The sequence below is a fragment of the Pseudomonas syringae group sp. J248-6 genome (genome assembly GCF_032586995.1).
Lineage (GTDB): Bacteria > Pseudomonadota > Gammaproteobacteria > Pseudomonadales > Pseudomonadaceae > Aquipseudomonas > Aquipseudomonas amygdali.
Genome location: NZ_JAWHOP010000005.1, coordinates 310862 through 356095, shown reverse-complemented (window position 1 = coordinate 356095; position 45234 = coordinate 310862). Strand labels below are relative to the sequence as shown.

The window sequence follows — 45234 nt, the reverse complement described above, 5'->3', positions numbered from 1 at the left end:
CCTCCTCCCCAAACCGCCCAGCAAAATGCGCCCCCATCGGCAGCCCCGCTGCACTCCAGTACAACGGCACCGACATCGCCGGTTGGCCGCTCGCATTGAACAACGCTGCAAAGGGCGAATACCGATGCGACCGCTCGATCATGTCCTCAAGACTCAGGTTCACATCTGGCACCACAAGCTCACCAATGCGTGCCGGCTCGCGTGTCAGTACTGGCGAGAGGATCACGTCGTAATCCTGCATGAATGTCGCCAGTTGGCGGCCCAGGGCGTGTATCCATTCGACGGCGGCGGCGTATTGCGCGCCGCTGACGCCGCCTTTGTCGCGCAGGATGATGCGTGTGCGCGCTTCCAGTTCGGCGTCCTGCACGTCAAAGCCACGCATGCGGCCCAGCATATCGACGTGGTTGCGGGTGTTCGCGCCGATGATGGTGAAGACGTGGTCGAGGAATTCCGGCAATACCACTGGCAGGTTGACGGGTTCGATGCGGTGCCCGAGTGACTCGCATAACTGCGCGACATCTCGTACGGCGGCCAGGCTCTCGGCGGAGGTTGGCCAGGTGCCTGATTGTTCGATGAGCGCGATGCGCAGGGTTCCGGGGTCGCGTTGGACGGCGCTGACGTAAGGCAGGCTCTGAACCGGGCCTGCGTAAGGCGCGCCGAGGTCCATGCCTGCTGTGGCGTCGAGCAAGGCTGCGCTGTCGCGTACGGTCAGGGTGATGGCGTGCGCGGTGCTCAGGCCTGCCCAGCCCTCGCCGACCATCGGGCCGGAAGGCATGAGGCCGCGGCTGGGTTTGAAGCCGAATACGCCGCAGCAGGATGCAGGCACTCTCAACGAACCGCCGCCGTCGTTGCCGTGGGCAAAGGGCACTACCCGCGCGGCCACGAGTGCGGCCGCTCCGCCACTTGAGCCTCCGGCGCTGTGCTCGAGGCTCCACGGGTTGCGGGTCGCGCCGAAGCGTGTGGATTCGGTGGAATAGGACGTGCCGAATTCCGGTGCAGTGGTCGTCCCGGCAAGTACGCAACCGGCACGCCTCAGGCGGCTGACAACTTCGGCTTCAAAGGGGGCACGGAACTCGCCCATGGCCAGGGAGCCATTGCTCATCCGAGCGCCATTGACCGGGGTAAACAGGTCCTTGATCAGCGTCGGTACGCCCGCGAAAACGCCTTGGCTTTTTGCAGCGTCCAGTGCCGCGCTGCGGGCTGAGTCATACAGTCGCTCGGCGACGGCGTTGAGTTGCGGCTCAACGTGCTCGATGCGCTGAATCACCCCCTCCAGCAAATCGATCGGCTGGACCTCGCCGCGCCGGACCCACTCGGCCAGGCCGGTGGCGTCTTCATCGTTCAACAACGTTTGAATGTCTTTCATAGGAAGGTTCCTGATGGCCTGAATTCGAATTGAAACAAGATCGCCGATCTTGCAACCGTTTTTAGAAACTGTGACCTACCCGCAACGCCACGGTGTAGCCCTCGGTGCGGTTGCGTGCGCCGAATTCCTTGTAGATGTGAAACCACGCCGCAGGCATGCCGGGCGTGAAGTAGCTGATCGCGGGGCCGGCTGCGACCACTCGGGCGCGGTTGCCGGTTTCCAGCCCTGGCGCATCGTCATCGGAGAATTGCCGATAATAGAACCCGCCCATCCCCAGCGTGAAAGGACCTGCGTGCTGGCCCACGGCAAACTCGTGACGGTATTCGACACCGTTCTTGTAGTCGGTCGCAGGGTTGCGGGTGTTGATGTCAGTCTGAAAGCTGCTGGACACTTCAAAACCGCTGTCGCTGATGTAGGTCGCGTTGACGGTGGGAGAAAACGTCCAGTGATTCAGCCCCGGCGAAATAGGACGATTCTTGTCGTAGTCGCCGGTAGGTGTCTGAATCTGCATCTGTGCGTTCACGAACAGGTTGGGGGAAAGGTCCCATTGCAGTATGAGCGGCGACACCGAAATGTCGGCCATCCTGAACGGATCCGCCTTAAGGTCCAGCGGGCCGCCAGGCGTCTGGACCCGGAACGAGGCATCCATCTGGAAGAAAGGCACCGCCACGCTGTAGCCATAGCGCGCACCCAGTATTCTGTAATCGGTCATGCGAAAGTACGCAACGCCGATGGACAGAACGTCCAGGGAAAAATTGTTGTCCAGCGAGCGACCGTGGCGGTCTTTCTGCACATTGGTCGAATAGAACGCCACGCGCATTCCCAGCGTACCCACGGGGGTCGACGGAGGCAGGATGCCCGCACCGAAATCGTAAACACCGAAGGAGGTAGTCGGTGCTCCGTTTTCAGTTGCCTGAACCGTGGTAGCAAGGCTCATCAAGCCGAGCGTCAAGAAAGTGAAGCGTCTGATATTGGAATTATTGTTATGACTCATCGCATGCCCCTGACCACGAAGGTGGTGGGGTCATGCTATTGAGTCATGCTTTATGCCGTTATCCGTTTTCAGCAAAGATGTTTGCGCTGCAAGGTCTGCGACGGCGTTTCCCCGAACAGTGTCCGGTAGTCACTGGAAAACCGGCTCAAGTGCCAGAAACCCCAGCGCGCGGCGACCGTCTGCACGAGTTCGATCCGGCTGCTTTCGCGCAACTCGCGCCGCGCTGCGTTGAGGCGCAACGTGCGCAGAAAAGCCACCGGGTTGATGCCCAGCGTCTCCTGAAAACAGTACTGAAGTTTGCGGCGACTGGTGCCGATGTGGTTGCACACATCCAGAATCGACAGCGGCTCATCCAGATGCGCCAAGGCATAATCGCGGGCCCGATCCACCATTCTCTTGCGCGCCGTGGGATTTAGCGGCGGCGCCTGATCAGGTGCCACCAGTTCCAGCACCTGCAACATTACGGCATCACGAATGCCACGCCGGATCGACTCGTACTCAAGCTTCTGCAGGCACGCCTGCTCTCCATTCAACAGGTTATCGAACAGCGCAGTGAACCTCGTGCGAACCGTTGGATCGGTCAAACGGTAACACTTGGGAAGATCGGTAATTTCAAAACGGCTGCCCTGACGTTCCAGCGCGTGAGCCAGGGCACTCTCTTCAATCGCAATGCCCAGCGCATCCAATTGCAGCGGCGTACTCAATTCCGGAAGATTCTCGCCGTGCGCGACGATCATGCTCGACTCTGGAAGCGTGTGCCCGGCACAGAACGCAGGACCGTTGGCACTCAACGGCAAGGCGAAAATAATCGCCCCCTTCCAGGCTGTACCACTCTTGACCAGGGCCTGATTAGAGCGGTCGCGGACCAGTTGCAGCCAGTCCGAACGGAATTCCGTCAGCTCGCCTTCAAAGCCACCGGGCGTCACCTGGTCGTAACGAACCTGCCAGCCGCTGAGGTTGCGACCGTGCTCGTCGATGTCACAGGTTTGAAAACGCCGCAGGTGAGGTGGCGGTGCCGCGTCAATCGAAGCCTTGTTCATCTCCACATAACGACTACTCATCGGCCTTGCCCTTTAATACGTTTCAAGGTCATGAGGCTAAGTGAAGGCAAGTTTCATTCCGGCAGCAAGGAGTTTGAGTGATTAATACAGCGAAGCTACCAAACTGCTTTCAAGCTTCATAAAAACTCTGCTCGCTTCAAATAGAAAGCGTCCCGTCGAGTCATGGTGTAGGCCCACTCGCTGTCCCAGCAAGACAAGCGGCCATCGCTCTCGAGTGACGATCACGTATACTGGCAATATATCATCACGCATCTCGACCAAGGTATGTGCCGTCGATTACGCTTCGGCTGGCAGAAGTATGGAAAACAGCACATGCCACAAAGAAGAAACCTGAAAGACTCTATTTTCATACCCTTGAAGCTGTCTCAATTGATCGGCCTTTTCAGTTGGATTATCAGCTGGTATGTGAATCCGTCTATTGAGCAATCACTGGATATATTTATTTATTGCGCTCTGGCGGGGGCGACGCTGTCAATCATTGTCACTTCCAACAGCAGAAGCATGACGACGTGGCGCCTGTTCGGCATTATCTACATGACCTCACTTACCGTTCTGTTCAAGGTACAGATCGAACGCATGGGCGTAGAGGCGTCGATGTGGGGATTGGTTGTCACTTCCCTGCTCATCACGGGAATGAGCGTATTCTTCGTCAAATTCATTGACTACGTCGCTGCGGCTGCTCTGATCTGGCTGATCATGTGGCAAACGGACCTGACGGCGGTCGGCGTCCACCATGCGCCTCTGTTTTATGTTTTCCTGATCAGCTCGACCTTGTTGGGCGGCTCCCTGAATGCAACCTTCCTGAGCCTGGTCATGCAGACCATGGCGGCGAGTGATCGCTACCAGAAGCTGTCCGAGACCGACACGCTGACGAACGCCCCAAATCGCCGTGCTCTGGTCGCCAGCCTGGACAACGCACTGACGTCAGAAGACAAGTCCTCGCTGTGGTTCGCCATGCTTGATCTGGATAACTTTAAAAGCATCAACGACAACCATGGCCACGACGTGGGTGACAATGTCCTTATATGTTTCGCAACACTCATAAAAAACACAACGGGGCTGGTCAGCTTTGGTCGCCTGGGGGGAGAAGAGTTTGGCGTGATGTTATCCGCAGCAAACGCAGCAGACGCCATAGCGGCAATGGAACATTTATTGATGCTCGCCCAAAAAGACCAAACAGCGAAAGTGCCCTATTCATTCAGTGCAGGTATTGCGAGTTTGGCTCGGGCAAAAAACGTCAATGACCTGTTGAAAGAAGCTGATGAAAATTTGTATCACGCCAAACGGAGCGGCAGACAATGTATTGCCTTTGAAGGCAGGATAGTTTCCGCGAGTACTGGAAGTGTGGAAAAGCAGAACCAAGGGGTGAAATCGGCTAATACCCATGCATAGCGCTCGGTCCTCTCAAGTATTCTCGCCGCCCTGCCGAACCATCGAATAGCGGTCAATATCCTCTCGCAATGTCCACCCCTGCCCTGACCAATATCGGCCAGCCGCCTCATTACCCTTCAGCACATCCAGATGACACTTATAAATTCCCAGCGCTTCCAGACACTGAAGGCAGCGCTCGACCAACTCGTGAGCTATCCCTTGTCGACGATACTCCGGCAGCACAATCAAATGTTGTAGATAACCCCGGCGGCCGTCATGCCCACACATGACACAACCGCACACAGCCCCCTCCGCCTCGGCGACGAAGCTCATATCGGGGTTTCTGTCGAGGTAGCGTGCCGTCGATTCACGCGAATCGGCATCGCGCAGGGAGATGCCCGGTGTGTTGCGCATCAGCTCGATGACCGATTCGTAATCATTGATTGTCATGCTGCGAATCGTGATCACTGGCTAAGACCGGCCTGTTATTCCAATGGCGGAGCAGATTAACAGAGCATTTCGCTGATCAGATGACAGCGCTGCCAGAGTTTGCCTATCAACCCATAACGTTCTTTCTATTAGAAATATCCACGAAGAAGGCTAATCTGCAAGAGCATCGGCGAAGGCCGTGCGGTTTTACCCTGATAAGGAGATAAGAATGAGCTCAAGTTTTCTGTGCACGTTGCGGGCTCGTATCGCAGCAATCCAATGATCGCTACTGGCCTGATCGTTGATCGAGCGGCCGGTACGAACCCAGTGCTATGGAGTTCCGTCATCACTGTCTGAAGCCCCGCGAGTGGGCTGGATGGCCGGATGCAAATGACAAAAAGGTGTATCAAGCATGTCAACTGAATCGAAATGCCCCTTCAACCACGCTGCTGGCGGCGGCACCACCAACCGTGACTGGTGGCCCAAGCAGCTGAATCTGAAGATTCTGCATCAGCATTCCTCACTCTCCGACCCGATGGGCGAGAGCTTTGATTATGCCAAGGAGTTCAAGAGCCTTGACTTCGAAGCGGTCAAACAAGACCTGCGCGACGTCATGACCCGGTCGCAGGACTGGTGGCCGGCCGACTTTGGCCATTATGGTCCGCTGTTCGTTCGCATGGCCTGGCACAGCGCCGGTACTTACCGTACAGGCGATGGCCGTGGCGGTGCAGGTGCTGGTCAGCAACGTTTTGCGCCGCTCAACAGCTGGCCTGACAACGTCAGCCTGGACAAGGCACGTCGCCTGATCTGGCCAGTCAAGCAGAAGTATGGCCGCAAGATCTCCTGGGCCGACCTGATTGTGCTTACCGGCAACGTCGCGCTGGAGTCGATGGGCTTCAAGACGTTCGGTTTTTCCGGTGGTCGCCCGGATGTCTGGGAACCGGAAGAAGATGTGTACTGGGGCTCCGAGACCACCTGGCTGGGTGGCGAAGAACGCTACGGCGCACAGAAGAAAATGCAGCAGCCGGGCGACGGTACGCTGGTCGCCGAGCCGGAGAATCATGCCAACGAAGAAAGCCGCACCGCGAGCGGTGAGCGCAATCTGGAAAACCCGCTTGCCGCTGTGCAGATGGGCTTGATCTACGTGAACCCGGAAGGGCCTGAAGGCGTGCCGGACCCGGTCGCTTCGGCGCGGGATATCCGCGAAACCTTCGGTCGCATGGCGATGAACGATGAAGAAACCGTAGCGCTGATCGCCGGTGGTCACGCCTTCGGCAAGACTCATGGCGCAGGCCCTGCCGACAACGTCGGTCCGGAGCCGGAAGCAGCCGGTCTTGAAGAACAGGGGCTTGGCTGGAGAAACAAATTCGGCAGCGGCAAGGGTGGCGACACCATCACCAGCGGCCTGGAAGTGACCTGGACTTCGACTCCAACCAAATGGAGCAACGAGTACCTGGAAAACCTCTTTGGCTTCGAGTGGGAGCTGACCAAGAGCCCTGCAGGCGCGCATCAATGGACGCCGAAGAATGGCGCAGGCGCGGGCAAGATTCCGGATGCCCACGATCCATCCAAACGTCATGCGCCGAGCATGCTGACCTCTGACCTGGCGCTGCGCTTCGATCCAGCTTACGAGCAGATCTCCCGTCGCTTCCTGAACAACCCTGAGCAACTGGCCGACGCGTTCGCCCGCGCCTGGTTCAAGCTGACTCACCGTGACATGGGCCCGCTCGCGCGCTACCTGGGCCCGGAAACACCGGCCGAAGAGCTGCTGTGGCAAGACCCTATTCCGAATGTGGGTCATGCGTTGGTGGATGATCAGGATGTTGCCGCGCTCAAAGGCAAGATTCTCGCTTCGGGCCTTTCTGTCTCGCAGCTGGTTTCCACCGCATGGGCAGCCGCTTCTACCTTCCGTGGCTCTGACAAGCGCGGCGGTGCCAATGGCGGCCGTCTGCGTCTTGCTCCGCAGAAGGACTGGGCGGTCAACCAGCCTGCACAACTGGCGGGCGTACTGAAGACCCTAGAGGGTATTCAGAGCGAGTTCAACGCCGCTCAGTCGAGTGGCAAGCAGGTTTCCATTGCTGACCTGATCGTCCTGGCCGGTAGTGCAGGTGTCGAGCAGGCTGCGAAGAACGCTGGCCAGCACGTCACGGTGCCGTTCACACCAGGCCGTGCCGATGCATCGCAGGAGCAGACGGATGTCGAGTCGTTCAGCTTCCTTGAGCCGATCGCCGATGGCTTCCGCAACTATCAGAAGGCGCACTACAAGGTCTCGGCAGAATCGCTGCTGGTCGACAAGGCGCAACTGCTGACCCTGACTGCACCGGAAATGGCTGTGCTGTTGGGCGGCCTGCGGGTCTTGAATATTAACGTCGGTCAGAGCAAGCACGGCGTATTCACCGACAAGCCGGAAACCCTGAGCAACGACTTCTTCAAGAACCTGCTGGACATGGGCGTTGAGTGGAGAGCGACTTCAGGTGCCAACGACACCTTTGAAGCACGTGACCGCAAAACCGGCGCAGTCAAATGGACCGGCACCCGTGTCGATCTGGTATTTGGCTCACATGCCCAACTGCGTGCGATTTCCGAGGTGTACGGCAGTTCGGACGCTAACGAGAAGTTCGTCAAAGACTTCGTGGCCGCATGGACCAAGGTGATGAACCTGGACCGCTTCGACCTGGCTTGATGTGTTTGATGTGCTGAGTTGAAAAAACGCCTCCCTTGCGGAGGCGTTTTTTTACGTCTATCAAAAAGCGAAGGCTGGTTTTATCAGCGACTCATCATGCTTGCCGCCTGCTCCGTCGCTTCAGTCGTTCGAGTCGCCAGCTTGCGCACTTCGTCAGCTACCACCGCAAAGCCCCGCCCAGCTTCCCCGGCGCGTGCAGCCTCAATCGCGGCATTGAGCGCCAGAAGGTTGGTTTGGCTGGCAATGCTCTGGATAGTGCCGACTATCTGGGTCAGTTGAGTGATGTTCTCTTCCAGGTTTTTCTGATGCTGTGCTTCGGTGTCGCGAAGAGCATCCTGCTCATGCTTCAAATGCACATCCACCAACGCACCGACCACCCTCAGCGGAACACCTTCGGGATTGCGACGAGTCTGGCCGCGTGCACGGAACCAGCGGTACTCGCCGGTTTTCATCTTCAGGCGGTACTCGATATCGAACGGCGTCTTGCCAGTCCGGTCATTCAAGTGCGCACCGAATGCCGTCAGACTGCGCTCCTTGTCGTCGGGGTGCAGCCGTGATGCCCAGCTATCCAGTACGTCAGGAAACTCTTCGACTGTTTCAAAACCCAAAAGCCGCCTGAACTGTGGAGACCACCAGAACGGGTTTCTCGCATTGACCGGGTCGCCAGCAATGACCTCCATGTCCCAGAGCCCGTCGGAGAGCATCTCCCGGGCCAGTTCGAATCGGGTAATGATCACATCGTGTTCCAGATCACGTTCAAGCTCATCGTGAATATCACGAAGCGAGCCGGCGACACGCAGCGGCGTTCCGCGTGCGTCTCTTAACGTTTCGCCTTGGGCATAGAACCAGCGATAAGTGCCGTTCTTCATCGCCAGACGATTCTTGACCCGGTACGGCGTGTTACCCGAGCGATCATTCAGATGCTTGGCAAATGCGTCGAGCGTGGCTTGTTTATCCTGCGGATGAAGCCGGTCTGCCCAGCTCGCCAGTACGTTAGGGAAATCTCGCTCGTCGTTAAAACCGAGAAGCGTGCGAAGTTGCTGCGACCACCAGAATCGATTGTTCGGGTTGACCGGATCGCCTGCTACGACCTCCATATCCCAGAGGCCCTCGCTCGACGCACGGTTGACCAGATCAAAGCGGGTCTCATAAGCGGCGGCCGAAGCAGAGGCTTCACCCAGAAGGTGGCGGGCGGTTTCCAGTTCCTGCTCAAGATCGGCGATACGTTGCTCGTCGAGACGACGCTGGGTACTCAGCGAACTCCAGCACTCAAGTACGCTGCTCTCTTCAGCGCAGCCTCTTACCACCGGCTCGCCAGCCCCCTTGAGAGAGGCAATAAGTTGTTGAAGGGCTTTTCTGTCACGACGTGGTCGGAATAAGTGAAACATACACAGGGTTCTCAAAATAAAGTCAGATTTGCCGAGTCCCTGGCATGTCACTTCTTTATCGACATGCCGTGTGGTTTCTGAATCGTCAGATTGCGATCAGGTAATGGTCACTTGTTCCAGAATCAACTTCACGGCTTGCTGATCGGTTTGCGCCCCCGCCATCAACTCCGCTACCCAGCCGCAACCGGACTTCTCCAGATGAACTCGCCAATCACCGGGCCAGTTCTCAAGTCCGGCCAGGTTCAGAAATATACAGCCACCCCGCTCAGCATGCCCGCCGGTAATTGACTGTTCAAAACAGAACGGTTTATCGGCTCCGGATGTGTCGACACTGAATAGGTACACATCGTGTTTCGGGTCCTCAAGCGAAGGCGCACAATTGCGCTGACTGATCAGCTTCAACATTTCTCAATCTACTCCTGGCTATATGATTGACTGTGACGTCCATTACTTCGGGAATGCAGTTCGCGACGGTTTACGTCGCGAAGAGGACGCAGAGCGTCCAGACCGGCATGCCGACGCGGAGCGTCGCACGATAGTCGAGATTATCGTCCCCTACGCTCACCCCCTCGCTCCAAACCTGCGCAACACCACAACCCCAAGCAACGCCGATAACACCGACCCGATCAGTACGCCCACCTTGACCTCACCCACCAGCTCCGGTGCGCCCGGGAAGGCCAGTGCGCCGATGAACAGGCTCATGGTGAAGCCAATACCGCACAGCGCCGCAACACCGTAAAGCTGGCCCCAGTTGCTGCCGTCCGGCAAGCGGGCCAGGCCGGCGCGGATGGCCAGTGCAGCGAGGGCGAAGATGCCGACCTGTTTGCCGATCAGCAGCCCCAGCGCGACGCCCAACGGCACCGGGTCCAGCAGTTTGTCGACAGTGATGCCTGACAGTGAAACGCCAGCATTGGCGAATCCAAAGACCGGTACGACGGCAAAGGCCACCCACGGGTGCAGTTTTTCTTCCAGATGCAGCAGCGGCGAGCTGGCTTCTTCATCGGGTTTGCCGAGCGGAATGCACAGTGCCAGCGCTACGCCCGCCAAGGTGGCGTGAATACCGGACTGGAGCATGAAGAACCACAACAGCGCGCCGACAATCAGGTAAGGCAGCAGCTTTTTAACGCCCAGACGGTTCAGCGCGACGAGCACGGCGATGGAGCCCAGTGCAGCCAGCAGCATGGGAATGGACAGATCGCTGGTGTAGAACAGCGCGATGATCAGCACAGCGCCGAGGTCATCGAGAATTGCCAGTGCCGACAGGAATATCTTCAGCGACAACGGCACACGCTTGCCCAGCAATGACAGCACGCCCAGGGCGAATGCGATGTCGGTCGCTGCCGGAATGGCCCAGCCACCAATGGTGTCTGGCTGGCCCCAATTGAATGCCACGTAGATCAACGCCGGAACCACCATGCCGCCCAGCGCCGCGAAGCCTGGCAAGGCGCGCTGGCTCCAGGATGCAAGCTGACCGGCCAGCATTTCGCGTTTGATCTCCAGGCCCACCAGCATGAAGAAGATTGCCATCAGGCCATCGTTGATCCAGTGCTCTACCGACATCCCGGCGAGCACGGTATGCAGCGCTGCAAAGTAGCTGTCGGCCAGCGGCGAGTTAGCGACGATCAGGGCTGCCAGCGCAGCCGCCATCAGGATCAGACCGCCAGCGGCCTCAGCGGCGAAAAAGCGCTTGATGAACGCCAGCGCGCTCGGGGATTCGGTACGGGGGGTGGGGTTGTGCATGCAGGGCTCCGCAGGGTACAGCGCAAAAAGGCCGCAACCTTACCACTCGCAGAGCCTGTCACGGCGCAGGTAAACCTGAGGATACAAATTAACGCGCACGCCAGTCATCGCTCGAAGAATCAGGGCTCTGGCCAATCAGCAGAGAGCCCTGCCCGCTTCACTTCTTGACGGTTTCTTCAAGCGTGAACCGGCCCAACGGGTTCTGGCCGAAGTGCTCGACGTTCTTGCGTGAAACACTGATGTAAGGGCTGTAGTACAGGTCGATCCAGTTGACGTCGGCTTTGGCCATTTTCTGCAGGTCGATGTACATCTGCTCACGCTTCTTGGGGTCCATTTCAACCCGTGCGGCGGCAACCAGTTCCTTGACCTTGTCATTCTTGTAACGGGTCATGTAGTTGTTGTTGGTGTCATGGCCAAGCACGAAGGTGGTTTTCTGGTCCGGGTCGAGGATGTCGTTGGTCCAGTACATCACGGAGATGTCGTAGTCCCCGGCAATCAGCATGTCCCAGCTCTGGCTCGGGTCGACTTTCTGCAGCGTCGTGGTCACGCCAACCTTGGCCAGTTGCTGTTGCAGCATGACCGCAATTTGCTCGTCGACTTCGTTGCCAGCGTTGACCACATAGTTGAGCTTCAGGTCTGCCGCACCGGCATCCGCCAGCATCTGTTTGGCCTTGACCGGGTCATACGGGCGTTGCAGGTTATCGGCGTAGTGATACAGCGCGCCCTTGGGAATGTAGGAATTGGCCACTGTGCCCAGCCCGAAGGTGGCGGCCTCGACCAGCGATTTCTTGTCGATAGCCATGTCCAGTGCCTGGCGTACCTCAGGCTTGGCCAATGCGCCGTGCTCATGGTTGAGCAACAAATGATCTTCACGGGTGGACGGGTCCAGGTGGACCACCAGATCAGGGTTCTTCTTCAGGTTTTCGACACGGGAGAACGGCACATAGATCGCTGCATCCAGCTCGCCCTTCTGGACCATCAGCATGCGGGTGTTGTCATCCGGCACCGAGATCCACTCGACACCATCAAGGCTGACGCTCGGCGCTTCCCAGAAGTTGGGGTTCTTGGCCAGAATCACCCGGTCACCGCGCCGCCATTCTTTCACCGTGAAGGCTCCCGAACCGACAGGCTTTTCGGCGTAGGCCTCTTCACCCAGGGTCTTCATGGCCTTCTCGGAGAGAATCGACACGTTGGGCAGCGCCAGTTGCGAGAGGAACGAGGCCGATGGGTTCTTCAGGGTGATGACCAGCGTACGCGGATCTGTTGCGACGGCTTTGTCGATAATCTTGTAGGAATCGCTCCACAGCGAGCCCTTGTCGTCGCGGATTCGCAGCAGGCTGAATACTGCGTCGCTGGCGGTCAGCTCCGAGCCATCAGAGAATTTGGCCGGGCGTATCTTGAGCGTATAGGTCAGCCCGTCGGGCGAAATCGACCAGCTTTCGGCCAGCCCTGGCACCAGCTTGGTGCCCTTGTCGTCAACCCGGATCAGCACATCGTAAACGTTGGAAAATACCCAGTTGTCGATGTTTTGCGCGCTTTTGATCGGGTCGAAGGTGGTGCCGTCCTCACGACGGCCGATGGTCAGCACGCCCGCGGCTTCCGCCACTCCCGCTGCCAGGGAACAGGCCGCCAGCATGGCGACGGTCAGCATTTTCATTGGTCGAGCTTTCATACGAATGAACTCCTTGCCGGTGTCGGGACAGATGTTGTTGTAGGTCTGGATCAAAAAACGGGTGCATCAAGTACGCAGTCGTAGCGCTGCTCGCCGACATGCCGGGTGGGTGGCGCGACGCTGGAACAGGTCGGCCTGGCGAACCGGCAACGCGGGTGAAAGGCGCAGCCAGCGGGCAAATTCAGGGGGCTGGGCGGCTCGCCCTGCAAGGGTTCACCGGGCAGCGGACGATCCGGATCAATCTCGGGGATCGCCTGGATCAGCGCCGCGGTATAGGGATGACGCGGTTTGAGAAAGACCTCTTCGACCGGGCCCTCCTCGACGATTTTGCCCAGGTACATCACCGCCACCCGGTCACACAGGCGGCGCACGATGGCAAGATCGTGGGCAATGAACAGAATTGCCAGGTTCATGCGCTGGCGTAGTTCCAGCAGCAGGTTGATGATCTGCCCCTGAATCGACACGTCCAGCGCCGCCACGCACTCGTCGGCGATGATCAGCCGCGGCTCGATGGCCAGCGCGCGGGCGATACCGACACGCTGACATTGTCCGCCGCTCAAGGCGCCCGGTTTGCGTTCGGCAAATTCTGGCCGCAGACCGACCATGTCGAGCAACTCGATGACCCGCGCCGGAATCTCGGATGCGCTGACCTTGCGTTGCACTTTCAGCACCTCGGCCAGCGTGGCACCGACGGTCATGCGCGGGTTGAGCGAGGAAGACGGGTCCTGAAAGATCATTGCTGTTTCACTGCGCAAACGCTGCAGACTGATACCACTGCCCTGGGCCATGTCGACATCATCGAAGACGATCTGCCCGGAAGTAATGTCGTTCAAACGCAGAATCGCGCGCCCCAGCGTGCTCTTGCCGCTGCCAGACTCGCCCACCAGGCCCAGCGTTTCACCTGCACAAATGCTCAGCGACACACCGTTGACGGCATGCACCCAACGCTTGTTGAGGCCCATGAAACCTGATCCGGGGGCCGGGAAGCGCACCACCAGATCGTTGACGTTCAACAGCACGGAGCCGCTCATGAAACGGCCTCTCGGGAGTCTGCCAGCGGGTAGTGACAGGCCGCTTGGTGGGCAACACCCATCGACCGCATCAGGGGTAGCGTCTCGACGCAGCCTGCGCCCGCATGGCCGCAGCGCGCCTGAAAACGGCAGCCGACGGGCAGCGCATCGAGCAATGGCGGCTGTCCGGGAATGGTGCGCAGCAGGCCACTGCCCGCGCTGCTGGCGGGCTGGCAGTCGATCAGGCCGCGGGTGTAAGGATGGCGGGCGCGGGCCAGCACGTCGCGCTTGCTGCCGTGTTCACACAATCGACCGGCGTACATCACCGCGATGGAGTCGCAGGTTTGCGCCACAACACCCAGGTCGTGGGTAATCATGATCAACGACAACCCGTGACGGTCGCGCAGGTCCAGCAACAGCCGCAGGATTTGCGCCTGCACCGTCACGTCCAGCGCGGTGGTCGGTTCGTCAGCGATCAGCACCTGCGGCCCGCAGCCCAGCGCCACGGCAATCATGGCGCGCTGGCGCATGCCGCCGGAAAACTCATGGGGAAAGTTATCCACACGCGAAGCCGGGTCGGGAATGCCGACCTGACGCAGCAGATCAATCGCCTGCGCCCGTGCCTCACGTTTCGAAGCGCCCTGATGCAGACGAAAACCTTCGGCAATCTGCTCGCCGATACGCATCAGTGGGTCCAGATGACTGCTGGGGTTCTGAAAGATCATGCCGATCCGCCGCCCACGCATGGAGCGCATGCCAGTTGCATCCAGCTTTAACAGGTCGACATCATTGAGCAGCACCGAACCACCGCGCACGTGCAGGTCCGGCGATGGCATCAGTTGCATCAATGCCCGGCAAGCCATGGTCTTGCCAGAGCCACTTTCACCGACCAGCCCGAGAATCTCGCCCTGCTGCAGATCGAACGACAGCCGGTCGACCAGCGTTACCTCGCGGCCACGATTGTTCGCAATCACGCTCATCTCGCGGACTGTCAGCACCGGCGTACTCATTGCCGCTCCCCCAGGGTTTCGGCAACGCCGTCCGCCAGCAGGCTGAAGCCCATGGCCAGCGTCACGATGGCCAGCCCCGGAAAGGTGCAGATCCACCACGCAGACGTCAGAAACGCCTGCCCTTCGGCGACCATGGTGCCCCACTCCGCCAAGGGTGGCTGTACACCCAGCCCCAGGTAGCTGACCGACGCACCGCTGAGCAGCACCAGAACAGCGTCAGACATGGAAAACACAATCGAGCCGAACATCGCGTTGGGCAGCAGATGGCGGAACAGAATGCGCAAGTGACCAAACCCCAGACTTCTGGCCGCCAGGGCGAAATCGCTTTCCTTGAGGACCAGAATCTGTGAACGGATCAGCCGCGCGTAAGACACCCAGCCCACCAGCGCCATGGCGATGTAGAAACTGCTCAGGCCAGGGCCGAGAATCGCAATGATCGCCAGCATCAGCACCAGAAACGGAAAGGCCAGAACGATGTCGATCACGCGCATGCACAGGTTGTCGAAGCGACCGCCTATATAGCCCGACAATGCGCCGACAAACGTGCCGATGATGAATGGGAAAACCACCCCGAGCACACAGATCTGCAGGTCGATGCGTGCCGCCCAGATGACTCTGGACAGAATGTCGCGGCCAAAATTGTCGGTGCCGAACGGATGCGCGAGGTGCGGTGCGAGCATGCGCAGTTCGGTGTTCTGGTAAATCGGGTCATAAGGTGCCAGCCACGGCGCGAAGAGTGCCAGCAACAGCCACAAGCCAAGCAATGAGGCGCCCAGCAGCATCGCCAGCCGGCCATTGCGCAAGCGCAGGCGCAGCCTTGAACGCCAGTGTGGGCGCAGATGGGCGTGGGCGACGGTCATTTGATGTTCACCCGCGGGTCTATCGCGACAGTGGCCACATCAGCGAGGAAGTTGACGATTACGGTGGCACAGGCGAGCACCATGGCTACCCCCTGCACCACCATGTAATCGCGACTGAAGATGCCGCGCACCAGCAACTGGCCGATGCCGGGGATGGCAAACAGGCTTTCGATAACGACAGTGCCGCTGATCAGCCAGCCGATGTTCACCGCCAGCAGGTTGATCGACGGCACCAGCGAGTTGGGCAATACGTGACGACGAAACACTGCACCCTCACTGACGCCGCGTGCCCGCGCCGCAGTAACGTGATCAGCCTGCAGTTCCATGAGCATGCTCGCGCGCAGGTTGCGAATCAGCACAGCGGACAAAGCCAGGGCGATGGTCAGGCACGGCAGCACCATGTGGTGGGCCTTGTCCAGCCAGTCACTGCCGTAACCGGACACCGGAAACCAGCCAAGCTGCACACTGAACAGCAGGATCAGCATGATGCCCAGCCAGAATGCCGGCATGCCCAACCCCGTGGTGGTGAAGACACGAATCAGGTTATCGCCCCAACTGCCCTTGTTGCGTGCAGCGACCGTGGCCAACGGCACGGCGATCAGCAGAGCCAGCAGGACGCTGCCACACACCAGAAACACAGTGGGCTCCAGCCGGGTAACGATCAGTTTGAGCACATCGATCTTGTACAGCAGCGATTTGCCCATATCGCCCTGCAAGAGGTTTTTCATGAAGTACACGTACTGCGTCCACAAGGGTTCATCCAGCCCGTACTGGGCGCGGATGTTGGCCAGTGCCTGCGGTGTGGAACGTGCGCCCAGCAGAATGCGCGCCGGGTCGCCGGGGATCGAGCGCACCAGAATGAAGGTCACCAGACTGATGCCGAACAGCACCGGCAGCAACTGCAACGGACGCTGGAGGATGAAACGATAACGACCCAGATTCATCAGACGCCCCGATGCTGTGACAGAAAATTCAGCAGGACCGGAAAGTACGCCGCCACCCCTTTCACGCAAAAGGGCAGAGCGAAGTTGTAGTCGAACATTGACCATCCGTCGACTTTGATTGTTTTGCGCTCATCCGCCTTGCTCGCATACCCCATCGCACCTCACCTTTGCGGACGTCGCTCATGGCCTCAACCCTATCGCGCAGCGCCATGGCAAACAGCTAGCAATTCTTATAGGTTTTACACGACTGACAGCCGGTTGGACGCAGGCGTGGCACTGTCCTTGCTAATTGCTATATTAAGACCCCCACACCGGCTCAATGACAAAGGAGGTCAAGCCATGCATATCAGGTTGTCGGATTTCAATTCGCGTCTGCAATCGGCATCTACAGTGGATCAGCAAATGGATTGCGCACTGTTACTGGCCTCGGATCTTGGATTCGATGCAGTGATTTACGATTACAGCCCGGTGCCCGTGTCCCATGATGGAGCACTGATCACACCTTCGTTGCTTTCATTGCGCAACACCCCCGCCGACTGGCACGCACTCTGGTGCAGCCAGGGGTACTACCAGATCGACCCGGTGCAACACCTGGCCGTGGCCAGCGTTTCGCCTTTCGTATGGTCATACCAGCCCAAGGCCGAAACGGTGCTGCAAACCTTTATTACCGACATGCACAAGCCGGTGGTGCGCTATCTGCATGACTCACACATGACGTGTGGCGTGACAGTACCTATCCACATGCCCAAGGGCGGTTTCGCCACTCTGACAGGCCTGTGTTCCGACAGCAGCGACGCGGCGCTGGAAGATGCCCGGCAGAGCCTGGCCGAGTTCGGTCTGCTGGCTCATGCCTTTCAGGAAGTCGCCTACCCGCTGTTTGACCAGAAGATGCGCTCCTGCAATGCGATCAAGCTCACCCGCCGCGAGCGTGAATGCCTGAGCTGGTCTGCCGAAGGGCTGACGGCCAGAGAAATCGCCGATCAGCTCAACCGTTCGGTCGCCACGGTAACGCTGCATCTGAATTCGGCCATGCAGAAACTGGGGGCCAAAAACCGTGTGCAGGCGGTCGTGCGTGCCGTTCACTACCGTTTACTCGACCACTGACCGGTTTATCAGCCAAAACCTATCATTTTCTATAGTTTTAAGATGCCACGCGCAGCGCTATGGTGCCCCGAACTATCCAGCAGGGACCGGCGACATGGCAGACATGACGATCAAGGAAGGTTTTGCGCCGTTCGGCGACTATCAGACGTGGTATCGCGTCACCGGCAACTTGCAAGGCCCGCGTACACCGTTGGTCATTCTGCACGGCGGCCCCGGTTGTACCCATGATTACGTGGACTCGTTCAAGGACCTCGCCAGTAACACTCAGGCGGTGATCCATTACGATCAGTTGGGTAACGGAAAATCGACTCGCCTACCCCATGAGAGTCGCGAATTCTGGACAGTCGATCTGTTCTTGAGAGAGCTGAACAACCTGCTTGCCCACTTGGGCATCGAAGACAATTACGCGTTATTGGGCCAATCGTGGGGCGGCATGCTGGCTTCGGAACATGCGGTGCTCCAGCCCAAAGGCCTGAAAGCGCTGATTGTCGCCAACTCCCCGGCAGACATGCGTACCTGGGTAAGCGAGGCCAACCGACTGCGCGAGGCTTTGCCCGCAGCTGTGCAAGCTGCATTGCTCAAGCACGAACAAGCGGGAACGTTGACTGACCCGGAGTACCTGGAAGCATCGCGGGCATTTTATGACCGTCATGTATGTCGCATCACACCCTGGCCGGACGAGGTGAAACGCACCTTCGACCAGATCGACGCGGACCCGACCGTGTATCACGCCATGAATGGCCCTACCGAATTTCACGTTATCGGCACTTTGAAGAACTGGACCATTGTCGACAGGCTGGAAAACATCAAGGTCCCGACCTTGGTGATTTCGGGGTTTTATGACGAAGCCACTCCACTCGTGGTGAAACCTTACGTGGAGAACATCCCTGATGTTCGCGCGTCGGAGTTCAGAGAGTCCAGTCACATGCCCCATGTGGAAGAAAGAATGGCCTGCATGGGCTGCATAGCCGGTTTTCTGGACATATTGCCTGTGACCGCTACTCAGTCAGCGGCTTAGCCAGCAGGCTCCCAATGAATGCAGACCTCGAAAAACCACATTACTAGAGTTAATACGTTAACAACAGTGAATCGTGTAAACCGTTGACAGGATTCACTGTGTGACGGGAAGTTTTAGGAACACTTGCTTAACAAACCCTAAACAACATTACACTCATCATGAAATAACTTTCATCGCTATTAATTAAAGCTCTCACGGCTTCAGCAGAAAAACAGTTATCGGAAAGGAACGTATTGTCCCTCCGCCTGTTTTGCCGCTGGAGGCAACCATGAACATCAGATCGCTGAATATTTCACGCAGGGCATCCCTGTTTTTTGGCGTTATTACCTTGCTGCTGATCGGCCTCGGAGGATTCTCCTACGTGCAGATCGACCACCTGCGCACGGCCGAGCAGAACATCGAAGAAAATTCGTTGCCCAGCATTCAGATCGTCGACGACATTCAGATCGCCCTGCTTCACGCTCGACTGGAAAGCATCAGAATGCTCGCCAGTAACGATCCTGCCGTGCACAGCACAGCAGAAGCCAAAGCCCGGGAGGCGATCGAGGCGCTTCGCTCAAGCAGCGAGTTCTATCGGAAAAACCTGATTTCGGGCGAAGCCGACCGTGCGCAATTCGAAGACGCCAACAGCAAGATGGGGGCCTACATCGACGGCGTGAAACAGATCATCGCCATGGACAGCTCCGATCATGAAAAAGCTGTTTCCTTTGCGAACTCAGAGCAGGTTCAGCGCGCCACTGCCTATCAGGAAAAACTCACCACGCTGCGTGGGCACAATGCTGAAGAAGCCGTGAGCTCCGGAAAAGATGCCACCGACGTGTACAACCACAGCGTCAATGTATTGCTGACCGTTGTTATTGCAGCGTCCCTTCTGACCGTGGTTCTGGCGATTACCCTGACACGCAGTATTGTCGATCCGCTCAATGCTTCTCTCAAACTGGCAGAAGACATCGCCTCAGGCGACCTGACCCGGCAACTGGGCGTTACCGGCAGCGACGAAGCATCACGCTTGATGACGGCCCTCAACACCATGTCGGGGAACCTGCGTACCACCATTCATGAGATTTCCGGAGCATCCGCCCAACTGAGCACCGCTGCCGTCGAGATGACGTCAATCACCGAAAGCGCCGACCGTACACTGCAACAACAGAACAGCGAAATCGAACAGGCCGCTACTGCTGTAAACGAAATGAGTGCTGCCGTAGAAGAGGTCGCTCGTAATGCTACTTCTACCTCCCAGGCTGCCCAACAATCCAGCCTCTCCGCCGACCTGGGCAACCAGCGCGTAACCGAAACCCTGACCGCCATGCAGAACCTGACCGGTCTGGTCGAGGGCTCTTCTGCACAAGTCACAGCCCTGGCCGGCCAGGCACAGGACATCAGCAAAGTGTTGGGCGTGATTCGCGGAATTGCCGAGCAGACCAACCTGCTGGCATTGAACGCAGCCATCGAAGCCGCGCGTGCCGGTGAACAAGGTCGTGGTTTTGCCGTGGTGGCTGATGAAGTGCGCGCGCTGGCGCATCGCACACAAACGTCCACTCAGGAAGTCGAACAGATGATCTCGGCGATTCAGGCCGGTTCTTCGGCCACGGTCGAGTCCATGCAGAAGAGTACTCAGGAAGTCCACAGCACTCGCAAGACAGCAGAAGACGCCGGGCAATCGCTGCGCCAGATCACCGACTCGGTACTGGAGATCAATAACCGTAACCTGCAGATCGCTGCAGCATCCGAGCAACAGGCGCATGTAGCGCGTGATGTCGACAGAAGCCTGATCAGCATCCGTGATCTGGCCGTACAGAGCAGCGAAGGCACCCGGCAAACACTGATTGCCAGTACCGAACTTTCGCAGTTGGCAGTCAACTTGAATGATCTTGTACTGCGCTTCAAGACATGAGGCAAAACGGGATCCATAACTATCGGGCATGGCGGCAATGCAGCGGATTCGTCTGCTGCACCTTTTTATAGCGCTAGTGCCATTTCTGGCAAAAAAACAATAACAAAATGCCAGCACTCGACCGCCATTAAAGTTGCACTTCATTTGTTTCATTAACGATACAAATACGTTCTATCAGGTATGATGCGCGCTACTTGAATACGGGAAGTATGAGGTATGCCGTGCAGAATCATCGTGGCCGACGATCACCCACTGTTTCGTGAGGGCATGCTGCGTACTATCGAGCGGCTGATACCTGAAGCGATTATCGAAGAAGCAGGCAATCTGGATGAAGTACTCACCCTCGCACGCCGGGGTGATGAGGTCGATACTCTGGTGCTCGACCTGCGCTTTCCGGGGCTAACTTCGATACAGACCATCGGCAGCCTGCGCAGCGAGTTCAAACGCACATCAATCATTGTGGTCTCGATGGTCGATGATCTGGACACCATTTCACAGGTCATGTCTCAGGGTGCGGATGGCTTCATTGGCAAAAATATAGACCCCCTGGAAATTGCCGAATCCATCATCGCCATTCGCGATGGCGAAGTGGTGGTCAAGTACAAGCCCGAAGGTTCGTTACTGAGCGATCTGGATACTGGCGCAATCAGCCATCTGACCGCACGTCAAAGAGAAGTACTGGGGCTTGTGGCGTCCGGAAAAACCAATAAGGAAATCGCCAGGGATCTGGGTATTTCACCCTTTACCGTGCGTATTCATGTCTCCAGCCTGCTCAAGGCGCTTGGTGTGCCCACCCGATCGGCTGCCGCTGCACAGTTTTCCAGCCTGGCCGGCAAACAGCACTGAGACGGTAGCCGCCATGTCATTACTGCCCAAACGAATAGATCTGGAAATGACTCAGGCGCTACTGCGCATGGCGGTCATTGCCACCTCGATCCTTTACGCACTGATCGCGTACGGGATGGGGGAAATGTCAGAGAACAAGCTGTTTGTGATCCTGGCTTATTGCATGGGTTTTGGCGTCGTCACGGTGGGGCTGATCATACGCATTGCCCAGCGCCCGGGCGCCTCAGGCAGACGACGTCTGTTTGCCCTGGTGACCGATAATCTGGCGGGAATCGTGACGATCTCGGTTGGCGGCGAGGCCATGTTGCCGGTGTACTCGGTGATGCTGAGCATGACGGTCGGCTACGGCATGCGTTACGGGCGCAACTACCTGCTGCTGGCAACCGGCTTTTCCATGATTTCGTTGATGATCATCATCGTGCTCACGCCGTTTCTGCGTGAGCACCATGCTGTGGCCGTCATGATGATCCTGACCATGCTGGTCCTGCCGCTGTTTGTCTATTTTCTGCTTGGCCGACTGCACATGGCCCTTGAAGAAACCCAGGCGGCCAATCAGGCCAAGTCAAGGTTTCTGGCACAGGCCAGCCATGACCTGCGCCAGCCGATCCACTCCATCAGCCTGTTTACCGCCTGCCTGCGCGATGCGCCTTTGGGCGATAACGAACAACGTCTGGTGAATAACATCGACCGGGCGTTGAGTGCGGTAGAACAACTGTTTCGTTCGTTGCTGGACATCTACACCCTCAACCAGGGCGAAGTCGCACCGCGTCCCGAATCAGTCGACCTGGATGCACTGCTCAACGGGCTGGCCGCGCAGAACAGCGAGGCTGCTACCTGGGCTGGCGTGGATATTCGCGTACACAGCGGCAACCATCACGTCTGGACCGACCCCGCCTTGCTGCGCACGCTATTGCAGAACCTTGTTTCCAATGCATTCAAATACGCACCGGGCAAACCGATTCTGATTGGCTGTCGCCGGCAAAAAGGCACCGTCAGCATTGGTGTTTATGATCGGGGCCGCGGCATACCCGCCGAGCACTTGCCGCACTTGTGCAACGAGTTCTATCGCGTCCGCGAGAAGCGTGACCGCGACATTGAAGGTGTTGGCCTGGGGCTGAGTATCGTCAGCCGTATCGCCAGGCTCATGAACCTGCGGGTCAATATCAGTTCAGTGCCCGAGCGCGGCACTGCGGTAACCGTCAGCGGCCTGAAAGCGGTGACCGCCAGCCAGCCGGTGAACAACATCGAAATCAACTGGAATACCCGCCTGCTTTCCGGTCTGCGCGTCATGCTGATCGAGGACAATCGCAACGTGCTTGAAGCCACCGCCATGTTGCTACGCAGATGGGGCTGCGAGGTCCAGACCTTCAGCAGCATCCCCGAGATCAGTGTCGACTGTGATCTGGTAGTCACTGACTTCGATCTGGATCGTACGGCGTCGGGCGCCGACTGCATTGCCTACCTGAGCGGGCTGCAGGGAAGGCGCATACCCGCCATCGTGATCACCGGCCATGAGCTTCAGCACGTTCGGCAGACACTGAACGATCCGGATATCCCCGTTCTTTCAAAACCGGTGAGGCCGGTCGAACTGCGCTCGCTGTTGTTGAGTTTCAAGGCCGGTTCGGCGGTGTACTGACAGCCATTGGAATGTGCTGCTTTCAGACGTTGGGCAGCAGGCTGTGGTCAATCCGTTGTGAAGCGCTCAACCACGTTGCCTTTAAACTTGATGAAGATGCGCGTAATCGACGCTTTTCTTCCGGTAGCTTGCGTGCCGCTCAGTGTGCTTGCGTCGCCCATTATTTCCTGTGCATCGCCCATGCGCGATTGCCCCTGAAGCAAGGTGGATGCCGCGTCTCCGGAACCATATCGGTTAGAGTACTTGACCGCCATCTTGGTCAATGAGTTAAGACCTGATTCGTTACGGTCGTAGTACCACTCAGAGCTGTTATCGGACACATTGTCCTGCGCCGAATAAGGCGCACCAAACGCCTGGCGAATCTGTTCCTTGGTCGACTTTCGGGCAATGATGTTGGCCCTTATATAGTCAGGCGCATATTTGTAATCACCGGTCAGGGTATCGAGCGGGTTGCCGCCACCGGTCGAACAGGCCGTCATGGTTGCTGTAACTAGCGTAATCGCCGCCAACCCTCTTATGTTTGCCAAATGGCGAGAAATACCCATGCGCGTTCCCTCTGAAAACAAGTCTGTTGTGAGTGATCCGTTTACACCACTGCAAGACCTTTTACGGTCGCGCACGCGCGGCCGGCGACGTTATAAAAACGTCGTCTACCATCGAGAAGTCAGGGTGTTATTCAGCGCATTAGCTTAAGTGGCCGACCCAGGGCCAGCCATAGTACGGATGTACTAGTAACAGTACGGATGTACTGCCTCTGCAGATTTACAACTTTCTCAGAAACGGTAAGTCGCCCCCACACCCAAAAAGCTGGCGCGGTTCTGATAGCGCGCGCTGTAACTGGCCAGCGCATTGGCGCGGCTGACATCAACACTTTCTTCTTTAAGGTAGGCGTAGGCAACATCAAGGGTCAGTTCTTTGCTGACGTCATAACCCGCGCCCACACTGAAGATCGTACGGTCGCCGGTCGGTGTGCGTGGCGAGCGATTGGTATTGCTGGTCGGTGACTGATCCAGACGGATGCCGGTACGCAACGACCAGTGTGAATCCAGTCGATACGATGTGCCGAGCGCATAGGCCCAGGTATCGTGCCAGTCCAGCCCGCCTGCGATAGCGCCAGACAAGGACGCAGCCAGTATCCCACCGCGCGCGGGGCTGATGTTCTCGGTGCTGAAACTCAGGTCCTTCATGCGGCTCCAGCGCGTCCAGGTCGTTCCCGCATAAAGTGTCCAGGCATCGGTGAGCTTCTGAGTGACTGACAACTCGTAGGATTCAGGAGTATCGACCTGTAGCGAGCAGTCATAGCGATTGCTGCTCAGCAACTGGGCTGGCGTACCGGCACCTGTGGCAACCTCGGTGTGGCAATCAAGGTCGTAGCGCACTTTGGAGTGGTAGGTCAGCCCAGCCTGCGTGGTATCAGTCAGGCTGGCCAGAACGCCGATATTGAAGCCCAGCGCGACATCCTTGCCCTTCACTTTCACATTACTGTCGGCGATGGCCGGGTTAAGCGTCAGGTCCGACTCCAGCGAGCCGGCAAACTGATTGATGGTCGGCCCGAAGCCCACCGATACCCTGTCATTGAAGGCATAACTCAATGTCGGTTGCAGGGTCAGAACTTTTGCATCGCTCTTGCTGGCAAAGGCGCGCCCCTGAAAACCGCGTTCGTAATCCGTCGCCAGGCCGAACGGAACGTACGCGCCAAGGCCAATGGCCCAGTGTTCATTCAGCCTGCGGGTATAGAAACCGAACGGGATGGCCTTGAATGGCACCATGTCGCCATCGTTGCTGCCGCTCGAACGTCCACTCGCCCGGCTGATATCCGTCGATGCATCGATAAAGGTAGCGCCACCGGTGACCTGCTGGCCGGCCAGACGCGCCATGCCTGCCGGGTTGCCGTATACCGTGCCGGCATCTTCGGCGGCAGAGGCCCGACCCGCAAACGCTGTGCCCATGCCGCTTATGCCTTGCTCGTTAAGCGCAAAGCCACCTGCATACAAGTGCGTGGAAATCATGGCAACCGTAAAGCCCAGGGTCGTCTTGTGCATGGTGTTCAATGCTCGCAGTAAGGGGTTCCGGTCAATCCGGCTGAAATAGGAAACTGCCTGCATACACCTTCAAAGTGTTTTCAGGCATTCCATGCGCTGGCAAACCTGCGATTTTATCAACGCAAAAATGGGATCCCTATAGTACACATGTACTAGTACACGCCCCTGGGTAAGTCCTTAACGTTGACAAGGGCATTAAACTCGTTAAATAGTTGGAGGCGACGAACACGATATTTCATGTAAGCCACGATCAGGTATGGCACGATCACTTCCTGCACAAGATCGGCAGCGCCAGGCGTACTGCCAAGGCTGCATCAGTGCTTTCTATGACCAGGGTGACGCATTTTGAACAACAAATTGACTTCAGCAGAGCTGGCAGTCATCAGTGAAATCGAGGCCACTTCCAGCCTGTTACGGCTGGTAACCCGGCTGACCGGCCTGAGATTCGCGGCAATTGCCAAAGTAACCGAAACCAGCTGGACGGCATGTGCTGTGTACGACGAGATCAAGTTCGGACTGGAGGCCGGTCACGAGCTCAAACTGGAAACCACGCTGTGCAATGAGTTACGCCAGCACAAGCGTCCTATCGTGATCAACGAAGTTGCCACGGATGCGGTCTACTCAGAGCACCCCATCCCGAAACTCTATGGTTTTCAGAGCTATTTCTCGTTGCCGATCATTTTCCCCAACGGAGACTTTTTCGGCACGCTGTGCGGTCTGGACAACGTGCCGACGCCACTCGACGACGTCGATACGCTCGATACCCTGAAAGTCTTCTGCACGTTGATCGCCAGCACGCTGTACGCGCACTACCAACTGCAGGAAATGCAGGAAGTCACTGCTTAAGGCATGGAATGCCTCAGGTGCGCAATTGCCGTTCCATGATCAATGTGCGCTCCTCCCCTTCCTGATGCTCTCGCACCAACCTGAAACCCAGCGCTGTATAAAACTCCTGCGCGGTCAAGGATGACGGCACAATCAGCAGCTCCAGGCCTGCCCCACGGGCGATATGCTCCAGCTCTGCCATCAACAAACGCCCGATGCCCCGACGATGCCAGTCAGGGTCGACAAACACCGAGCGCACCACCTGACCCTCCAGGCTGGCAGTTCCGACAACCACCTCCCCCGCCACCGCCACAAACATCCGACGTTGCTGCATGAGCCGCTCAATGGCAGCCGGGCTGAAACTCAGTTGCACGCGCTCGATCACACTGGCCGGGTAATCCCTGGCATTGCTGGTACGCAAGGCAGTCAGCACCACTCGACTGATGGCGCCAGCGTCTGCTGTACGTGCGGGTCGAACCTTGATGTTCATTTTTCGTACCTGGGCAGATAAACCGCAAATGAAGCGCACAGTGAAAGCCGTGCTTCGTTCATACCGAGCCATGAGCGTTTTGCTCATTTGCAACCAAACGACGAATGGCAATGTTTGTAACACTCAGAATACAAAAGAGCAGGCCCTTTATTTTATGGGGCTGCAAGACCGATAGCGCTCAAAAATAACCGTTTGTGGCCGATCAACCTGTACCTCGCCTGTAATTGAAATTTTTTCATCTGTTAAAGTCAGTCTCGTGATGTCATATAGTCATCACCGAACACCCATCGAGAATTTTATGAACGCCAGTGCCCCCATTCCGCTGAATGAAACGCAACGTCTGTTGCGCATCAGGGAGCTGTGCGTGCTTGAAGACACCTCCGACGATGTGTTCGATGAAATCGTGGCAATGACCGCCGATTTCTTCCAGACGCCGATTGCGTTGATCTCGATTGTCGATGAACACCGTCAGTGGTTTCGCGCCCGAGTGGGGCTGAGTGCCCGGGAAACGCCACGCAACGTCTCGTTCTGTGCCTACACGATCCTTTCCGACACGTTGTTCGAAATTCCGGATGCGACCCTCGACGACCGGTTCGTGAACAATAGCCTGGTGACCGGCCACCCCGATATTCGCTACTACGCGGGTGCCCCGCTGATTACCGATGACGGCATCGCTCTGGGCAGCCTGTGCGTGATCGACACCAAGCCGCGTGAACCGATGAGCGAGCATCAGACGCAGATGCTCAAGCGTTTCGCCTCATTGGTCATGAAACGCATAGTCAGCTTGCGTCTCAGTTGCTTCATTGACCAGCCGACCGGCTTGTATAACCGCTCACGCCTGCAGGAAGACATCCATCAGGCACTGGCATCGAGCGTTGATTATCAGTTGGTCGTGGTGGACATGATCACCTCTGCGTTCCTGAACGACATTGTCAAGGCTCTGGGCTACAGCTTCTCTCAGGACCTGGTGACCGAAATCAAGAGCCGCCTGGAGCATCTGCTGCCGCCAACCTGTTCGCTGTACAAGGTCAGCCCTACCCGCTTCGGCTTTCTGCTGGCCGGAGACCGAGTGCCTGATCATCTGTTTCGGACCATTCTCGAAGACTTCGAGACCCCCGTGGAATGCCGGGGCATTCCGGTGCAGATGCAGGTAGGTCTGGGGGTTGTCACCCTGAACCGCGACCCGACCGAAGAGCAGGACTGGATGCGCATGGTCATCAGCGCTGCCGATGATGCTCGCGACCGGAATCTGGGCTGGGCGATGTATGAGCCGCACTTCGATGCCGCTCAGCAACGTGCTTTCAAACTGCTCAGTTCGTTGACCAGCGCGGTGCACTCGCATGATCAACTGCGCCTGGTCTACCAGCCGCGCATCGACCTCGCCTCCGGCCTGTGCACCTCGGTAGAAGCCTTGCTGCGCTGGAACCACCCGACGCTCGGTCCCATCGGGCCTGCCGAATTCGTACCGCTGGCCGAGAAAACCGCACTCATGCGTCCGCTGAGTCTGTGGGTGCTGACAAGCGCAATCGAGCAGGCCGCCCGCTGGCAGCAACAGGGCTTCGATTTCCGTATTGCGATCAACGTCACCCCGGAAGACCTCACCGGTCCGGCTTTCACTGACCGGATGATCCGCCTGCTGGGTCAGCACAAGATCGACCCCACGCGCTTTGAGCTGGAGTTCACCGAGGGCGCGTTGATGCACAACCCGGCCGAAGTGCGCCACCAGCTGGAACGCATGCGGCAGATGGGCATGGATGTGGCGATCGATGACTTTGGTACGGGCTACAGCAACTGGAACTACCTGCGGCAATTGCCCGCAACCACCGTCAAGCTCGATCAGTCGCTGATTCGCAATCTGGCTTCCGACAAGACCGATCAGCGTCTGGTCAAGGCACTGATCGGTCTTGCCAAGAAGCTGGGTTATTGCGTGGTGGCCGAAGGCATCGAAACAGACGACATTCGCCGTCTGGTCAAGCAATGGGGTTGTGACGAGGGTCAGGGCTATCTGATTTCCAAGCCTATGGAAGCCGACGCCGTACTGAACTGGCTAGGCCCTGACCGCCGCCTGCAAACGGTCACTGAAGCCGCCGAAGCCGCCGTCATCCGCGACAAACGGTTATAACCTTAGAACACTTCTTCATAACCGTTTGCAACACAAGCCGTTATGCTGCCCGCCACTTTTTGCCTGATGCGTTTGCTTGAATGGGTTGGTTATGGAAGCGGGTGGTCTGGGGTTTGTAGTTGCAGGGTTGGTAGTCGGTTTTATCGTTGGCATGACCGGTGTCGGCGGTGGCTCGCTGATGACGCCCATTCTGTTGTGGTTCGGCATCAACCCGGCCACGGCGGTCGGCACCGACCTTCTGTATGCGGCGATTACCAAATCCGGCGGGGTTCTGGTACATCGCAAGAATGACAACATCGACTGGAAAGTCACCGGTCTGCTGACCCTGGGCAGCGTCCCTGCCGTGCTCCTGACGCTGTGGTTCCTGAGCACGCTGCACACCGCACCTGAGGCCCTGAACGCGATCATCAAGCAGGCGCTGGGCTTCGTGCTGCTGCTCACTGCTCTGGCCGTTCTGTTCAAGAAAAAGCTGCTGGCCTTCGCTCATGGTCGCGGGGACGGGCATTCGTTTTTCAGCGGTACGAGCCTGACCGTATTAACGGTCATCACCGGTTTGATCCTCGGCACCATGGTCGCACTGACCTCCATTGGTGCAGGTGCGCTGGGTACCGTGGCGTTGTTCATCCTCTATCCGCTGCTACCGACCCGGCGTCTGGTAGGCACGGAAATCGCCCACGCCGTCCCTCTCACGCTGGTTGCAGGTCTGGGCCACGCGAGCATGGGTAACATGAACTGGGAATTGCTGGGCTGGCTGCTGATGGGCTCATTGCCCGGCATTTACCTGGGCAGCCACATGGCGGGCCGCGTTTCCGACGACCTGCTGCGGCCTTTCCTGGCCATCATGCTGGGCATGATCGGCTTCAAGCTGGCGTTCTGATCCTGACGCCCATCAGCCTGTCACATTTTTGCGTCAGGCTGCCCGCTTGGCAAAACCTGAAAAGCCGCCCGTACCTGTTCAGTTGCGAACGGCGCGCATTCATCGGGAATTGTAATTTTTTGTAGCTCGATACCGATTTTCGGCGCAGGATTTCGTCCGTCTGCTTTCGCGCCGATGACCCGGCACAGACTTACCCTCACTGACAGGAGATGCCAACAATGCTCATCCGAATTGAAGAAGGTGTACATGGGGCTGCTTGGGTTGTAAAACTGGACGAATACCCGGTCAAGTGCCGGAGTTGGCAGGAAGCCAGAGAATTCGCCGATCGCATGAAATCCAGGATCGATGCACCTCATTCGTTGCCTCATCTGGCACGACGCGTAGCACCTGAAAGACACTCAAGCGCAATGGCCCGCTAGGCTCCAGAACCCGCTCCTGAATAATTCGAGACCGCGTTGTCAGGCGACTGGCAACGTTGTTTCATCCCGTCACAATGCCTTTCATTCTGTTACACCACTTCTCGTTTCCATGACATCCGTTTCACATCCTCTTCACGTCCGGCTGCGTAAATTGACCCTACTCCTTTGATGAATCCCATTTGGCCCACCCCGTTGTGGGCCATTTTTTTGCCTGCAGAAAAGTACCAACGCGCCACTATCAATCAGGCCGGGTTACTCGCTTTGCACCTTTTGCGACGAAGAAGCAGTCAGGACCGGGCTGCTCAAGACACCAGCGCTCAACTCCGCCAGGCGATCATTGCCCGTACCATTGGCCATATTGTTGCTCCAATTCGCTGTCGTCGTTGCCACCCAGCCCAGCACGAACAATGCAACCGCCTGCAACGCCCACTTGGTAATGATCGACATGTGCTCTCTCCTTGTTCGGGTCTGGATGGCGAGCATGTAAACACCCCACCATGACAGAAGAATTGCAGAGATTTTTATTTTTGCCAGCCACAAGCCCATCTTTGTGAAAAGAATGTTTGCGAAACGGGAATGAGCGGTCTGCAAGAGAAATACCCACACCCGTGGGTGGGGTATTTCCAGAAGGCGGGGTCAGTACTTGGTGCTTTGCTGCTCAGGCCTGGCAGGCGTGTCCACATGGCGCGGGCCAGCGACCAGCAGGGCCAATACGCCAACAATCGGCACGGCAACAACAACGATGATCCACATCAGCTTGTTGCTGGATTGCGTCTTGCTCTTGCGGATACGCATGACTGCCCAAATGTCTGAAATCACGATCAGAGCAGTCAGCGCTGCAAACAGCCACAAATGATTTTCCGATATCCAACCCATTTGAAATCTCCTGCACCATCAACGAAGGCAGCCAGACCGGCTGCCCTACTGTAGAAGAGGCCGGAAAGCGGCCTAAAGTTCAGAGAATCTTTCGGATTGTGCGTCATGTCCTGGATCGGACGCAGAGTGTCCAGAATGGCATACCGACGCAAAGCGTCGGCACGATAGCTGCGAAATTATCGTTCCATACGCTCCAGCGCGGGAATGCCGCTCGTGACGCTCCTGTCAGGTAATCGGTGCCGGGTTGAACAGCGTGATGTCGTTGTGCAGCCGGTAGTGCTCGGTCCAGGTCTTTTTCTTGCCGCTGGCCACATCCAGATAGAAGTGGAAAAGCTCCCAGCCCAGGTCCTCGATGCTTGCGCGTCCTGTGGCAATGCGTCCGGCGTCTATGTCGATCAGGTCAGGCCAGCGCTGAGCCAGTTCGGTGCGGGTCGAGACCTTCACCACCGGTGCCATCGCCAGACCATACGGCGTACCGCGTCCGGTAGTGAACACATGCAGGTTCATGCCCGCAGCCAGTTGCAAGGTACCGCAGACGAAGTCACTGGCCGGCGTAGCACAGAAGATCAGCCCCTTGCCATTGACCCGCTCACCAGGGCCGAGCACGCCGTTGATGGCGCTGCTGCCTGACTTGACGATAGACCCGAGGGACTTCTCGACAATGTTCGACAACCCGCCCTTCTTGTTGCCCGGCGTAGTGTTGGCGCTGCGATCTGCCTCGCCTTTGGCCAGGTAACGGTCGTACCAGTCCATTTCCCGTACCAGTGCCTGCGCGACCTCCTGATCCTGCGCGCGGGATGTCAGCAGATAGATGGCGTCGCGCACTTCGGTTACTTCGGAAAACATCACCGTCGCACCGGCACGCAGCAACAGGTCCGAGGCGTAGCCCAGCGCCGGGTTGGCGGTGATGCCGGAAAACGCATCACTGCCGCCGCACTGCATACCGAGGATCAACTCCGAAGCAGGTACTGTTTCACGACGACGCAGGTTCAGCTTCTGCAGGCGCGTCTCGGCCAGCTCCATGATCTGTTCAATCATTTCGTTGAAGCCGTGACTGGAGTCCTGAAGCCGATACAGCCAGGGCTCGCTCAGGTCCACAGAACTGTCGCCCTCGTGCATCACCTGCCCGGCTTGCAACTTCTCGCAGCCCAGGCTGATCACCAGCGCCTCGCCACCCAGGTTCGGGTTGCGTGCCAGATTGCGCACAGTACGAATCGGGATATAGGCATCGGTGGCGGTAATGGCCACGCCGCAGCCGTAGCTGTGGGTCAGGGCCACCACGTCATCGACGTTCGGGTACTTGGGCAACAGCTCGTCGCGGATGCGCTTGACCGCATGATCAAGCACGCCGGTCACACACTGCACGGTGGTGGTGATACCGAGAATGTTGCGGGTACCCACCGTGCCGTCAGCGTTGCGATAGCCCTCGAAGGTATACCCCTCCAGCGGTGCCTGTTTCTCGGGCACCGCGTCGGACATCGGCAGGCTGTCGAGCGCAGGTGCCGAGGGCATGCGCAGCTGGTCTTCCCTGACCCAGCTGCCACGCGGTATCGGTTGCAGCGCATAGCCTATGGTGTGGCCATAACGAATCACGGCCTCGCCCACGGCCAGGTCAACGGTGCTGACCTTGTGGCTCTGCGGGACGTTATCGACAGTCACCAGGCCGTTGTCGAATTCGGTTCCGGCCGGCACGCCCTGGTCGTTGACCACGACCACGACGTTATCCAGCGGATGCAGCCGGATATAGCGCGGCGAATCGGCATGTTGAATCAGGTTCATCACGGTTTCCTCAGGATTTCGCTTCGGAAAGGTCGCTGACCGAGTCGTTCAGCAATGGCCCCTTGGCAGGCGGCTCTTTCAATTCCACACGCTTGATTTCACCCACAATGAAAATGTAACTGATTACCGCCAGCAGCGCGTTGGCGCCCACGAACACCAGTGCCCATTTGAACGAGCCGGTGCTGCTGATGATGTAACCAATCACGATCGGAGTGGTGATCGATGCAATGTTACCGAAGGTGTTGAACAGACCGCCGCTCAGACCGGCGATCTGCTTGGGTGAAACATCGGACATGACAGCCCAGCCCAGAGCACCGACGCCTTTGCCGAAGAATGCCAGGGCCATGAAGCCCACCACCACCCATTCGATATCAACGTAGTTGCAGGTAACGATCGAGGTGGACAGCAGCAGGCCACCGATGATCGGCGCCTTGCGGGCAAAGGTCAGCGAGTGGCCCTTGCGCAGCAGGTAGTCGGAGATGATTCCGCCCAATACCCCGCCGATGAAGCCGCAGATAGCCGGCAACGAGGCAATGATGCCCGCCTTGAGGATGGTCATGCCGCGTTCCTGAACCAGGTACACCGGGAACCAGGTCAGGAAGAAGTAGGTAATGCCGTTGATGCAGTATTGGCTGAGGTAGATACCCAGCATCATGCGGTTGGTCAGCAACTGGCGGATGTAATCCCACTTCGGTCCGCTGCTGGCTGCTTTTTCCTTGCCTTTGCCCTTGTCCTGATCCAGGTCGACCAGCGCACCATTGCTGGAGATGTGTTCTAACTCGGCCTCGTTGATCATCGGGTGATTGCGCGGACCGTAGATGACCTTCATCCAGATCATCGAGAACAGGATACCGACTGCGCCCATGACCACGAACACGTGCTGCCAGCCGTAGGTGTAAACAATCCAGCCCATCAGCGGAGCGAACAGCACGGTGGCGAAGTATTGCGCCGAGTTGAAGATCGCCGAGGCCGTGCCGCGCTCGGCGGTCGGGAACCAGGCGGCGACAATGCGGGCGTTGCCCGGGAAGGAAGGCGCTTCAGCCAGCCCGACCAGAAAGCGCAGCATGAACAGCGCGACGATGGCGGTGGAAATGCCGAACTCACCCACATAGCCTTGCAGCAGGGTGAACAGCGACCAGGTGAAAATGCTCATGGCGTAGACTTTCTTCGACCCGAAACGGTCGAGCAGCCAGCCACCGGGGATCTGACCGGCCACGTAAGCCCAGCCAAATGCGGAGAAGATATAGCCCAGAGTGACCGGAGTAATGCCAAGGTCTTTCTGGATGCTGGAACCAGCGATAGCGATGGTGGCACGGTCGGCGTAGTTGATCGTGGTGACCAGAAACAGCATCAACAGAATCAAATAGCGGACGTGCGTCGGCTTGGACTTTTGCATTGTAGAGCTCCCACTGATTATTTTTTTACGCGGGTAAAGCTGTTTTTGGGTGTTGCATTACAGGCCCCTTGGCAGTGTCGCGGCGACGACAGCTACCACCTGTAAGGGTCATGCATTCCAACGACAAAACCGCTGATCGCTCAGCGGTTACGTCCTAGGGGTGTTACTGCTTGCCTTGCTTGTCCATCAGCGCGGCGAGCATGTCGCACTCGTCCGGGGTCAGGTCGGTCAATGGCGCACGCACCGGGCCTGCGTCGTAGCCGGCGATCTTCGCGCCGGCCTTGACGATACTCACGGCATAGCCAGCCTTGCGGTTGCGGATTTCCAGGTAAGGCAGGAAGAAATCGTCGATGTATTTACCGACCGCCTGATGATCGTCGCGGGCGATGGCGTGGTAGAAGTCCATCGCCAGTTTCGGTACGAAGTTGAACACAGCAGACGAGTAGACCGGCACGCCCAGCGCCTTGTAGGCAGCGGCATAGACTTCAGCGGTCGGCAGGCCGCCCAGGTACGAGAAGCGGTCGCCGAGACGGCGGCGGATCGAAACCATCAGCTCGATATCACCCAGGCCATCCTTGTAACCGATCAGGTTCGGGCAACGCTCGGCCAGTTGTTCCAGCAGGGTTGGCGTCAGGCGGCAGACGTTACGGTTGTAGACAACCACACCGATCTTGACCGACTTGCACACCGCTTCAACGTGGGCGGCAACGCCGTCCTGGCTGGCTTCGGTCAGGTAATGCGGCAGCAGCAACAGACCTTTGGCACCCAGACGCTCGGCTTCCTGAGCGTACTCGATGGCCTGACGGGTCGGACCGCCTACACCGGCCAGAATTGGCACGCTGGTGGCGCAGGTGTCGACGGCAGTCTTGATGATTTCGGAGTATTCGCTGGCGGCCAGGGAGAAAAACTCACCTGTACCACCTGCAGCGAACAGAGCGCTGGCGCCGTACGGTGCCAGCCACTCGAGGCGTTTGATGTAGCCCGCGCGATGGAAGTCGCCCTGAGCGTTGAAATCGGTAACCGGGAAAGACAGCAGACCGGATGAGAGGATGGACTTCAGTTCTTGTGGATTCATTATTCGAACACCCTGGAGGACATAATTGTTAGAAGATCACCGGGTCAGTGCCGATGTCGTAAGTCATCGTACAACTGATAATAGAATCACTCAACAGGGATTTTCGGGTTTTTTTAGAGGGAGGGGACGGGGGCATGCCGCGCAGATTTGTGACGCAGAGCGTCACGAAAGGCATTCCCACGCTGGAACGCGCGGAACGATGATCTCAACTATCGTGCGACGCTCCGCGTCGCATGCCGTTCTGGACGCTCTGCGTCCTCTTTAATCGTCAGGCCCGCTGAGACTCGGCTTCTTCATGCGCGTGGCGCAGGCGTTCGCGGCTATTGGTCAGGTGCAGGCGCATAGCGGCGCGGGCCGCATCGGAGTCCTGACGGGCGATGGCGTCGAAGATTTCCTCGTGCTCGCGGCTCAGGCGGTCCATGTAATGCTGCTGATCATCATGAGCCAGACGCGCAGAGTTCAACCGTGTGCGCGGGATGATGCTGGTGCCCAGATGGGTCATGATGTCCGTGAAATAGCGATTGCCGGTCGATAGCGCAATCTGCAAATGGAACTGGAAGTCAGACGCCACCGCATCCGTGGCGTGTGCGGCACTCTCATTGAGCGCGTCCAGCGCCGAACGCATCGCCGCCAGTTGCTCGTCACTGCGGCGCTGGGCTGCCAGCCCGGCCGACTCGACTTCCAGGCTGATACGCAATTCGAGAATCGCCAGCACATCACGCAGAGTGACAATGGTGGCCGGATCGATCCGGAACCCACTTGGGCTTGGCGTATCGAGAACGAAGGTGCCGATCCCGTGACGGGTCTCGACCAGACCGGACGCTTGCAGGCGCGAAATCGCCTCGCGCACCACGGTGCGGCTGACGCCCTGCTCTTCCATGATTGCGGATTCGGTAGGCAATTTGTCGCCACGCTTGAGCTGACCGCTGCGAATTCGCTCGGACAGCTCAGTCACCAACTCCTGCGCGAGGCTGCGGTGTTTTCTACGGGCGCGGGGCGGAGCGCTTTGATTTTCCATCCAACATCGATCTCTGGACTGCTAAACATGGGCTAATCATAGCTCAGCGGTTGTATGATCACACCCTCAAAAGCGCCACCCGCCCAACAGCGTCAACCTCAAACCGCTGCAGGTGTCGGTTGCTCGAGCAGTTTTGCGTTCTCGATACGCACATGCCGACCATGAAAGCGTTTGAGGCTGCTGCGGTGTCCGATACTGATCAGCGTCAGACCGGGCAGGCCATCAATGATTGCGCGGTGCATGGCAGCCTCGTCATCCTCGTCCATGGCCGAGGTGGCCTCATCCATATACAGCCAGCTCGGCGCGACCAGCAAGGCGCGAGCAAACGCCACTCGCTGCTGCTCGCCGGGCGACAAAAAGCGCTGCCAGTGATTGCTTTCATCCAGTCGCGGTATCAGGTGCTCCAGACGGCACTGGCTCAGCACATCGGCAAAGCGTTCTGCCGGGTAGCGCTGCGCAGGTTGTGGATAACTCATTGCCTCACGCAAGGTGCCGATGGGCAGATAAGGCCGTTGCGGCAGGAACAGCGCCGTCCCTGTGGGCACACGAATCTTGCCCGAGCCGTGCGGCCATAGACCACCGAGAGCCTTCAGCAACGAACTTTTGCCACTGCCCGAGCGACCACTGAGCATCACTCGCTCTCCCGGACCGATATGCAGATTGGCATCGCTCAACAGTTGACGCCCCCCTGCGAGGCTCAATTCCAGGTCACGCAGGTCCAGCGTGTCGTTAGCGTTAACCCTTTCAATGGCCGGTTGCTGCGCTTCATGATCAGTCATGGCCTGACGGAAGCTCAGCAGACGGTCACACGTGGCGCGCCATGAGGCCAGCGTGCTGTAGGCGCTGATGAACCAACTGAAGTTCTCCTGCACGTTGCCAAATGCCGAATTGATCTGCATCAGATCACCCAACTCGATCTTGCCCGAAAAATACCGCGGCGCAGCCACGATGAAAGGAAAAATCAGGGCAATCTGCGAATAACCGGATGTGAAGAAGGTCAGCCGCTTCTGGACTTTCATGGATGCCCGGAAGTTATTCCAGATCATCATGAAGCGCCCGCTAAGGCGCTGGTTTTCATTACGCTCGCCCTCGGACAAGGCAATGCTTTCGGCGTTTTCCCGTACGCGCACCAAGGCGAAACGCAGGTCCGCCTCAAAGCGCTCCTGTTGGTTGTTCAACGGGATCAGGCGCTTGCCGATCCAGTGCGTCAACAGGCTGCCGACAAGCGCATAAAGCAAGGCCGCCCAGAACATATAGCCGGGTATGGTGACCCCGAACAGTTCGATGCTGCCCGACACGCCCCAAAGAATGACCGAGAACGAAACAAGACTGACGACCGCGCTCATCAAGCCAAGCCCGAGGCTGAGGGTGCTGGTGGTGAACTCGTTGAGGTCTTCGGACAGACGCTGGTCGGGGTTGTCGGTATACCCGCCCTGCTCCAGGTGATAGTAGTTTTTGTCTGCGAGCCAACGGGCGAAGTGCTGCTCAGTCAGCCAGCGACGCCAGCGAATGGTCAGCAATTGGGTCAGGTACAGACGATAGACCGCCGCCAGAATGGCGATCGCGGCGATCCCGCTGAAGTACAGAATCAGGTGGGTGAAGGCAGCCAGGTCCTTATTCTGCAGCGCGTTGTAAAAATCCCGATACCAGCTGTTGAAGAAGACCGACACTTGTACGCTGAACAGCGACAGCGCAATCACCGAAACCAGCAACAGCCAGGCGGTGACCTTTTCCTCACTGCGCCAATAAGGCGTTATCAGCTTCCAGACGCGGCGTAGAAACGCCCCTTTCACAGTGTCGTTGACGGCAGAATATTCAGCATTGCGATTCATGTGGGTCAGGCTCGCTCTCTTTGAAAGTACGATGCCTGAGCACAATGAAGCAAAAAAACGCCTACACGGCCACTATGAAAAAACCTTCATTAACGCCGCACCGGACGCTTCTGCAGCTTGCGCTGCAAGGTCCGGCGGTGCATGCCCAGCGCCCGGGCTGTAGCGGAAATATTGCCCTCGTGCTCGGTCAGCACGCGCTGGATGTGTTCCCACTGCAAGCGATCCACCGACATCGGATTCTCGGGGACCAGCGTGTCGAGGTTGGCGTGTTCGGACAGCAGAGCCGCCAGCACATCATCGGCATCAGCCGGTTTGCACAGGTAATTGCACGCGCCGCGCTTGATGGCTTCAACTGCCGTGGCGATGCTCGAATACCCGGTGAGGATCACCACACGCATGTCCGGGTCCATTTCCAGCAGTTTGGGCAACAGCACCAACCCTGAATCGCCATCCATTTTCAGGTCCAGCGCGGCATATTCAGGAATGTCCTGCTGCGCCAGCGCCAGGCCTTCCTCGGCTGAACCTGCGGTGCTCACCCGAAAACCACGACGGCTCATGGCCCTCGCCATTACACGGGTGAACGTCGCGTCGTCATCGACCAGCAACAGGTGCGGCAGCTCTTCGCCTTCGACCTGGATGTCTTCGTCACTCATGCTTCTTCTCCTCGCGTATCTCGGGGCAGGCGCAGCTCGGTGAGCGTACCGCCTTCTTCATGACTGTAGAGCTTTACCGAGCCACCCGCACGGGTGACGCTGGCCTTGCTCAGAAACAGACCCAGGCCGAAACCTTTGCCCTTGGTAGTAAAGAACGGCTTGCCGATCTGTTCGGCAATCGCCAGCGGCACACCTGCGCCATGGTCACGAATACTGATACAGACTTCTGCGCTGTCCCAGTTCAGGTTGACTTCAAGGCCATCAGGGCAGGCGTCGGCCGCGTTGTTGAGCAGGTTGAGCAGCGCCTGGGTCAGGTCCGGGGGTGGGGCCAGCATCGGCACCTCGCCCTTGCCCAGCTGGTAAAAGCGGTAGCTCACTTCCGGGCGCATCAAATGCCAACGGTTAAGGGATTCGTCCAGCCAGCGGGTAGCGGGCTGCTGCTCAACGGCCATGCGCCGGTTGGCTTCGGCGGCACGCACCAGTTGCTGAAGGGTCTGTTTGCACTGCTTGACCTGCTCCTGCAACACCGACAGGTCGTCCTGCAAAGCAGGGTCACCGTGGTCCTGGCGCATTTCCTTGAGCAGCACGCTCATGGTCGCCAGTGGAGTGCCCAGTTCATGGGCCGCGCCTGCGGCCTGAGTCGCGACGGCAAGCAGTTGTTGATCGCGCAGGCCCTCCTCCCGGCGCTCGGCACGCAACTGCTCCTGGCGACGCAGCTCTTCGGCCATCTTTGCCGCGAAAAAGGTGATGACGGAAGCCGCCAGCGCAAAACTCAGCCACATGCCGTAGACCTGCATGTTTTCCCGGGCAATGGAATCGGTTTCCAGCGGGTAGGAACGCACCATCAGCAAGGTGTACATGCTCAGCGCAAAGCCGGACAGGATCAGCGAGTAACGCCACGGCAGTGTGGCGGCGGCAATGGTCAGCGGCACCAGATAATAAGAAACGAACGGGTTGGCCGAGCCGCCCGAGTAGTACAGCAACGCACTGTGGATCAGCAGGTCCAGCGCCAGTTGCAAGGCGTACTCAAGCTCGGTGAGCGGCAGCGAGGTGCGCAGACGGATGACGGTCAGCCCGCACAGCACCAGCGAGCAGCCCAGGGTGATCGACAGTTGCAGCCACGGCAGTGGTAGAAAGTCGAACAGCCAGGCCATACCCACCGAGCCGGCTTGCGCGGCCAGCACCAGAATACGGATGAATGTCAGGCGCCACAGGTTTTGACGTGTGGCTGAAAGCATTTGAACGGGGGCGAGCATGAGCTCTCCTGATGAGTGCTCCAGGCGGATCGCAGCGAGTATAACCAAGCGAGAGGCAAAACTGGAAAAGTGCGTCAACGCACCGCACACCGGAGCAGCCCGGCATCGCAGGAACCGGGCCAAAGCGCTACAGTCAGAACACTTTGCGCCGAGCGACACGTGTCGCAGGCCGTTTGATAACAAGGAGCTCTCATGTTCAATCTTCGCCCTGCTGCCACGCTTGTCGCGCTGGCCGCTGCCCTGTCCAGCCTGCCGGCTCTGGCTGAAGAAGCCCGTTATAACCAGATTTCCTTGCGTGCCGAGGTCAATCAGGAAGTCCAGCGCGACCTGATGCTCGTCACCCTTTATACCGAAGCGCAGGACAGCGACCCGGCCAAACTGGCGGCACAGATCACTGAAACCCTGAACAAGGCGCTGGGCCAGGCGCGGCAGGTCAAGGATGTGAAGATCCGTCAGGGCAGCCGCAACAGCTATCCGGTTTACGACGACAAAGGGCAGAAGATCACCGGCTGGCGTGAACGCGCCGAACTGCGTCTGGAAAGTGCCGACTTTGCGGTGCTTTCGAAGCTGACCGGCGAGCTGCTGACGGATCTGAAAATGGGCGGCATGGACTTCTCGATCTCGCCATCAACCCGCAAGGCCAGCGAAGACGCCCTGCTCAAGGACGCCGTAACTGCGTTCAAGGCCCGAGCGCAACTGGTCACCGAAGCCTTGGGCGGCACGGGTTACAAGCTGGTTACCCTGAACCTGAACACCTCGGGCTACCCGCAGCCGTATCTGCGCGCACCGGTGATGATGATGGCAAAATCTTCGCGTGAAGACGCAGCGCCGACGCCCGATGTCGAAGCGGGCACCAGCCAGGTCAGCGTTGCGGCCGATGGCGTGATTGAAGTCGCGATTCCCTGAGAAACGGTCATCATTTATTCCGAGCCCGGAAACCGGAGCTCAATCAGCACAACTATCGCTCCCATGCTCTGCGTGGGAATGCAGTTACCGACGCTCTGCGTCCAATATTGAGAACGCAGCACTACGCGAGGGATCCATGGGACACACACTCTTCAAACCGCTGCTGCTGACCTCCGCCCTGCTGGCGTGCGCACCACTGGCCCAGGCGGCGAGCACGCTGGTGTACTGCTCCGAAGCCAGCCCGGCCGGTTTCGACCCCAGTCAGTACACCAGTGGCACCGACTTCGATGCCTCGGCCGAAACCGTCTTCAACCGCCTGACCCAATTCAAGCGTGGCGGCACGGAAGTAGAGCCAGGCCTGGCCACGCGCTGGGACGTCTCGCCGGATGGCCTGACCTACACGTTTCATCTGCGCGACGGCGTGAAGTTCCACACCACGGACTATTTCACCCCTACTCGCACATTCAATGCGGATGACGTGCTGTTCACGTTCAACCGCCTGCTCGACGCCAACCACCCGTTCCGCAAAGCCTACCCGTCCGAGTCGCCCTACTTCACTGACATGGGCCTGAACACAACGATCAAAAGCGTCGAGAAAGTCGACCCGCTGACCGTCAAGTTCACCCTGAACAACATCGATGCCGCCTTTGTGCAGAACCTGGCGATGAGCTTCGCCTCGATCCAGTCTGCCGAGTACGCAGACAAACTGCTCAAGGAAGGCAAGGCCGAGGACTTGAACCAGAAGCCCATCGGCACGGGTCCGTTCGTCTTCAAGCGCTATCAGAAGGATTCACAGATCCGTTACGTCGGCAATACCGAGTACTGGAAGCCCGAGGATGTGAAGATCGACAACCTGATCTTCTCGATCAGCAGCGATGCCGCCGTGCGCCTGCAGAAGCTCAAGGCCAACGAATGCCAGGTCAGCGGCTATCCGCGTCCGCAGGACATCGAGGAGATGAAAAAGGACCCGAAACTCAAGGTCCTCAGTCAGCCGGGCTTCAACCTGGGCTTCCTGGCCTACAACGTTACGCATCCGCCGCTGGACCAGCTTAAGGTGCGTCAGGCGCTGGACATGGCCATCGACAAGCCGGCAATCATCAAGGCGGTTTATCAGAGTGCAGGCCAGCTGGCTGAAAATGCCCTGCCGCCGGGTCAGTGGAGCTTCGATCCGACCATCAAGGACGCCCCGCACGACCTGACCAAAGCCAAACAACTGCTCAAGGAAGCAGGTGTGGCACCGGGTACCAAAATCGATCTGTGGGCCATGACCGTCCAGCGCGCGTCGAACCCCAATGCACGCATGTCGGCTCAGATGATTCAGTCCGACTGGGAGAAGATCGGTATCAAGGCCAACATCGTCAGCTATGAATGGGGCGAATACATCAAGCGCGCCAAGGCCGGCGAACATGACGCAATGATCTATGGCTGGACCGGTGACAACGGCGACCCCGACAACTGGCTCGGCGTGCTTTACAGCTGCGCAGCCGTCAAAGGCAGCAACTACGCCAAGTGGTGCGACCCGGCTTACGACAAGCTGGTGCAGAAGGCCAAGCTGACCAGCAACCGCGATGAGCGCATCAAGCTCTATCAGCAGGCTCAGCACATTCTCAAGCAGCAGGTGCCGATCACCCCGATCGCCAACTCCAAGGTGTTTCAGCCAATGCGCCAGGAAGTGCAGGACTTCAAGATCAGCCCCTTCGGCCTGACACCCTTTTATGGTGTCAGCCTGGGAACAGTGAAGTAACAACACAGCGCCAACCGGGTGCATTTTTCTCACCCGGTTGCGCTTATTTGGTGCACGAAACGATTGAAAAAGCGTCGCGCAAACGATCAACTACCAAGAAAGTTACACTTTCGCGACATTCCTGTACGATCGTGCCACTCTTTGTCGCTTCTTTCGCCTCACTGTCTTGCTTTGGGTATGGCCCCTGCATAAGTATCGGACGGATCGGCTCACGAGGTCGTTCCCTCTAATCAAAAATGACAACAACTGAGGCAACCATGCTCAAACACGCGGTCATTCCGTTTCTGGTCGGCGCCAGCTTGCTCGCCAGCGCACCTTTCGCTCACGCTGCATCGAATCTGGTGTTCTGTTCCGAGGGCAGCCCTGCGGGCTTCGATCCAGGGCAATACACCACAGGTACTGACTTCGACGCCTCAGCCGAGACCATTTTCAATCGCTTGAGCCAGTTTGAACGCGGCGGCACCGCCGTGGTGCCCGGCCTGGCAACCAAGTGGGACATCTCTGATGATGGCCTGACGTACACCTTCCACCTTCGCGAAGGCGTCAAGTTTCACACCACGCCCTACTTCAAGCCGACCCGTGAATTCAATGCCGATGACGTGCTGTTCACGTTCAATCGCATGATCGACAAGGACATGCCTTACCGCAAAGCGTATCCGACCGAATTCCCGTACTTCACTGATATGGGTATGGACACCAACATCACCAAGATCGAAAAGGTCGACGACCACACCGTCAAGTTCACTCTTGGCAAAGTCGACGCTGCCTTCATCCAGAACATGGCGATGAGCTTCGCGTCCATCCAGTCCGCAGAGTACGCCGCCAAGCTGCTCAAGGAAGGCAAGCCGGAGCTGATCAACCAGCAGCCGATCGGCACTGGCCCGTTCGTGTTCAAGAGCTACCAGAAAGACTCCAATATTCGTTACACCGGCAACAAGGACTATTGGAAGCCTGAAGACGTCAAGGTCGACAATCTGATCTTCGCCATCACCACCGACGCCTCGGTGCGCATGCAGAAGCTCAAGAAAAACGAATGCCAGATCACCGCTTACCCACGTCCTGCCGACCTTGAGCCACTCAAGGCCGACAAAAACCTGAAGATGCCTGATCAGGCTGGCTTCAACCTTGGTTACATCGCCTACAACGTGATGCCTGAGATCAAGGGCGAAGACCATCCAAATCCCCTGGCTCAGTTGAAAGTGCGCCAAGCGCTGGACATGGCGGTCAACAAGCAGCAGATCATCGACTCGGTTTACCAGGGTGCAGGTCAATTGGCGGTCAACGCCATGCCGCCGACCCAGTGGTCCTATGACACCACCATCAAGGACGCCAAGTACGATCCCGAGAAAGCTCGCGAGCTGCTCAAGGAAGCCGGTATCAAGGAAGGCACCGAAATCACCCTGTGGGCGATGCCGGTTCAGCGTCCTTACAACCCCAACGCCAAACTGATGGCCGAAATGCTCCAGAACGACTGGAAGAAGATCGGTATCAACGCCAAGATCGTCAGCTATGAATGGGGCGAGTACATCAAGCGCGCCAAGAATGGCGAGAACGGTGCCATGCTGATTGGCTGGAGCGGCGATAACGGTGACCCCGACAACTGGCTCGGCACCCTGTTCGGCTGTGACGCCCTGAACGGCAACAACTTTGCCAAATGGTGTGACAAGCCGTTCGACACGCTGATCCATCAGGCCAAGGAAACGTCCGATCAGGCCAAGCGCACCGAGCTGTACAAACAGGCGCAACACCTCCTGAAAGACGCAGTGCCGATGACGCCTATTGCGCACTCGACGGTCTATCAACCCATGCGCACCAGCGTACAGGACTTCAAGATCAGCCCGTTTGGCTTGAACTCCTTTTACGGTGTGAGCGTGAGCGGCAAGTAAAAGTGACAGTTTGCTGCGCCGCTCATCCGGCGCAGCAAACTGCTCTACTTGAATATTAAGCCCCGAGCGATGGGTTGAAAAAGTGCCGATAACGGCATTCTTCTACTATCACTAAGATATTTCCTACGAGCTTTGCAGCCTTCGAGCCTATATACCGCGGGCGTCTGACGACTTACCGTCGAAGGGCAGCGGCAATGGCAGGAAGCCCGTCGCTTCGTGTCCAGGTGCGCCGGGCATGTCGTGCGAAGTTGCGTGGGGCGACGCCTTTGGGCCAGTTAGACATTCGAGCCTCGGCTCATCCTTCGAGGATAGGGATCATCATGCGTAAAACTCTTGCGATGACGTCGTGCCTGGGACTGTTGGCACTGGCCCCGTTTGCCCAGGCGGCAAGCAATCTGGTGTTTTGCTCCGAAGCGAGTCCGGCTGGCTTCGATGGTGCGCAATACACCTCCTCCACCGATAACGATGCATCCGAGCCGATCTACAATCGACTCACCGAATTCAAGCAAGGCGACACCACCGTGGTTCCAGCGCTGGCGACTTCCTGGGACATCTCGGAAGACGGCCTGGTCTACACGTTTCATCTGCGCGAGGGCGTGAAGTTCCACAGCAACAAGAACTTCAAGCCCAGCCGTGACTTCAACGCCGACGACGTGCTGTTCACCTTCAATCGCATGCTCAAGCCCGATCATCCGTTCCGTGTCGCTTACCCGACCGAGTTCCCCTACTTCACCAGTATGGGCCTGAACAAAAAGATCAAATCCATCGAGAAGACCGACCCGTTGACCGTGGTGTTCACCCTCAATACGGTCGATGCAGCGTTCATCCAGAACATCGCCATGAACTTCGCCGGCATCCTCTCCGCCGAATACGCCGAACAACTGATGGCCAAGGGTGATGTGCGCGACATCAACCAGCAACCGATTGGCACGGGGCCTTTCGTGTTCCAGCGCTATCAGAAAGACTCGCAGATTCGTTACAAGGGCAACAAGGAGTTCTGGGACCCGAGCCG

Annotated in this window: 38 protein-coding genes and 3 pseudogenes (1 of these 41 running past the window's edge); 16 read left to right on the top strand and 25 right to left on the bottom strand. The window is 58.0% G+C overall.

Annotated features, from left to right (window positions below; all coding sequences use genetic code 11):
* The 3 genes from RYC17_RS09825 to RYC17_RS09815 all read right to left on the bottom strand — a co-directional run.
* Nucleotides 1-1366: amidase (locus RYC17_RS09825; RefSeq protein WP_316902887.1), on the bottom strand; the 1366-nt coding region annotated here is incomplete at its 3' end.
* Between the two features lie 61 nt (nt 1367-1427).
* Nucleotides 1428-2360 carry a transporter gene (locus RYC17_RS09820; protein WP_316902885.1) on the bottom strand — a complete coding sequence of 311 codons (933 nt, stop codon included), beginning with the start codon at nt 2358-2360 and terminating at the stop codon, nt 1428-1430.
* 68 nt (nt 2361-2428) lie between these two features.
* Nucleotides 2429-3421, bottom strand: a complete 993-nt coding sequence (locus RYC17_RS09815) for a helix-turn-helix domain-containing protein (protein WP_316902883.1) — start codon at nt 3419-3421, stop codon at nt 2429-2431.
* A 312-nt stretch (nt 3422-3733) separates the two neighbouring features.
* Here RYC17_RS09815 and RYC17_RS09810 point away from each other — a divergent pair, with 312 nt between their 5' ends.
* Nucleotides 3734-4813 (top strand): GGDEF domain-containing protein, encoded by a 1080-nt coding sequence (locus tag RYC17_RS09810; RefSeq protein ID WP_316902881.1) that lies wholly within the window; start codon nt 3734-3736, stop codon nt 4811-4813.
* 12 nt (nt 4814-4825) lie between these two features.
* Here RYC17_RS09810 and RYC17_RS09805 read toward each other — a convergent pair whose 3' ends face one another.
* The gene (locus RYC17_RS09805; protein ID WP_316902879.1) at nt 4826-5260 is read right to left on the bottom strand and encodes a GNAT family N-acetyltransferase; all 435 of its coding nucleotides are present in this window, start codon (nt 5258-5260) and stop codon (nt 4826-4828) included.
* Nucleotides 5261-5633: 373 nt separating this feature from the next.
* Here RYC17_RS09805 and katG point away from each other — a divergent pair, with 373 nt between their 5' ends.
* A complete protein-coding gene (katG, locus tag RYC17_RS09800) occupies nt 5634-7904 on the top strand; it encodes a catalase/peroxidase HPI (protein ID WP_122259424.1) in 2271 nt (756 codons plus the stop codon).
* An 89-nt stretch (nt 7905-7993) separates the two neighbouring features.
* On the opposite strand, the pseudogene RYC17_RS26920 reads toward katG, so the two are convergent.
* From RYC17_RS26920 to RYC17_RS09760, 9 genes and pseudogenes are all read right to left on the bottom strand, one after another.
* Nucleotides 7994-8260, bottom strand: a pseudogene (locus RYC17_RS26920) (methyl-accepting chemotaxis protein); the annotation flags it as partial.
* A 21-nt stretch (nt 8261-8281) separates the two neighbouring features.
* Nucleotides 8282-9001 (bottom strand): annotated as a pseudogene (locus RYC17_RS26915) (PAS domain-containing protein); the annotation flags it as partial.
* A gap of 387 nt (nt 9002-9388) precedes the next feature.
* Entirely contained in the window at nt 9389-9697 is a 309-nt protein-coding gene (locus RYC17_RS09790) for a hypothetical protein (protein WP_005733007.1), read from the bottom strand.
* A 156-nt stretch (nt 9698-9853) separates the two neighbouring features.
* Nucleotides 9854-11032 (bottom strand): Na+/H+ antiporter NhaA, encoded by a 1179-nt coding sequence (gene nhaA, locus RYC17_RS09785; RefSeq protein ID WP_316902876.1) that lies wholly within the window; start codon nt 11030-11032, stop codon nt 9854-9856.
* Between the two features lie 157 nt (nt 11033-11189).
* Complete coding sequence (locus tag RYC17_RS09780) at nt 11190-12704, bottom strand: ABC transporter substrate-binding protein (RefSeq protein WP_316902874.1); 1515 nt, start codon at nt 12702-12704, stop codon at nt 11190-11192.
* Nucleotides 12705-12754: 50 nt separating this feature from the next.
* On the bottom strand, nt 12755-13735 hold the full coding sequence (locus RYC17_RS09775) for an ABC transporter ATP-binding protein (RefSeq protein ID WP_316902872.1): 981 nt from the start codon (nt 13733-13735) through the stop codon (nt 12755-12757).
* A complete protein-coding gene (locus tag RYC17_RS09770) occupies nt 13732-14724 on the bottom strand; it encodes an ABC transporter ATP-binding protein (protein WP_058409167.1) in 993 nt (330 codons plus the stop codon). The genes RYC17_RS09775 and RYC17_RS09770 overlap by 4 nt, the downstream gene beginning before the upstream one ends.
* Nucleotides 14721-15584 carry an ABC transporter permease gene (locus RYC17_RS09765; protein WP_058400661.1) on the bottom strand — a complete coding sequence of 288 codons (864 nt, stop codon included), beginning with the start codon at nt 15582-15584 and terminating at the stop codon, nt 14721-14723. The genes RYC17_RS09770 and RYC17_RS09765 overlap by 4 nt, the downstream gene beginning before the upstream one ends.
* On the bottom strand, nt 15581-16528 hold the full coding sequence (locus tag RYC17_RS09760) for an ABC transporter permease (protein WP_005745304.1): 948 nt from the start codon (nt 16526-16528) through the stop codon (nt 15581-15583). The genes RYC17_RS09765 and RYC17_RS09760 overlap by 4 nt, the downstream gene beginning before the upstream one ends.
* 339 nt (nt 16529-16867) lie before the next feature.
* Between RYC17_RS09760 and RYC17_RS09755 the strand changes: the two genes are divergently transcribed.
* From RYC17_RS09755 to RYC17_RS09735, 6 genes and pseudogenes are all read left to right on the top strand, one after another.
* The gene (locus RYC17_RS09755) at nt 16868-17632 is read left to right on the top strand and encodes a LuxR family transcriptional regulator (protein ID WP_058400660.1); all 765 of its coding nucleotides are present in this window, start codon (nt 16868-16870) and stop codon (nt 17630-17632) included.
* A 94-nt stretch (nt 17633-17726) separates the two neighbouring features.
* Entirely contained in the window at nt 17727-18650 is a 924-nt protein-coding gene (locus tag RYC17_RS09750) for a proline iminopeptidase-family hydrolase (protein ID WP_058400659.1), read from the top strand.
* Nucleotides 18651-18918: 268 nt separating this feature from the next.
* A pseudogene (locus RYC17_RS26910) lies at nt 18919-19686 on the top strand (MCP four helix bundle domain-containing protein); the annotation flags it as partial.
* Nucleotides 19663-20544 (top strand): methyl-accepting chemotaxis protein, encoded by an 882-nt coding sequence (locus RYC17_RS26905; RefSeq protein WP_410478454.1) that lies wholly within the window; start codon nt 19663-19665, stop codon nt 20542-20544. The pseudogene RYC17_RS26910 and the gene RYC17_RS26905, both read left to right, overlap by 24 nt.
* Before the next feature lie 216 nt (nt 20545-20760).
* Entirely contained in the window at nt 20761-21390 is a 630-nt protein-coding gene (locus RYC17_RS09740; RefSeq protein ID WP_058400657.1) for a response regulator, read from the top strand.
* Between the two features lie 46 nt (nt 21391-21436).
* Complete coding sequence (locus tag RYC17_RS09735) at nt 21437-23026, top strand: hybrid sensor histidine kinase/response regulator (RefSeq protein ID WP_316902897.1); 1590 nt, start codon at nt 21437-21439, stop codon at nt 23024-23026.
* 47 nt (nt 23027-23073) lie between these two features.
* Here RYC17_RS09735 and RYC17_RS09730 read toward each other — a convergent pair whose 3' ends face one another.
* Nucleotides 23074-23571, bottom strand: a complete 498-nt coding sequence (locus RYC17_RS09730) for a hypothetical protein (protein WP_058400655.1) — start codon at nt 23569-23571, stop codon at nt 23074-23076.
* Nucleotides 23572-23799: 228 nt separating this feature from the next.
* Nucleotides 23800-25068, bottom strand: coding sequence for an OmpP1/FadL family transporter (locus tag RYC17_RS09725; RefSeq protein WP_058400830.1), 1269 nt, complete (start codon nt 25066-25068; stop codon nt 23800-23802).
* Nucleotides 25069-25413: 345 nt separating this feature from the next.
* Between RYC17_RS09725 and RYC17_RS09720 the strand changes: the two genes are divergently transcribed.
* Nucleotides 25414-25914, top strand: a complete 501-nt coding sequence (locus tag RYC17_RS09720; protein ID WP_122259416.1) for a GAF domain-containing protein — start codon at nt 25414-25416, stop codon at nt 25912-25914.
* 13 nt (nt 25915-25927) lie between these two features.
* On the opposite strand, the gene RYC17_RS09715 is transcribed toward RYC17_RS09720, so the two are convergent.
* Nucleotides 25928-26383 (bottom strand): GNAT family N-acetyltransferase, encoded by a 456-nt coding sequence (locus RYC17_RS09715; RefSeq protein ID WP_058409159.1) that lies wholly within the window; start codon nt 26381-26383, stop codon nt 25928-25930.
* Between the two features lie 298 nt (nt 26384-26681).
* On the opposite strand from RYC17_RS09715, the gene RYC17_RS09710 reads away from it, so the two are divergent.
* The 3 genes from RYC17_RS09710 (at nt 26682) to RYC17_RS09700 (ending at nt 29801) form a co-directional block, all read left to right on the top strand.
* On the top strand, nt 26682-28505 hold the full coding sequence (locus tag RYC17_RS09710) for an EAL domain-containing protein (RefSeq protein ID WP_058400652.1): 1824 nt from the start codon (nt 26682-26684) through the stop codon (nt 28503-28505).
* A gap of 91 nt (nt 28506-28596) precedes the next feature.
* Nucleotides 28597-29382, top strand: a complete 786-nt coding sequence (locus RYC17_RS09705) for a sulfite exporter TauE/SafE family protein (protein WP_058400651.1) — start codon at nt 28597-28599, stop codon at nt 29380-29382.
* Between the two features lie 218 nt (nt 29383-29600).
* Nucleotides 29601-29801, top strand: a complete 201-nt coding sequence (locus RYC17_RS09700) for a hypothetical protein (RefSeq protein WP_080394877.1) — start codon at nt 29601-29603, stop codon at nt 29799-29801.
* A 252-nt stretch (nt 29802-30053) separates the two neighbouring features.
* On the opposite strand, the gene RYC17_RS09695 is transcribed toward RYC17_RS09700, so the two are convergent.
* The 9 genes from RYC17_RS09695 to RYC17_RS09655 form a co-directional block, all read right to left on the bottom strand.
* On the bottom strand, nt 30054-30248 hold the full coding sequence (locus RYC17_RS09695; RefSeq protein ID WP_058400649.1) for a hypothetical protein: 195 nt from the start codon (nt 30246-30248) through the stop codon (nt 30054-30056).
* Nucleotides 30249-30437: 189 nt separating this feature from the next.
* Nucleotides 30438-30677, bottom strand: a complete 240-nt coding sequence (locus tag RYC17_RS09690) for a PLDc N-terminal domain-containing protein (RefSeq protein ID WP_055007483.1) — start codon at nt 30675-30677, stop codon at nt 30438-30440.
* 225 nt (nt 30678-30902) lie between these two features.
* Nucleotides 30903-32456, bottom strand: coding sequence for a galactarate dehydratase (gene garD, locus RYC17_RS09685; protein WP_055006684.1), 1554 nt, complete (start codon nt 32454-32456; stop codon nt 30903-30905).
* Nucleotides 32457-32466: 10 nt separating this feature from the next.
* Nucleotides 32467-33852, bottom strand: coding sequence for an MFS transporter (locus RYC17_RS09680; protein WP_058400647.1), 1386 nt, complete (start codon nt 33850-33852; stop codon nt 32467-32469).
* Nucleotides 33853-34015: 163 nt separating this feature from the next.
* The gene (gene kdgD / locus RYC17_RS09675; RefSeq protein WP_044309446.1) at nt 34016-34927 is read right to left on the bottom strand and encodes a 5-dehydro-4-deoxyglucarate dehydratase; all 912 of its coding nucleotides are present in this window, start codon (nt 34925-34927) and stop codon (nt 34016-34018) included.
* A gap of 268 nt (nt 34928-35195) precedes the next feature.
* The gene (locus RYC17_RS09670) at nt 35196-35945 is read right to left on the bottom strand and encodes a FadR/GntR family transcriptional regulator (RefSeq protein WP_002555183.1); all 750 of its coding nucleotides are present in this window, start codon (nt 35943-35945) and stop codon (nt 35196-35198) included.
* A 98-nt stretch (nt 35946-36043) separates the two neighbouring features.
* Nucleotides 36044-37777, bottom strand: coding sequence for an ABC transporter ATP-binding protein/permease (locus RYC17_RS09665; RefSeq protein WP_316902864.1), 1734 nt, complete (start codon nt 37775-37777; stop codon nt 36044-36046).
* Between the two features lie 89 nt (nt 37778-37866).
* Complete coding sequence (locus tag RYC17_RS09660; RefSeq protein WP_002555185.1) at nt 37867-38430, bottom strand: response regulator transcription factor; 564 nt, start codon at nt 38428-38430, stop codon at nt 37867-37869.
* A complete protein-coding gene (locus RYC17_RS09655; RefSeq protein ID WP_316902862.1) occupies nt 38427-39686 on the bottom strand; it encodes an ATP-binding protein in 1260 nt (419 codons plus the stop codon). The genes RYC17_RS09660 and RYC17_RS09655 overlap by 4 nt, the downstream gene beginning before the upstream one ends.
* A 192-nt stretch (nt 39687-39878) precedes the next feature.
* On the opposite strand from RYC17_RS09655, the gene RYC17_RS09650 reads away from it, so the two are divergent.
* From RYC17_RS09650 to RYC17_RS09635, 4 genes are all read left to right on the top strand, one after another.
* Complete coding sequence (locus RYC17_RS09650) at nt 39879-40592, top strand: SIMPL domain-containing protein (RefSeq protein WP_122259410.1); 714 nt, start codon at nt 39879-39881, stop codon at nt 40590-40592.
* Nucleotides 40593-40728: 136 nt separating this feature from the next.
* The gene (locus RYC17_RS09645) at nt 40729-42336 is read left to right on the top strand and encodes an ABC transporter substrate-binding protein (protein WP_058400644.1); all 1608 of its coding nucleotides are present in this window, start codon (nt 40729-40731) and stop codon (nt 42334-42336) included.
* A 257-nt stretch (nt 42337-42593) separates the two neighbouring features.
* The gene (locus RYC17_RS09640; protein ID WP_122281871.1) at nt 42594-44222 is read left to right on the top strand and encodes an ABC transporter substrate-binding protein; all 1629 of its coding nucleotides are present in this window, start codon (nt 42594-42596) and stop codon (nt 44220-44222) included.
* A gap of 320 nt (nt 44223-44542) precedes the next feature.
* Nucleotides 44543-45234, top strand: the start of a protein-coding gene (locus RYC17_RS09635; protein WP_058409155.1) for an ABC transporter substrate-binding protein. 901 nt of this gene lie beyond the right edge of the window; 692 of the gene's 1593 nt are visible here — the first part of the coding sequence; the start codon lies at nt 44543-44545; its stop codon lies beyond the right edge, outside the window.

What these genes read in the sequence shown, in the direction of transcription:
- RYC17_RS09705 (WP_058400651.1), top strand. Translation starts at nt 28,597, where the DNA reads ATGGAAGCGGGTGGTCTGGGGTTTGTAGTTGCAGGGTTGGTAGTCGGT.
- RYC17_RS09770 (WP_058409167.1), bottom strand. Translation starts at nt 14,724, where the DNA reads ATGAGTACGCCGGTGCTGACAGTCCGCGAGATGAGCGTGATTGCGAAC.
- RYC17_RS26905 (WP_410478454.1), top strand. Translation starts at nt 19,663, where the DNA reads ATGACGGCCCTCAACACCATGTCGGGGAACCTGCGTACCACCATTCAT.
- RYC17_RS09750 (WP_058400659.1), top strand. Translation starts at nt 17,727, where the DNA reads ATGGCAGACATGACGATCAAGGAAGGTTTTGCGCCGTTCGGCGACTAT.
- RYC17_RS09715 (WP_058409159.1), bottom strand. Translation starts at nt 26,383, where the DNA reads ATGAACATCAAGGTTCGACCCGCACGTACAGCAGACGCTGGCGCCATC.
- RYC17_RS09780 (WP_316902874.1), bottom strand. Translation starts at nt 12,704, where the DNA reads ATGAAAGCTCGACCAATGAAAATGCTGACCGTCGCCATGCTGGCGGCC.
- nhaA (WP_316902876.1), bottom strand. Translation starts at nt 11,032, where the DNA reads ATGCACAACCCCACCCCCCGTACCGAATCCCCGAGCGCGCTGGCGTTC.
- RYC17_RS09660 (WP_002555185.1), bottom strand. Translation starts at nt 38,430, where the DNA reads ATGAGTGACGAAGACATCCAGGTCGAAGGCGAAGAGCTGCCGCACCTG.
- kdgD (WP_044309446.1), bottom strand. Translation starts at nt 34,927, where the DNA reads ATGAATCCACAAGAACTGAAGTCCATCCTCTCATCCGGTCTGCTGTCT.
- RYC17_RS09670 (WP_002555183.1), bottom strand. Translation starts at nt 35,945, where the DNA reads ATGGAAAATCAAAGCGCTCCGCCCCGCGCCCGTAGAAAACACCGCAGC.
- RYC17_RS09680 (WP_058400647.1), bottom strand. Translation starts at nt 33,852, where the DNA reads ATGCAAAAGTCCAAGCCGACGCACGTCCGCTATTTGATTCTGTTGATG.
- katG (WP_122259424.1), top strand. Translation starts at nt 5,634, where the DNA reads ATGTCAACTGAATCGAAATGCCCCTTCAACCACGCTGCTGGCGGCGGC.
- RYC17_RS09730 (WP_058400655.1), bottom strand. Translation starts at nt 23,571, where the DNA reads ATGGGTATTTCTCGCCATTTGGCAAACATAAGAGGGTTGGCGGCGATT.
- garD (WP_055006684.1), bottom strand. Translation starts at nt 32,456, where the DNA reads ATGAACCTGATTCAACATGCCGATTCGCCGCGCTATATCCGGCTGCAT.
- RYC17_RS09695 (WP_058400649.1), bottom strand. Translation starts at nt 30,248, where the DNA reads ATGTCGATCATTACCAAGTGGGCGTTGCAGGCGGTTGCATTGTTCGTG.
- RYC17_RS09645 (WP_058400644.1), top strand. Translation starts at nt 40,729, where the DNA reads ATGGGACACACACTCTTCAAACCGCTGCTGCTGACCTCCGCCCTGCTG.
- RYC17_RS09725 (WP_058400830.1), bottom strand. Translation starts at nt 25,068, where the DNA reads ATGCACAAGACGACCCTGGGCTTTACGGTTGCCATGATTTCCACGCAC.
- RYC17_RS09710 (WP_058400652.1), top strand. Translation starts at nt 26,682, where the DNA reads ATGAACGCCAGTGCCCCCATTCCGCTGAATGAAACGCAACGTCTGTTG.
- RYC17_RS09765 (WP_058400661.1), bottom strand. Translation starts at nt 15,584, where the DNA reads ATGACCGTCGCCCACGCCCATCTGCGCCCACACTGGCGTTCAAGGCTG.
- RYC17_RS09690 (WP_055007483.1), bottom strand. Translation starts at nt 30,677, where the DNA reads ATGGGTTGGATATCGGAAAATCATTTGTGGCTGTTTGCAGCGCTGACT.
- RYC17_RS09700 (WP_080394877.1), top strand. Translation starts at nt 29,601, where the DNA reads ATGCTCATCCGAATTGAAGAAGGTGTACATGGGGCTGCTTGGGTTGTA.
- RYC17_RS09790 (WP_005733007.1), bottom strand. Translation starts at nt 9,697, where the DNA reads ATGTTGAAGCTGATCAGTCAGCGCAATTGTGCGCCTTCGCTTGAGGAC.
- RYC17_RS09650 (WP_122259410.1), top strand. Translation starts at nt 39,879, where the DNA reads ATGTTCAATCTTCGCCCTGCTGCCACGCTTGTCGCGCTGGCCGCTGCC.
- RYC17_RS09640 (WP_122281871.1), top strand. Translation starts at nt 42,594, where the DNA reads ATGCTCAAACACGCGGTCATTCCGTTTCTGGTCGGCGCCAGCTTGCTC.
- RYC17_RS09665 (WP_316902864.1), bottom strand. Translation starts at nt 37,777, where the DNA reads ATGAATCGCAATGCTGAATATTCTGCCGTCAACGACACTGTGAAAGGG.
- RYC17_RS09810 (WP_316902881.1), top strand. Translation starts at nt 3,734, where the DNA reads ATGCCACAAAGAAGAAACCTGAAAGACTCTATTTTCATACCCTTGAAG.
- RYC17_RS09655 (WP_316902862.1), bottom strand. Translation starts at nt 39,686, where the DNA reads ATGCTCGCCCCCGTTCAAATGCTTTCAGCCACACGTCAAAACCTGTGG.
- RYC17_RS09740 (WP_058400657.1), top strand. Translation starts at nt 20,761, where the DNA reads ATGCCGTGCAGAATCATCGTGGCCGACGATCACCCACTGTTTCGTGAG.
- RYC17_RS09755 (WP_058400660.1), top strand. Translation starts at nt 16,868, where the DNA reads ATGCATATCAGGTTGTCGGATTTCAATTCGCGTCTGCAATCGGCATCT.
- RYC17_RS09735 (WP_316902897.1), top strand. Translation starts at nt 21,437, where the DNA reads ATGACTCAGGCGCTACTGCGCATGGCGGTCATTGCCACCTCGATCCTT.
- RYC17_RS09760 (WP_005745304.1), bottom strand. Translation starts at nt 16,528, where the DNA reads ATGAATCTGGGTCGTTATCGTTTCATCCTCCAGCGTCCGTTGCAGTTG.
- RYC17_RS09815 (WP_316902883.1), bottom strand. Translation starts at nt 3,421, where the DNA reads ATGAGTAGTCGTTATGTGGAGATGAACAAGGCTTCGATTGACGCGGCA.
- RYC17_RS09775 (WP_316902872.1), bottom strand. Translation starts at nt 13,735, where the DNA reads ATGAGCGGCTCCGTGCTGTTGAACGTCAACGATCTGGTGGTGCGCTTC.
- RYC17_RS09820 (WP_316902885.1), bottom strand. Translation starts at nt 2,360, where the DNA reads ATGAGTCATAACAATAATTCCAATATCAGACGCTTCACTTTCTTGACG.